This window comes from Acidisoma sp. L85, from assembly GCF_009765865.1.
Taxonomy (GTDB): Bacteria; Pseudomonadota; Alphaproteobacteria; order Acetobacterales; family Acetobacteraceae; genus Acidisoma.
Genome location: NZ_LMUQ01000037.1, coordinates 74,723 through 132,393 on the forward strand (window position 1 = coordinate 74,723; position 57,671 = coordinate 132,393).

48 protein-coding genes and 1 tRNA gene (1 of these 49 cut by a window edge) are annotated in these 57,671 nt (G+C 66.0%); 22 read left to right on the forward strand and 27 right to left on the reverse strand.

Going from position 1 to position 57,671, the window contains the following annotated elements; translation table 11 throughout:
- The 3 genes from folP to thiD all read left to right on the forward strand — a co-directional run.
- The coding region (gene folP, locus GSQ83_RS09550; RefSeq protein ID WP_158802648.1) for a dihydropteroate synthase at positions 1–639 on the forward strand (639 nt) is incomplete at its 5' end.
- Between the two features lie 89 nt (positions 640–728).
- Positions 729–2,111 carry a phosphoglucosamine mutase gene (glmM, locus tag GSQ83_RS09555; RefSeq protein WP_158802649.1) on the forward strand — a complete coding sequence of 461 codons (1,383 nt, stop codon included), beginning with the start codon at positions 729–731 and terminating at the stop codon, positions 2,109–2,111.
- Positions 2,108–2,941, forward strand: coding sequence for a bifunctional hydroxymethylpyrimidine kinase/phosphomethylpyrimidine kinase (gene thiD / locus GSQ83_RS09560; protein WP_158802774.1), 834 nt, complete (start codon positions 2,108–2,110; stop codon positions 2,939–2,941). Before glmM ends, thiD begins: the two co-directional genes overlap by 4 nt.
- Here thiD and GSQ83_RS09565 read toward each other — a convergent pair.
- The 4 genes from GSQ83_RS09565 to GSQ83_RS09580 form a co-directional block, all read right to left on the reverse strand.
- Positions 2,916–3,638 carry an LrgB family protein gene (locus GSQ83_RS09565; RefSeq protein ID WP_158802650.1) on the reverse strand — a complete coding sequence of 241 codons (723 nt, stop codon included), beginning with the start codon at positions 3,636–3,638 and terminating at the stop codon, positions 2,916–2,918. The two genes, thiD and GSQ83_RS09565, sit on opposite strands and share 26 nt — an antisense overlap.
- Positions 3,635–4,030, reverse strand: a complete 396-nt coding sequence (locus tag GSQ83_RS09570; RefSeq protein ID WP_158802651.1) for a CidA/LrgA family protein — start codon at positions 4,028–4,030, stop codon at positions 3,635–3,637. Before GSQ83_RS09570 ends, GSQ83_RS09565 begins: the two co-directional genes overlap by 4 nt.
- Positions 4,031–4,679: 649 nt before the next feature.
- Positions 4,680–5,276 carry a hypothetical protein gene (locus GSQ83_RS09575; RefSeq protein WP_158802652.1) on the reverse strand — a complete coding sequence of 199 codons (597 nt, stop codon included), beginning with the start codon at positions 5,274–5,276 and terminating at the stop codon, positions 4,680–4,682.
- A gap of 118 nt (positions 5,277–5,394) precedes the next feature.
- Positions 5,395–5,952, reverse strand: coding sequence for a hypothetical protein (locus GSQ83_RS09580; RefSeq protein WP_158802653.1), 558 nt, complete (start codon positions 5,950–5,952; stop codon positions 5,395–5,397).
- 216 nt (positions 5,953–6,168) lie between these two features.
- Here GSQ83_RS09580 and GSQ83_RS09585 point away from each other — a divergent pair, with 216 nt between their 5' ends.
- From GSQ83_RS09585 to bcsD, 10 genes are all read left to right on the forward strand, one after another.
- Entirely contained in the window at positions 6,169–7,362 is a 1,194-nt protein-coding gene (locus tag GSQ83_RS09585) for a phosphoserine transaminase (protein ID WP_158802654.1), read from the forward strand.
- Between the two features lie 5 nt (positions 7,363–7,367).
- Positions 7,368–8,954, forward strand: coding sequence for a phosphoglycerate dehydrogenase (serA, locus tag GSQ83_RS09590; protein ID WP_158802655.1), 1,587 nt, complete (start codon positions 7,368–7,370; stop codon positions 8,952–8,954).
- A 13-nt stretch (positions 8,955–8,967) separates the two neighbouring features.
- Positions 8,968–9,108, forward strand: coding sequence for a hypothetical protein (locus GSQ83_RS09595; RefSeq protein ID WP_158802656.1), 141 nt, complete (start codon positions 8,968–8,970; stop codon positions 9,106–9,108).
- 599 nt (positions 9,109–9,707) lie between these two features.
- Positions 9,708–10,763: an NAD(P)-dependent alcohol dehydrogenase gene (locus tag GSQ83_RS09600; protein ID WP_158802657.1), complete on the forward strand. Its 1,056-nt coding sequence runs from the start codon at positions 9,708–9,710 to the stop codon at positions 10,761–10,763.
- 348 nt (positions 10,764–11,111) lie between these two features.
- Positions 11,112–12,110 carry a glycosyl hydrolase family 8 gene (locus GSQ83_RS09605; protein WP_158802658.1) on the forward strand — a complete coding sequence of 333 codons (999 nt, stop codon included), beginning with the start codon at positions 11,112–11,114 and terminating at the stop codon, positions 12,108–12,110.
- On the forward strand, positions 12,107–12,985 hold the full coding sequence (locus GSQ83_RS09610; RefSeq protein ID WP_158802659.1) for a hypothetical protein: 879 nt from the start codon (positions 12,107–12,109) through the stop codon (positions 12,983–12,985). The genes GSQ83_RS09605 and GSQ83_RS09610 overlap by 4 nt, the downstream gene beginning before the upstream one ends.
- The gene (gene bcsQ / locus GSQ83_RS09615) at positions 12,924–13,808 is read left to right on the forward strand and encodes a cellulose biosynthesis protein BcsQ (RefSeq protein ID WP_158802660.1); all 885 of its coding nucleotides are present in this window, start codon (positions 12,924–12,926) and stop codon (positions 13,806–13,808) included. Before GSQ83_RS09610 ends, bcsQ begins: the two co-directional genes overlap by 62 nt.
- A gap of 25 nt (positions 13,809–13,833) precedes the next feature.
- Entirely contained in the window at positions 13,834–18,435 is a 4,602-nt protein-coding gene (bcsA, locus tag GSQ83_RS09620) for a UDP-forming cellulose synthase catalytic subunit (protein WP_158802661.1), read from the forward strand.
- A gap of 1 nt (position 18,436) precedes the next feature.
- A complete protein-coding gene (locus GSQ83_RS09625) occupies positions 18,437–22,201 on the forward strand; it encodes a cellulose biosynthesis protein BcsC (RefSeq protein ID WP_158802662.1) in 3,765 nt (1,254 codons plus the stop codon).
- 15 nt (positions 22,202–22,216) lie between these two features.
- Complete coding sequence (gene bcsD, locus GSQ83_RS09630) at positions 22,217–22,651, forward strand: cellulose biosynthesis protein BcsD (RefSeq protein ID WP_158802663.1); 435 nt, start codon at positions 22,217–22,219, stop codon at positions 22,649–22,651.
- A 126-nt stretch (positions 22,652–22,777) separates the two neighbouring features.
- Here the strand turns inward: bcsD and GSQ83_RS09635 are convergent, their stop codons facing one another.
- The 4 genes from GSQ83_RS09635 to GSQ83_RS09650 form a co-directional block, all read right to left on the reverse strand.
- Positions 22,778–23,734 (reverse strand): acetyl-CoA carboxylase carboxyltransferase subunit alpha, encoded by a 957-nt coding sequence (locus GSQ83_RS09635; RefSeq protein WP_158802664.1) that lies wholly within the window; start codon positions 23,732–23,734, stop codon positions 22,778–22,780.
- A gap of 50 nt (positions 23,735–23,784) precedes the next feature.
- On the reverse strand, positions 23,785–24,576 hold the full coding sequence (locus GSQ83_RS09640; RefSeq protein WP_158802665.1) for an ABC transporter ATP-binding protein: 792 nt from the start codon (positions 24,574–24,576) through the stop codon (positions 23,785–23,787).
- 5 nt (positions 24,577–24,581) lie between these two features.
- A complete protein-coding gene (locus tag GSQ83_RS09645) occupies positions 24,582–25,457 on the reverse strand; it encodes an ABC transporter permease (protein ID WP_158802666.1) in 876 nt (291 codons plus the stop codon).
- 84 nt (positions 25,458–25,541) lie between these two features.
- Positions 25,542–25,832, reverse strand: a complete 291-nt coding sequence (locus GSQ83_RS09650) for a hypothetical protein (protein ID WP_158802667.1) — start codon at positions 25,830–25,832, stop codon at positions 25,542–25,544.
- 344 nt (positions 25,833–26,176) lie between these two features.
- Between GSQ83_RS09650 and GSQ83_RS31175 the strand changes: the two genes are divergently transcribed.
- Complete coding sequence (locus tag GSQ83_RS31175) at positions 26,177–27,880, forward strand: lytic transglycosylase domain-containing protein (RefSeq protein WP_158802668.1); 1,704 nt, start codon at positions 26,177–26,179, stop codon at positions 27,878–27,880.
- Between the two features lie 124 nt (positions 27,881–28,004).
- Positions 28,005–29,048: a sensor domain-containing diguanylate cyclase gene (locus GSQ83_RS09660; RefSeq protein WP_158802669.1), complete on the forward strand. Its 1,044-nt coding sequence runs from the start codon at positions 28,005–28,007 to the stop codon at positions 29,046–29,048.
- Here the strand turns inward: GSQ83_RS09660 and serS are convergent.
- The 10 genes from serS to GSQ83_RS09710 form a co-directional block, all read right to left on the reverse strand.
- On the reverse strand, positions 29,003–30,286 hold the full coding sequence (serS, locus tag GSQ83_RS09665) for a serine--tRNA ligase (RefSeq protein ID WP_158802670.1): 1,284 nt from the start codon (positions 30,284–30,286) through the stop codon (positions 29,003–29,005). The two genes, GSQ83_RS09660 and serS, sit on opposite strands and share 46 nt — an antisense overlap.
- Positions 30,287–30,442: 156 nt before the next feature.
- Positions 30,443–31,195, reverse strand: coding sequence for a twin-arginine translocase subunit TatC (gene tatC, locus GSQ83_RS09670; RefSeq protein WP_158802775.1), 753 nt, complete (start codon positions 31,193–31,195; stop codon positions 30,443–30,445).
- A 72-nt stretch (positions 31,196–31,267) separates the two neighbouring features.
- Positions 31,268–31,786, reverse strand: coding sequence for a Sec-independent protein translocase protein TatB (tatB, locus tag GSQ83_RS09675; protein WP_158802671.1), 519 nt, complete (start codon positions 31,784–31,786; stop codon positions 31,268–31,270).
- A gap of 39 nt (positions 31,787–31,825) precedes the next feature.
- On the reverse strand, positions 31,826–32,404 hold the full coding sequence (scpB, locus tag GSQ83_RS09680; RefSeq protein WP_158802672.1) for an SMC-Scp complex subunit ScpB: 579 nt from the start codon (positions 32,402–32,404) through the stop codon (positions 31,826–31,828).
- A gap of 63 nt (positions 32,405–32,467) precedes the next feature.
- Entirely contained in the window at positions 32,468–33,232 is a 765-nt protein-coding gene (locus GSQ83_RS09685; RefSeq protein ID WP_158802673.1) for a ScpA family protein, read from the reverse strand.
- Positions 33,225–33,926, reverse strand: coding sequence for a site-2 protease family protein (locus GSQ83_RS09690; RefSeq protein ID WP_158802674.1), 702 nt, complete (start codon positions 33,924–33,926; stop codon positions 33,225–33,227). The genes GSQ83_RS09685 and GSQ83_RS09690 overlap by 8 nt, the downstream gene beginning before the upstream one ends.
- Before the next feature lie 33 nt (positions 33,927–33,959).
- Positions 33,960–35,006 (reverse strand): beta-N-acetylhexosaminidase, encoded by a 1,047-nt coding sequence (nagZ, locus tag GSQ83_RS09695; protein WP_371417990.1) that lies wholly within the window; start codon positions 35,004–35,006, stop codon positions 33,960–33,962.
- Entirely contained in the window at positions 34,955–35,848 is an 894-nt protein-coding gene (locus GSQ83_RS09700; protein ID WP_158802675.1) for an SPOR domain-containing protein, read from the reverse strand. The genes nagZ and GSQ83_RS09700 overlap by 52 nt, the downstream gene beginning before the upstream one ends.
- The gene (argS, locus tag GSQ83_RS09705; protein ID WP_158802676.1) at positions 35,849–37,648 is read right to left on the reverse strand and encodes an arginine--tRNA ligase; all 1,800 of its coding nucleotides are present in this window, start codon (positions 37,646–37,648) and stop codon (positions 35,849–35,851) included.
- 8 nt (positions 37,649–37,656) lie between these two features.
- Complete coding sequence (locus tag GSQ83_RS09710) at positions 37,657–38,805, reverse strand: deoxyguanosinetriphosphate triphosphohydrolase (RefSeq protein WP_158802677.1); 1,149 nt, start codon at positions 38,803–38,805, stop codon at positions 37,657–37,659.
- 52 nt (positions 38,806–38,857) lie between these two features.
- Here GSQ83_RS09710 and GSQ83_RS09715 point away from each other — a divergent pair, with 52 nt between their 5' ends.
- Together GSQ83_RS09715 and xth are read left to right on the forward strand one after the other, a co-directional pair.
- Positions 38,858–39,217: an iron-sulfur cluster assembly accessory protein gene (locus tag GSQ83_RS09715; RefSeq protein WP_158802678.1), complete on the forward strand. Its 360-nt coding sequence runs from the start codon at positions 38,858–38,860 to the stop codon at positions 39,215–39,217.
- Positions 39,218–39,240: 23 nt separating this feature from the next.
- Positions 39,241–40,038, forward strand: a complete 798-nt coding sequence (gene xth, locus GSQ83_RS09720) for an exodeoxyribonuclease III (RefSeq protein ID WP_158802679.1) — start codon at positions 39,241–39,243, stop codon at positions 40,036–40,038.
- Positions 40,039–40,041: 3 nt separating this feature from the next.
- On the opposite strand, the gene GSQ83_RS09725 is transcribed toward xth, so the two are convergent.
- From GSQ83_RS09725 to GSQ83_RS09765, 9 genes are all read right to left on the reverse strand, one after another.
- Entirely contained in the window at positions 40,042–40,446 is a 405-nt protein-coding gene (locus GSQ83_RS09725) for an OmpA family protein (RefSeq protein WP_158802680.1), read from the reverse strand.
- Positions 40,447–40,542: 96 nt separating this feature from the next.
- Complete coding sequence (locus tag GSQ83_RS09730; protein WP_158802681.1) at positions 40,543–41,301, reverse strand: trans-aconitate 2-methyltransferase; 759 nt, start codon at positions 41,299–41,301, stop codon at positions 40,543–40,545.
- A gap of 138 nt (positions 41,302–41,439) precedes the next feature.
- Positions 41,440–41,760, reverse strand: coding sequence for a YXWGXW repeat-containing protein (locus GSQ83_RS09735; protein ID WP_158802682.1), 321 nt, complete (start codon positions 41,758–41,760; stop codon positions 41,440–41,442).
- Between the two features lie 92 nt (positions 41,761–41,852).
- Positions 41,853–42,974 (reverse strand): LLM class flavin-dependent oxidoreductase, encoded by a 1,122-nt coding sequence (locus GSQ83_RS09740; protein WP_158802683.1) that lies wholly within the window; start codon positions 42,972–42,974, stop codon positions 41,853–41,855.
- 658 nt (positions 42,975–43,632) lie between these two features.
- Complete coding sequence (locus GSQ83_RS09745) at positions 43,633–43,953, reverse strand: hypothetical protein (RefSeq protein ID WP_158802684.1); 321 nt, start codon at positions 43,951–43,953, stop codon at positions 43,633–43,635.
- Between the two features lie 1,747 nt (positions 43,954–45,700).
- Entirely contained in the window at positions 45,701–48,394 is a 2,694-nt protein-coding gene (locus GSQ83_RS09750) for a valine--tRNA ligase (protein WP_158802685.1), read from the reverse strand.
- 96 nt (positions 48,395–48,490) lie between these two features.
- Positions 48,491–49,183 carry a DUF2497 domain-containing protein gene (locus GSQ83_RS09755; RefSeq protein ID WP_158802686.1) on the reverse strand — a complete coding sequence of 231 codons (693 nt, stop codon included), beginning with the start codon at positions 49,181–49,183 and terminating at the stop codon, positions 48,491–48,493.
- A gap of 87 nt (positions 49,184–49,270) precedes the next feature.
- Positions 49,271–50,713: a TolC family outer membrane protein gene (locus tag GSQ83_RS09760; RefSeq protein WP_158802687.1), complete on the reverse strand. Its 1,443-nt coding sequence runs from the start codon at positions 50,711–50,713 to the stop codon at positions 49,271–49,273.
- Positions 50,714–50,964: 251 nt separating this feature from the next.
- Positions 50,965–51,678 (reverse strand): protein-L-isoaspartate O-methyltransferase, encoded by a 714-nt coding sequence (locus GSQ83_RS09765; protein WP_254065587.1) that lies wholly within the window; start codon positions 51,676–51,678, stop codon positions 50,965–50,967.
- A 130-nt stretch (positions 51,679–51,808) separates the two neighbouring features.
- Between GSQ83_RS09765 and GSQ83_RS09770 the strand changes: the two genes are divergently transcribed.
- From GSQ83_RS09770 to GSQ83_RS09790, 5 genes are all read left to right on the forward strand, one after another.
- Positions 51,809–51,882, forward strand: a tRNA-Cys gene (locus GSQ83_RS09770).
- Positions 51,883–52,083: 201 nt separating this feature from the next.
- Positions 52,084–53,925, forward strand: a complete 1,842-nt coding sequence (locus GSQ83_RS30445) for a DEAD/DEAH box helicase (protein WP_158802688.1) — start codon at positions 52,084–52,086, stop codon at positions 53,923–53,925.
- A gap of 27 nt (positions 53,926–53,952) precedes the next feature.
- Positions 53,953–55,338: a class I SAM-dependent RNA methyltransferase gene (locus GSQ83_RS09780; protein ID WP_254065589.1), complete on the forward strand. Its 1,386-nt coding sequence runs from the start codon at positions 53,953–53,955 to the stop codon at positions 55,336–55,338.
- A 66-nt stretch (positions 55,339–55,404) separates the two neighbouring features.
- Positions 55,405–56,760 (forward strand): paraquat-inducible protein A, encoded by a 1,356-nt coding sequence (locus tag GSQ83_RS09785; protein ID WP_158802689.1) that lies wholly within the window; start codon positions 55,405–55,407, stop codon positions 56,758–56,760.
- Positions 56,757–57,671, forward strand: partial view of an intermembrane transport protein PqiB gene (locus GSQ83_RS09790; RefSeq protein WP_158802690.1) — the 5' portion only. The gene runs 816 nt beyond the window's last position; only the first 915 of its 1,731 coding nucleotides appear in the window; the start codon lies at positions 56,757–56,759; its stop codon lies off the right edge, out of view. The genes GSQ83_RS09785 and GSQ83_RS09790 overlap by 4 nt, the downstream gene beginning before the upstream one ends.

The window sequence follows — 57,671 nt, forward strand, 5'->3', positions numbered from 1 at the left end:
CGGCCGGGTGCGGAGCCTGTGGCGCCCGATGCAGAACGGGCCCGCATCCTGCCAGTGATCCAAGCGCTGGCCGAGGTGGGTGCCGTCATCTCCGTCGATACGCGAAACGCCACCACCATGGCGGCGGCGCTCGCGACGGGGGCGCGGATCGTCAATGATGTCTCGGCGCTTGCTCATGACGGTGACGCGGCGCGGGTCGTCGCCGAGCATGGCGCACCGGTCGTGCTCATGCATATGCGCGGCACGCCCGCGACCATGCAGTACCTCGCGGATTATGAGGATGTCGGTGCCGAGGTCGCGGCGGAGATTTCCCACCGTATCGTCGCGGCCGAGATTGCCGGAATCTCGCGTGCTGCGATCGCGCTGGATCCCGGCATTGGCTTCGCTAAGACGGGACCACAGAATATTGCCTTGCTGCGCAGTCTTAGCCCGCTGGCGGATCTCGGATTTCCCCTCGTCGTCGGTGTCTCGCGCAAAGGCTTTATCGGCACCCTATCTAACGAGCCAGTCGCCGCCCGTCGCCTCGGAGGGTCCATCGCCGGCGCGCTTTTCGCTCTTACGCAAGGTGCTCGCGTTCTTCGGGTGCATGACGTGGCGGAGACGGTGCAGGCGGTGCGGGTCTGGCAAGCGCTAGCCTAAGGGGAGACGGCACCCCGCCCGCTCCCGGGTTTGCCACAGACGACGGGAGCCAGCTAAACCGGCGCAGGACTCCAGAGGTTCATGCACCCATGAGCGATACTTCCTCCCCAATCCGGAAACTCTTCGGCACGGACGGGATTCGTGGCCAGGCCAATAGCTATCCGATGACCGCGGAAACCGCGCTCTGCCTCGGCCAGGCAGCCGGGCTCATGTTCACCCGCGGCGCGCATCGCCATCAGGTTCTGATCGGCAAGGATACGCGGCTGTCCGGCTATATGATCGAGCAGGCGTTGACCGCCGGCTTCCTCGCCGCCGGGATGGATGTGATCCTCGCCGGGCCGCTGCCGACGCCGGCAATCGCGATGCTCACCCGCAGCCTGCGCGCCGATCTCGGCGTGATGATCTCCGCCTCGCACAACCCGTTCGAGGACAACGGCATCAAGCTGTTTGGCCCGGACGGGGTGAAGCTCTCCGATGCGCGGGAAGCCGAGATCGAGGCCATGATGGAGAGCGACCTGCGCTCCCGACTGGCCTCTCCAGATGCCCTCGGCCGCGCTCGGCGGCTGAACGATGCGGGCGGGCGGTACATCGAAGGCGTCAAGGCGACCTTTCCGCGCGGCCTGAGGCTCGACGGGCTCAAGATCGTGGTCGATTGCGCCCACGGCGCCGCCTACCGCGTGGCGCCGACCGCGCTGTGGGAACTCGGCGCGCATGTCATCCCGATGGGCGTCGCGCCGGACGGCTTCAACATCAACAAGGGCTGCGGTTCCACGGTGCCCGACCAGCTTTGCGCCGCGGTGGTGGAGCATGGCGCCGATCTCGGCATCGCGCTGGATGGCGATGCGGACCGGCTGATCCTCGCCGACGAACACGGCGAGATCATCGACGGCGACCAGATCCTCGCCCTGATCGCGCGCTCCTGGTTCAAGGATGACCGCCTTGCCGGCAATGGCATCGTGGCGACCGTGATGTCCAACCTTGGGCTGCAGCATTTCCTGCGCGACCTCGGGCTGGATCTGCATCGCACCAAAGTCGGCGATCGCTATGTGGCCGAGCGCATGCGCGCTCTGGGCATCAACCTGGGCGGCGAACAGTCTGGCCATGTGATCCTGTCGGATTTCTCAACGACCGGGGACGGGCTGGTGGCGGCGCTGCAGGTGCTGGCTGTGCTGGTGCGGCAGGGGCGGCCGGCCTCGGAAGTGTGCCGGGTGTTCACGCCCTCGCCGCAGCTGCTCCGCAATGTGCGCTTCGGCGGCGCCACGCCGCTGGACGATCCGCGCGTGAAGGCGGCTATCCTGGAGGCGGAAGCGGAGTTGGAACCGGCGGGCCGCCTGCTCATCCGCCCCAGCGGGACGGAGCCGCTGATCCGCGTCATGGCGGAAAGCCACGACCAGGCGCTGATCACCCGCATCGTCGGCGAACTCTGCGAACTCATCGCGACGGTCGCCCGCACGCCGGAGACGGCGGCCTGATCCCGCGCGTTCTCGTCATCGCCGGATCCGATAGCGGCGGCGGGGCGGGGATACAGGCGGACCTCAAGACCGTCATGGCGCTGGGCGGCTACGCCATGACGGCGATCACAGCGCTCACGGCGCAAAATACGCGCGGCGTCTCGGGCGTATTGGGCGTGCCGCCGGATTTTTTGCGCGCGCAGCTCGACAGCGTGATGGGCGATATCGGCGCCGATGCCATCAAGACCGGGATGCTGCCGGATGCGGCGGCGATCTCAGTCGTCGTCGACTTCCTGGCGGCGTGGGGGGCCGGCCTGCCGGTCGTGGTCGATCCTGTCATGGTCGCGACCAGCGGCGACCGGCTGCAGGCGAGCGAGGCCGTGGCCGCGTTGCGCGACAGCCTGATCCCCCACGCCACGCTCATCACTCCCAATATCCCGGAAGCAGCGCTGCTGTTGGGCTCGCCCATCACCGATACGGCGGGACAGCGCGCGGCGGCCGTGGCCTTGCTGGCGCTCGGCTGCGAGGCTGTGCTGGTGAAGGGTGGCCATCTCGAAGGCGCAGTGCTGACGGATGTGCTGGCGACCCCCGGCGGCGTGACCCTTTATGAGGGCCCGCGCATCGACACCACCAGCACTCATGGCACCGGCTGCACGCTCGCTAGCGCCATCGCCACCGGCCTAGCCGCAGGACTCAGGCTGGACGCGGCGATCCGGCAGGCGCGCGCCTATGTGGCGGCGGCTTTGCACGCGGCTCCCGGCCTGGGCGGTGGGCATGGGCCGCTCGGCCATGAGGTGACCGTGGATCCCGCGCGCATCGCGGCGCTCACAGACCCAGCGCTCGGAGAATGATCGGCGCCAGGATCGCGGTCAGCAGCGCATTCAGCCCCATGGCGATGCCGGCGAAGGTGCCCGCGATCGGGTGAACCTGGAAGGCTCGCGCAGTGCCGATGCCGTGGGAGGCGACACCCACCGCGAAGCCCCGCGCTCTCCAATCCTTGATACCGAGCGCGTTCATCAGCGGCGTCACGATGATGGCGCCCAGGATTCCGGTGATGATCACCATCACCGCCGTCAGCACCGCGTCTCCGCCGAGCGAATTGGAGACGCCCATAGCCACCGCCGCTGTCACCGATTTCGGTGCGATGGAGACCAGCACCAGCTTCGGTAGCCCGAAGGCGCGGGCGATCAGCACCGCCGACAGGATGGCTGTGACGCTCCCGGCGAACAGCGCCAGACCCATCGGCAACAGCGAGCCGCGCACGATGGCGCGGTTCTCGTAAAGCGGAAAGGCCAGCGCCACCGTCGCGGGCCCGAGCAGGAAATGCACGAACTGGGCGCCCGCGAAATAGGTCGGATATGGCGTGTGGGTCAGCAGCAGGATCACCGCGATGACGGCTATCGCGATCAGCACCGGATTGGCGAGCGGATTGCGCCGCATCGCAGCGGAAAGCCGGTCGGCGCCGGCATAGGCGAGCAAGGTCAGGGTCAGCCACAGGAGCGGTGTGCGCGAGAGATAGACCCAGAGGCCGAGATCGACCGCGCTCACTGCATGATCTCCGCCGTATCGTCGTCTCGCGTCAGCAACCGCGAGGCGAGGCGGAAGGCGGCGAGGCTCACCAGCATGGTGATGACGGTGGAGGCGATCACCGCCACCGCCAACGCCAATCCGTAGCGCTCAAACAACCCCAGCCGTTCCACCACCCCGACGCCGGCCGGCACAAAGAGCAGCGACAGGTTCTGCAGCAGCCCGCGGCAGACGGCGGCCAGCGAGCCGTTCCGCATCTCACGTGGCAGGAAAACCAGCCGCTCCCGCAGGAGCAAGAGCCCGAAGAGCAGCATCATGCCGATGACAGGCCCCGGCACCGGCAACCTAGCGGCACGCGCCATCGCCTCCCCAGCGAGCTGACACAGCAGGAGGAGGCAGAGGCTGACGATCATGGTCGGAATCCCCTGGACCGCGGCTGAGGAGCCGGAAGGGTGCGCTTCTCTCTGGCCGCAGGCTACTGGGATGTGTTCCAGGTCCGGCAGGATCGCTGCTGGATGCTGATTTTAGTTCCCGGGAAGGCGCTGTGTTCTCAGCCATCGGCTGGGAAGAGGCCCCGGCAGCAACGAACCCCCTCGGATATCGCCGTGATAGATGAGACGAGGTTCGCCTGAGTGCCTGTATTAAGCGCGGTTCATGAGACTCCTCAGGATGTTACCGTCTTTGGGGGGGGCGACGCGCGCCCAGCGCTAGCAGCCTCGGACGCCGATTTAGATTTGCCTCGCGCCGTGAACGATTCTGCCGGGACTGTTGAGTGGCTTTCTCGAGACCTACCGAGATTGACTTTCATGGTTTTCGACCGATCGGTTTAACGCCCGGCTGCGGACCATCCGCGCCAGTGACGTACCGATGTCGTATCGTTTAATTTCTCAAATAGACCTAAGAGCGCAGCTCCGCCGCTACTTCGAAACCAAATTCAGAAGTCTGTGGCTATATCGGACCGAACCATCGGGCCTTCCGCGTAAGTCGCGAGCGAGCGCGCACGGGAGCACTGCGGCCTTATTCGATCACAGCCACAAACCGCGAAGGTAGCGTCCGTATTCCTCAAACCTCACGCAATAGCACTGCTTCCGCGATGTCGGTTGCGCTCGATTGACTGGCGGCAGTGGGCTGGCCTGAGAGGCAATAGCAGCCCAGGCGGTAGACCCCGTAAGCGGAGGCGGAGGCGGAGGCGACAACGGCGGCCGATAATACCATCGGGGTCAGGAAGGCTGCGCTCGGGTCCGTCCCGGACGGCACCGCGGCTGTGACGTTATATGGACCAGGTGTGGTTGAGGCTGAAAGTCCCAGCGTCCCATTTGTCCCGGCGAGATAACCGGCCGTCACCATTGGGAGGAAGTTGCTTCCGATCCAGGCGGCGACGTCGACCGTCGATTTGGGCAGAACTTGAGGCCAACTGCAGACTTTCCACCGGCAATATTTGCCGGGCCCCCTGGCCGTCGTCGATGCCGTCACCGGCAGGCGCGTCGTCGTTGCTGGTCGCCAGGCCTCCGGGGGCCAGCGCCCGCCGAGCATTTCCGCCGGGAGGTGCGTGTCGTAATCGAAGGGACCGGGTGGCCCACCTCTCACCACCCAATGGTCGTTCCTGCCGTCCTCTCCCCTCGGAGAGGAGTGAGCGGGCCAAGGGCGTCCAACTGGCATGATGCAACTCCTGAGACACCACCTCTTTTGCTGATCAGCTACCGAAATTTTGGTTAAGACTCACGTCGCGCGACGCCTTTCTTCTGAGCTTGTGAACCGCGAGAGAAGGTTCGGTTCGTCAGACGGTGGGCAGTTGAAGCGGCACGGCTTCCGCGGCGACTTGAGGTCGGGCGCCGGGATTGCCTGCCGTGGTGGAAGAGCCATATGCATAACTCCAGGCACAGTGTGCGGCGTAGGCTCCGAGTACGAGGGGCGGCAAAATAAGCAGCGGCAGGAAGGCGGGATTCACGCCCGCGGCGGGCGCCGCTGGGGCCGTGCCGTTATTCGGACTGGGACCCAGAAGACCCTGCGTGCCGCTCAGGTAGCCGGCCGGATCCGTCAGAGCCGAGGTGAGACCGCCTGCCGCCCAACCAGCGACGTCGGCGGCCGATTTGGGAAGCAGCGGATAATTGCAAATCTTCTGCAGACAGGGTCTCCGCCAGGCCCGGAGCCACGTAGCCCGCGGAGGCGTAGTCACCCGCCGAGTGGTGGTCGGCGGCCTTTGAAACCCCACCCCGATATACGAGGCGGTATCGTCGAGATCGGGGGGGCCGACTTCAATTCTCGATTGGCTGCCACCGGAGTTGCTGCCTCCTGTCTGAGAGCCCGAACCGGGCCAGGGCGATCCTAAGGGCATGATTCAATTCCTGAGACTTGATCCGTTGTGACGATCCATTGGGTAAATTTTGGTTAACATCTTGACATAACGAATGGTTCGTTAAGGGCGTCGCAAGCCAAATCACATGGGTGATCTCTACAACCGGTGCTTGCTGCCTCGCGTCGCTTTGGCTACATCCGGTGGCGGGTCACGCCCCCCCACCGGGGCGCTTCTCTTCTGAAAGGGAGAGCTTCTATGGCATCCGCCCACGGCATTCCGCGTCCTGCAACGCGCCCCAATAATCCCGATTTTTCGTCCGGTCCCTGCGCCAAGCGGCCCGGCTTCTCGCTCGACGCATTGTCTGGCGCCATGCTCGGCCGCAGCCACCGGGCCGCCGAGCCCAAGGCGCGCATCGTCGAGGTCATCAGCCGCTCCCGCGCCCTGCTCGGCATGCCGGCGGAGTGGAAGCTCGGGGTGGTGCCGGCCTCCGACACCGGCGCGGTCGAGATGGCGATGTGGTCGATGCTCGGCGAGCGGCCGGTCGATGTGCTGGCGCATGAGAGTTTTTCCGAGGGCTGGGCGACCGACATCGTCAAGCAGCTCAAGCTCGCCGATGCGCGCATCATCACCGCCCCCTATGGCGCGCTGCCGGAGTTGAGCGTGGTCAACCCGACGCATGATGTCGTGCTCGCCTGGAACGGCACTACCTCGGGCGTGAAATTCCCCGACGGCGACTGGATCGCGGCCGATCGCGCGGGCTTGGTGATCTGCGACGCGACCTCGGCCGCCTTCGCCATGGACCTGCCCTGGAACAAGCTCGATGTCGTGACCTGGTCGTGGCAGAAGGTGCTGGGTGGCGAGGCGGCGCATGGCATGCTGGCGCTGTCGCCGCGTGCCGTAGCCCGGCTCGAAAACTACAAGCCGCCGCGGCCTCTGCCGAAGATCTTTCGCCTCACCAGTGGCGGCAAGCTGATCGAGGGGATCTTCAAGGGCGAGACGATCAACACGCCCTCTATGCTCTGCGTCGAGGATGCGCTGGACGGGTTGCGCTGGGCGGAAAGCATTGGCGGACTCCCTGCGCTGATCGCCCGCAGCGCGTCCAATCTCGAAGCCGTCGCCGAATGGGTGGCGCGGAGCGACTGGGCGGCTTTCCTGGCGGGGGATCCCTCCATCCGATCCTCCACCGCGATCTGCCTCACGATCAAAGCGCCCTGGTCCACGGCGCTCTCGCCCGAGGCGCAGGCCAAGGCCGCGAAGCGGCTGGCGGCACTGCTCGATACCGAGGGAGTCGCCTACGACATCGCCTCCTATCGCGACGCTCCGCCGGGGCTGCGTATCTGGGGCGGCGCCACCGTCGAGCGCGGCGATATCGTCGCGTTGCTGCCATGGCTCGACTGGGCCGCGTCTCAGCTCGCCGCCGAACACGTCCCCCATACGGCCGCGGAGTAAGCGCTATGCCCAAGGTTCTCATCGCCGATAAGCTTTCGCCTGCCGCCATCGAGATCTTTCGCGTCCGGGGCATCGAGGCCGATGTGAAGGTCGGTCTCGCGCCCGCCGAGCTGCGCGAGATCATCGGCGGCTATGACGGCCTCGCCATCCGCTCCGCGACGAAAGTGACCAAGGAGCTGCTGGAAGCGGCGCCCGACCTCAAAGTGGTGGGCCGCGCCGGGATCGGGGTTGATAATGTCGATGTGAAGGCCGCGACCGCGAATGGCGTCGTGGTCATGAACACGCCCTTCGGCAATGCGATCACCACGGCCGAACATGCCATCGCCATGATGTTCGCCCTCGCCCGCCAATTGCCGGAGGCGAGCGCCTCCACCAAGGCCGGCAAGTGGGAGAAGAACCGCTTCCTCGGCGTCGAGCTGACGGCCAAAACGCTGGGGCTGATCGGCTGCGGCAATATCGGCTCGATCGTCGCCGATCGCGCGCTGGGGCTAAAGATGAAGGTGCTCGCTTACGATCCGTTCCTCACGGATAAGCGCGCGCTGGAGCTTGGCATCGAGAAGGCGGATCTGCCGACGCTTTTTGCCCGCGCCGATTTCATCACGCTGCATACGCCGCTGGTTGAGGGCACGCGCAATATTGTAGACGCAGCCGCCATCTCCGCGATGAAACCCGGCGTGCGCATCGTCAATTGCGCGCGCGGCGGGCTAGTCGATGAAGCGGCTTTGGTCGAGGGGCTAAGGTCGGGCCATGTCGCCGGCGCCGCGCTGGATGTTTTCGAAATCGAGCCGGCGACGGAAAACCCGCTTTTCGCTTTCGACAATGTTGTCTGCACGCCGCATCTGGGCGCCGCCACCACCGAGGCGCAGGAGAATGTGGCGCTTCAGGTCGCCGAGCAGATGAGCGATTACCTGCTGACGGGCGCTGTGACCAATGCGATCAACCTGCCCGCCATCTCGGCCGAGGACGCGCCGCGGGTGCGGCCCTACATGGATCTGTGCCGTCTGCTCGGGGCTTTCGCGGGTCAGCTCACGCGGGCGCAGGATGGCGTCATCAACCGCGTGTCGGTGGAATATGAGGGCGCGGTCGCCGGGCTGAACCATCGTCCGCTGACGGCGGCGGCCCTTGCCGGGCTGATGGCGCCGATGATCACCGGCGCCAATATGGTCAATGCGCCGGTGCTGGCGCGGGAGCGCGGCATCGAGGTGGCGGAGACGGTGAACGACCGCCAGAGCGAATATCAGACGCTGGTGCGCATCACGGTGAGCACCGGCACTCAGGAGCGGTCGGTTGCCGGCACATTGTTTGCCGGTTCGCGCCCCCGCCTCGTCGATATCAAGGGCATTCCGGTGGAGGCGAATTTCAGCCGCCACATGCTGTATGTCACGAACCAGGACAAGCCGGGCTTCATCGGCCGCTTCGGTGCGACTTTGGCAGGGGCCGGGATCAATATCGCGACCTTCCATCTTGGCCGGTCGGAGGCTGGGGGCGACGCGATCTGTCTGGTTTCGGTGGATGAGCCGGTGCCGGAGGATGTTCTGGCGATGGTCCGCACCTTGCCGCTTGTGGTGCAGGCGACGTCTCTCTCCTTCTGACGGGGCGCGGGTGATGGATAACGGCAACAAGGCGGCGCTGGCGGTATTGGTGGGGATCATGCTCGTGATCCTCGGCATCTGGCTCGCCTTCCCCGCCCTCACCCGCTACACGCAGCGCCAGGATTGCATCGCGGTCGGGCGCACGAATTGTTGAGTCTTGCCTAGGCGTCACATCCTGAACGCCACTTTTGTAGGAAGGCACCTTCGGCAGACGCCATTGAGGTCCTCTAAAACTCTCGTTCCTGCTCAGCTTTGCACGTTTCCGTTCGGCAATTCTGGCAAGAACTGATGGGGAAGCACCCCATTTTCTGATGCCTGCGCTGAGACGGCCAGTTTTTGCAGATTTGTGAACCACCGCGCCGCAGCGCCAATGTTCTGGTGGATGATCTGGCCGGGAGGAGGAACCGCATGGATGGTCCCGGGTGGCGGGTTGCTTAGGTTGTAGATGTAGACGGGCGTCTGCCCGAACCACGACGGCCCGGCTGGGTCGTGTGGGTCGTCGCCTCGGATCCAGATTTCGAATCTCCTAGGGTCTCCATTGACCGGACTCATCGCCACCGACTCATTGGATTTTCCATACGATACGATACCGCAACTTAATTAGCGATTAAGCGAGTCCCTTTTCAGCCGCGCCGATGCGGTCCACACTGCACCCAGCGAAGCCCATGCGCGGACGGCGGCCTTCGGTAACGCCTCACCAGGTCTTTCCCCTCCAACGTCTTCGCCCGCATTTCTTCTAATGAGGATATCACCATGCTTGAATGCATCGGCTACGGCACCTCGGCCGCGACGAACCCCGTCGCGCCCATCAACTTCAACCGCCGCGACGTCGGGCCAAAGGATGTCCAGGTCAAGATCGACTATTGCGGCGTCTGCCACTCGGACCTGCATCAGGTCCGCAACGAGTGGAAGAACACCACCTACCCCTGCATCCCCGGTCATGAAATCGTCGGCCATGTCACCAAGGTCGGCGCCGAGGTCACCAAGTTCAGCGTCGGCGATCATGTCGGCATCGGCTGTCTGGTCGGCTCCTGCGGCGACTGCGCGTCGTGCAACGACGGGCTCGAGAATTACTGCGACAAGGGCCTGCTGAACCCCACCTATAACGGCCAGGACCCGGTCATCGGCGGCCCGACCTTCGGCGGATACTCGAACCAGATCGTGGCGCCCGAGCATTTCATCCTGCGCATCCCCGCGGGCATGGATGCCGCCGGCGCCGCGCCTTTGCTCTGTGCCGGCATCACCACCTACTCGCCGCTGCGCCACTGGAAGGTGGGTCCGGGCATGAAGGTCGGCATCGTCGGCCTCGGCGGTCTCGGCCATATGGGCGTCAAGCTCGCCCATGCGATGGGCGCCCATGTGGTGCTGTTCACCACCAGCCCCGGCAAGACCGAGGACGCCAAGCGGCTCGGCGCGGATGAGGTCGTGGTCTCGAAGAACGAGGCGGAGATGGCGGCGCATAGCACCAGCTTCGACTTTATCCTGGACTGCGTGGCCGCCGATCACTCGATCGACACCTATCTGGGCCTCCTCAAGCGGGACGGCACCCTGACCCAGGTCGGCGCGCCCGAAAACCCGCTGCAGGTCGCGGCCTTCAGCCTGATCTTCAAGCGCCGCAATTTCGCGGGCTCGCTGATCGGTGGCCTGCCCGAGACCCAGGAGATGCTCGATTTCTGCGCCGAGAAGGGCATCACCGCCGATATCGAGATGATCCGCATGGACCAGATCGAGCAGGCCTATGCCCGGATGCTCAAGAGCGATGTGAAATATCGCTTCGTGATCGACATGGCCTCCCTCAAAGCCGCCTGACGGTCCGGCCGGGCGACACGGTCGCCCGGCCGCTCTAACTAACAATTCGGATACGCAATGTGCACGCCTTGGTTGAGCAAGTCTCCCAAGGCATTGATGCGGAACCTGTTGCGTAGAGGTTAACCTTCCGCCATAACTCATCTCATCGAATGATACGGTTAGTGAGTTCGTAGTAGTTCCTGTTCCTAATGGATTATATTTTGGACCGGCTCCGGCCGAATCGTGAAGAGGTTTATGCATTCGGTCCAGTTTGGTCGAGTTCAACCACCCGTTGAAGCTCCTTTTATACTTCGCCTGGTGAAGCGCCGGTCGCTAACCAACGCAGTATTATCGGCAGGCCTCTTGGGGATGCTCGACGGGCGATCCGCGGAGGCGCAGAGCTCCGCCGACTGGGCGGTTTTCAAGCAGCGCTTCGTCACATCCGATGGCCGGGTCGTCGATACCGGGAATAACGGGGTCTCCCATTCCGAGGGCCAATCCTACGGCATGCTCTTCGCCGTTTTTAACGACGACCAGGCGACCTTCGACTCCCTGAAGAACTGGACCAGCCGCGTCCTGCAGCACCGCGCGGATGCACTGCATTCCTGGCGCTACGTGCCGAATGCCGCCAACCATGTGCCCGACACCAATAACGCGACGGATGGCGATCTCGGCATCGCCTTGGCGCTTTCCCGTGCGGCAACGCGCTGGGGCCGGCCGGAGGACACCACGGCCGCCGTGGCGATCGCGCAGGATATCCGGCGCTACCTGATCGTGAATGCCGCCCGGCGGCTGGTGCTTTTGCCCGCACGGCTGGGCTTCGCCAGCAGGGCGGCCGTTACGGTCAACCTCTCCTATTACAATTTCGTGGCCTTCACCGAGATGGCGCGGATCGATCCGTCGCCGCTTTGGATGCTGCTCGGCGCCGACGGGCTGTCCCTGATCGCCGAGGCCCGCTTCGGACGCTGGCAGCTGCCGCCTGACTGGTTGACGATCAGCAGCACCGGCGTGGTTGGGATTTCCCCCCGCTGGGCGCCCCTCAGTTCCTTCGATGCGATCCGTGTGCCGCTGAACCTGGTGTGGAATCGCAGCCTATCCGCCGCGGTCTCGGGTGGTTTCGGCGCTTTCTGGACCACGGCCGCGGCCTATCAACCAGCCTGGGCGAATCTGGTGACGGATCAGGTGTCGCCCTATCCGGCGCCGAGCGGGCTGGTCGCGGTGCGGGACATCACGCTGCTATCCCCCGGCTACGCACCGAACCTGCCGAGCGTCGCCGACGCACCCGACTACTACTCGGCCTCGCTGATCCTTCTTTCACAGCTGGCATGGCGGGAAAGCCAGTCGGCCGGAACGGAGACCTCGCAATGACGGGCTCGCAAACCGACGTCGATCGCGTCATGGCCGCCTTCGGCACCACGCCGATCCCCTACCGGCCGAGCGCCCCCAAGAGCTTCAAGAGAGCCGCCGCCGAGAGCCGAAGTGCCGCACCCGCCGAGGGATCCCGCGCGGCGAGGGACATCGCGGCGTTGCTAGCCCCGGCGCCCGCTTCGACCGCGCCTCAGGGTGGCGAGCCAGGCGCGGGCGGCGCGATGTCGGAGGTTTTCCCGCTCATCGCTTTCGCGCTCCCCGAAGCGGGAGATCTCTACGTCGCGCCCGCCAATGGCCCGAAGCCACAAGCGCCGGCCCCCGTCGCGCCAAAAAAACTCGTCGCCGAGCCCAAGGCGGCGCCAAGCATCGCCGCCCCCCCTGTGGCGGAGCCTGTTGTCGCACAGCCGCCGGCACCAGCAGAGATCTTGGCCGCTTTGCCGGCGCGTCAAAGCTTCGCCTGGCCGCCGGCACCTGAGCCTCCGGCGCCCGAACCCCCGGCACCGATCGTCGCGGCGCCCGCGCCGATGCCTGTGGCCGCGCCAGTCGCAGCACCCCCGCAGCCTCCGCAACCGGCACAGCCCGCGTGGCCAAATTATCCGCAAGCAGCGCCCGCCATGACGCCCTACGGCATGCCGCCCCCGGGCTTCGTCTATCCGCCGAGCCACTACCCGCCACCCGGCCCCGGCGGCTGGCCGCAAGCGGTGGCGCCTTATCCCTATCCTCAGCCACCGGCCTATGGCGGCTGTTTTCCGCCGCCGCCGGCGCCTCCTCCGGTCGCGGAGCAGCCGCGCGCCGCGTCGCCCAGCCTCTCGGATGTCTTCGCGGCCTTGCAGCGCGTGCCCGGCCCTCGCCGGCCCGACGAGCCACGGCGATGACGGCACGCCCACGCCGGATGAGACCCGCGTTTTGCCGCTGATCGTATTCGCCTCGCCGAAGGGCGGCGTTGGCAAAACCACCCTCGCGGCCAATACGGCGCATGAATTGGCCCGCCGCGGCCATCGCGTGATCGTGGCCGATGTCGATCCGCAGAACGCCCTTGGCATGCATTTCGGCGCCGATCCCTATGAGCGCGCCGGCTTCATCACCACGCTGACGGAGAGCAACGACGCTCGCCGGGTCTGGCAGGGCGCATTGCAAACGACCGCTTCGGGCGTGGGGTTGCTGCCGCATGGCCATGCGAGCTTTGCGCAAGCCATCGAGATCGGCGGCGCCTTGTCGCAAAAGCCGGAGCTGCTCGCGGCACCTTTCCGCGACATCCTCCAGGATCCCGAGACGATCGTGATCGTCGATACGCCGCCCGGTCCCGGCCCGGCGCTGACGGCGATCACCAGCCTTGCCGATATGATCGTCGTGGTGCTGCTCGCGGACGCGGCCTCGATCGTCCAAATTCCGAAGATCGAGGGTGACGGGATGTATGCCGATGCCGAGGGCGTCCGGCTGTCGCCTGAACGGTTCGGATTCGTAATAAATCAGATCGACATGCGAAGCCGCCTTTCCCGCGCCGCGGCCGAGGCGGCCAGCCGCCATCTCGGCGACCGCCTGCTCGGCAGCGTCTATCGCGATGAGCATGTGCCGGAAGCACTGGCGCGCCAGTCGGGCGTCAACGGCTACGCCCCAGCCAGCAAGGCGGCGCAAGACATCGCGGCGATTACCACTCGCATCGAGGCTGCAGCGACCAGTTCAGCGGATACAACATGATGACGCTCTTCGGATCGGATTGCCCATGCCGAGCGACCTGACAGGCAAGGTCGGGGGCTATGCCGCGCTCTTTGTCGGCGTGGTCTTGTTGTTCGCGATGGCGACGGTGCCGCTCAGCATCGGCCAGCAGGCGACGGTGGGTGTATCGACGGCGATCATCTTCCTGATCGCCAATCGCTTCACCGACAAGCGGGTGACGCTGTTCCTGTCGATCCTCTCGCTCGCCATGTCGCTGCGCTACATCTATTGGCGCGCCACCGAGACGCTGACCTTCCAGACCATTCCGCAAATGCTGCTCGGCTCGCTGCTGGTCATCGCCGAGTTCTATGCTGTCGTCGTGCTGGTGATCGGCTATTTCCAGACCGCGATGCCGCTGAACCGCAAGCCGGTCCCGCTGCCGGCTGATCAAGCGGAATGGCCGACCATCGACGTCTATATCCCGACCTACAATGAATCGATGGCGGTGGTGCGCGCCACCATCCTGGGCTGCCGCATGCTGGATTGGCCGGCGGATAAGCTGCGGGTTTATTTGCTCGATGACGGCAAGCGTGCGGAGTTCAAGAAGTTCGCGGCCGAATGCGGCATTGGCTACATCACGCGCACCAACAACTTCCACGCCAAGGCCGGCAATCTCAACCATGCGATGTCGGTGACCAAAGGCGAGTTCATCGCGATCTTCGATTGCGACCATATTCCTGTGCGCGCCTTCCTGCAGCTCACCGTCGGCTGGCTGGTGCGCGAGAAGAAGCTCGCGATGGTGCAGACGCCGCATCACTTCTATTCGCCCGACCCGTTCCAGCGGAATCTCGCGGCCGGCACCCGCGTGCCGCCGGAAGGCAATATGTTCTACGGCCTGCTGCAGGACGGCAACGACTACTGGGACGCGACCTTCTTCTGCGGCTCCTGCGCGGTAATCCGGCGCGAGGCGCTCAACAGCATCGGCGGCTTCGCGACCGAGACGGTGACCGAAGATGCCCATACGATGCTCAAGCTGCATCGCCGTGGCTGGAGCTCGGCTTTCCTCGCGCTGCCTCTCGCGGCCGGGCTGGCGACCGAGCGCCTGATCCTGCATCTCGGCCAGCGTATTCGCTGGGCGCGCGGAATGCTGCAGATCTTTCGGCTGGACAATCCGCTGCTTGGGCCGGGCCTGAATATCGGCCAGCGGCTCTGCTACCTCAACGCGATGGTGCATTTCTTCTTCGGCATCCCGCGCGTCGTGTTCCTGCTGTCGCCGCTGGCCTATCTGCTGCTGTTCCAGAACATGATCGCCGCCTCGCCCTTCGCCATCGTTGCTTATGCCCTGCCGCATATCTTCCACTCGGTCGCCACCAGTTCGCGCATTCAGCGCAACTGGCGCCACTCCTTCTGGAGCGAGATTTACGAGACCGTGCTGGCGATGTTCCTGGTGCGTGTGACGCTGGTCACGCTGATCAGCCCGCGGCGCGGCAAGTTCAACGTGACGGAAAAGGGCGGCGTGCTGGCGCGCGGCTATTTCGACCTGCGCGCGGTCTATCCGAACATCATCCTCGGACTGTTCCTGATCCTCGGCATGGCGCGTGGCGTTTACAGCATGTCGTTCCAGACCACGACGACGCTGGTTTTCCAGGCGCTGCTGCTCAACACGATCTGGGCGGGGATCAGCCTGCTCATCATCCTCGCGGCGCTCGCGGTCGGGCGCGAGAAGCAGCAGCTTCGCGCCCATGCCCGCGTGCGCGTGAAACTTCCGATCATCGTCCATCTCGCGGATGGCCGTGTGCTGACCGGCGAGATGCAGAACATTTCGCAGAGCGGCGCGCGCGCCGTGATCGAACGGCCCGAGGATGTTCCCGAAGGCTCGGACATGCTTATCGAAGTGCCGCTGCCCAGCGGTGCCGCCCTCATCCCATCGCGCATCCTGCGCTGGCAGGCCCGCGACATGCTGATGAATTTCGAGCCCAAAACTCTCGCCGACGAATCCGCCATCATCCAATGCGTCTTCGGCCGCGCGGACGCCTGGCTCGACTGGTCCGATTATCCGAAGGATCAGCCCCTGGTCAGCCTGTGGCGCGTGCTTGTAAGCATCGGTGGACTGTTCCGGCCGCCCGATGTCCAGATGGCGACCCCGGCGGAGCGCGAGGCGGCGGCGGAGGCGGTGCGCGCGGCATTGGCGCGCAAGAACGTCGGCCTTTCCGCCAACCAGCCGCCGCCCGAGGAGGGAGAATTCGTCGAGACCGAGGACGATTTGCCATTGCGGCAGATCGCCACCGCCGCCGTGGTGGCGATGCTGCTGGTGCTGCTGCCGATCGCCGCGAAGGCGCAGAGCGCGTCCGGGCAGACCACAATCGTCCGGCCGATGCCGCAGTCCCTGGCCCCCACCGACCAGAGCGGCCCTGGCAGCGTGCCATTACCGACGATCGGCATTCCTTCGGAGCCGCCCGGCACGGGAACCCCTCCTGGCGTGGCGCCTAACCAGGCGGCGGCGGCCGGAGCGGGCAGCACCGATGCCTCGGGATCGGTTGCGTCGGGCGTCGTGGAGCAGGATGCCTTCACCCTCAAGCAACTCGGCGCCACCAGCCAGATCGCGCTGCGCGGCACGAGCCCGCTACAGGGCGTGGAATTCGGCATTCGCGGCGACGAGGTGGTGACGAACGCGACGCTCACCCTGTCGGGCGCGATGTCGCCGTCACTACTGCCGGATCTCAGCAACATCACCGTGACGCTGAACGACCAATATGTCGGCACGATCCCGGTCAATCCGTCGCAGCCGAATTTCTCGGTAACGCTGCCGGTCAATCCGGTGTTTTTCCAATCCGCGAACCACATAAATTTCCGTCTTACCGGCGCCTATACGCGTAACTGCAACGACATGCTGAGCGGCCTCATCTGGGGCACCGTCTATAACAGCTCGAGCCTGTCGATGACCCTGCAGCATTTGCCACCGCAGCGCGACCTCAGCCAATTGCCCTTGCCCTTCTTCGACAAGCACGACAATCGCGCGCTGCTGCTGCCCTTCGTGCTGCCGGCGAATGCCGATGACGACACGCTGAGGGCCGCCGCCATTACCGCCTCCTGGTTTGGCGAACTCGCCGATTTCCGTGGCGCGAGCTTCCCGGTTTCGACCACTCCGCCGCATGGCGATGCCGTGATGATCGTGAGCAATGGCAATGGCGGGGCGATCCCCGGTCTGCCGCCGATCCAGGGACCCGGCATCGCTGTGGTGCCGAATCCCTCGGATCCGGATGGCTCGATCCTGGTGATCTCGGGACGCAGCGGCGCCGAAGCGGCGCAGGCGGCGACGGTACTCTCGCTCGGCCATCGCACGCTCGGCGGCACCGCGGCGACCGTCGATCCGCCGGTGGTGCCGGCGCGCGTGGCCTATGACGCGCCAGCCTGGATTCCGCAGGACCGCGCGGTGCGGCTCGGCGAACTAACCGACGCGCGCAACCTCAACGGCGTCGGCTACGACAATATGATCTCGGTGGCTTTCCGCACCTCGCCGGATTTGTACACGTGGCGCCAGCGCGGCTTCCCGCTCAATGTCGCGTTCCGCGCGCCGCCCGGCCCGATCGAGAATTTGCAAGTCTCGCGCTTGGATATCGGCATCAACGGTATCTACCTCAACACCACGCCGCTGGCGGGCGCCGTCTCCTATGCCTGGTGGCGCGATTGGATTCCGGTGTTCGGCGCGGTCGGTCCATATCACAGGGCCTATATCCCGCCCTACGATGTGTTCGGCGACAATGCGCTGCAGTTCTTCTTCGACACGCGGCCGCTGGATCGCGGGGCTTGCGGCGCGACGCCGCAGGATCCGCAGATGGGGATCGATCCCAATTCCACGATCAGCCTCGCGCGCGGCTATCATTTCGCCGAGATGCCGAACCTCGCTTATTTCGTGAGCGCGGGCTTCCCGTTCTCCCGCATGGCGGATCTTTCGCAGACGAGTGTGGTGCTGCCGGATTCGCCCGACAGCGGCGAGACCAGTGCTTTCCTGCGCCTGATGGGGCGGTTCGGATACCTCACGGGATATCCGGTGCTACAAGTCGCGGTCGCGCGTCCCGAGGAGGAAGCGTCGCTGCAAACCCGCGATGTTCTGGTGATCGGCACGGTCGCGCATCTCGGCAGCCTGACCGATATCCTGCGTAATGTTCCTGTGACGATCGATAACGGGCAACTCGGCGTGAAGATCGGCCAGGATCTCGGCACGATCTTCCGCGTGTTCAGCAGCCGCCAGGCAACCGACCGGCGCAAGGCGGCGGCGGCACTGACCGCCGGCACAACGCAGGACACCGCCTTCCTCACCGGCGGCGAATCACCCTGGACACACGGCAAGTCGGTCGTCGCTTTGCTCGCCGGTACGCCGCAGGGGCTGGACAACGTCATTTCGTCTTTCCGTGACCCCACCTTGAACCCTCTCATTCAAGGCGATTTCAGCATCGTCTCGGCGAAGCAAATCTCGTCCTATCGGATCGCGCATACCTACACGGTCGGCTGGCTGCCATTCTGGCTATTGCCGAGCTGGTGGCTGCGCGGTTCGCCCGGCACCATCGTGGTGGTGATGATCATCGGCTGCGTCATCCTGACGATCGCGCTTCACTCCGCGCTCAGCAGCCGGGCCCGTGGACGGCTCGGCTCCAAAGGGGACCACTGAGATGGGCAAAAGGTCGCGCACCGCCTGCCTCGCCGCGCTTTCGGCCTTCGCGCCGGGCGCGGCCATCGCGCAGCAGCAACCCCAGCCGGCCGCGACCACCGCGCCACCAACCACGGCGCCCGCGACGGCGCCCGGCAATACGGCGCTGAGCATACTGCTGCGTCAGGCCTCGTATTGGCGCGACCAGAACAATCCGCCGCGGGCCGAGGAAGCGGCACGGCGCGCGCTGCTGCTGTCACCGAACAATGTTCAAGCGCTGGGCATTCTCGTGCAGGTGCAGGCCAATGCGGGCGACGAGGCCGCCGCGCAGCAGACCTTGAACACGCTGCGACAAGCTCACCCGAACGATCCCTCGATCTATGCCGCCGAACAGGCGGTGAAGGTCGGCGCCATCAATCCGCAAGCCCTGGCCGCCGCGCGAAGCCTGGCGAAAGAGGGCCAGACCAGCCAGGCGGTCAGCGCCTATCATCAGATCTTCAATGGCGCGTCACCGCCGGACTCGCTGTCGGTCGAATATTACCAGACCCTCGCGGGCGCGCAGAACGGCTACAACCCAGCGCTCTCGGGCCTCGCCGCCGCCGCGACGCGCGATCCGAACAACCTGCGCGCCCAGCTCGCCTATGCGCAGACGCTGACCTACCGGGAGGATACCCGCATGCAGGGCATCTCCCGCCTGTCGATCCTCGCGCGCGATCCGCAGATTGGCGTGCAGGCGCAGACGAGCTGGCGGCAGGCGGTGGCCTGGCTGCCGGCGGATAAAAACTCCATTCCGGCGATCCAAGCCTATCAGACGCGCTATCCCAATGACCCCGGCATCGCCACCTTGCTCGCCGCCGCCGAGGCACCGCCGAAGCTGACGCCGGGCGCCCAGGCTGAGGCGGATGGCTTCACCGCGCTGCGTGCAAATCAGCTCGATGACGCCGAGCAGTATTTCCAGAAGGCGCTGGCCGCCAATCCGCAGGATGCCTCTGCCACCGGCGGCATCGGTCTCGTCATGCTGCGGCGCGGGCGCTCGGCGGAGGCGGCGACGCTGTTCAACCGAGCGATTGCCATGGACCCCGCCCAGGCGCCGCAGTGGCAACAGGCGCTGGAGGGTGCCAAACAGGCCCAAGCCGGTGCCGCGCTGGGCGGCCAATACGCCGCCGCAGCCAATGCCAATGCGCGCGGCGATCTGCCGGCGGCGGAACGCGCCTATCGCGCGCTCCTCGCCCGCCAGCCCGGCAATTCCGGGATCAAGATGGCGCTCGCCGGCGTCCTGGCGCGAGAAGGCAACCAGTCCGAGGCCCAGCAACTGCTGACCGAGGTCGAGCAGTCGGGCAATGGGCGGCTCTCGGACCAGGCGCGCGCCCAGCTCCTCAGCCAGCAGGCCGCGACGATGACCGATACCGCTGGCCAGATCGCGCTCTACCGTTCGGCCGTCGCCTCCGACCCGTCGAGCCCCTGGCTGCGGCTCGACCTCGCGCGGGCTCTGGTCAAGAACGGCCAGCCCACCGAGGCGCAACAGACGATGGCGACGGTGACGGACGTGCCGCGTCCGGGCAACGAGGCGTTGCAGGCGGGCATCATCTTCGCGAGCGAGACAAACAACAGCGCCGAGGCCACGTCGCTCATCAGCCAGTTGCCGGTCCGGCGGCGGACGCCGCAGATGCAGGCGATAGTTGCCCAGGCGCAGGTGCAGGGACAGATCGCGACAGCGCTTTCCATCGCCTCGACCGATCCAGGCGCCGCGCGGCAGCAGCTCTTCTCCCTTGCCGCCCAGCGCGACCCGACAGGCGGCCGGGGCCTCGCGGTGGCGCAGGCTTTCATCAAACTGTCCGATCCCGCCGATGCGCGGGCCGCCATTCAGACAGCGGCGGCTGCCAATCCGACGGCATCGAACGAGGCGCGGCTGTCCTGGGCGCAGGGCCTGCTCGCCGCGGGGGATACGGCTGGCGCGAGCCTCATGGTGTCGCCGTTGCAAACGGCTTCGCTCACACCGCAGCAAAGCGAAAGCCTGACAGGCTTGCAGCGCGGCATCGCGATCCGCAGCTCGGACGCGCTCAACAATGCCGGCCGCACCGCCGACGCCTACGACCAGCTTTCCCCCGCGCTGATGAACAGCCCCGACGACCCGGCGCTGAACGCGGCACTGGCGCGGCTGTATCAGACCTCCGACGATCCCAAGAAGGCGCTGGCGATCAACGAGCAGATCCTGGCACGCGATCCGACCAATGTCGATGCGCGGCGCGGCGCGGTCGCCGCCGCGATCCAGGCGCAGGACTATGTCCGCGCCTCTCGCCTGGTCGAGGACAGCATTACCGCCTCGCCCAATGATCCGCAGAACTGGATCCTGGCGGCCGATATCGCCCAGGCGCGCGGGCTCAACCAGGATGCGCTGCACGACCTTCGGCAGGCACGGGCATTGCGGCAGCAGCAGCTTGGCTTCAGCCAGAGCGCGATGGCGTCACCCTTCCTCGTCGCATCGAACGGCCCGGTTTCGGCGCCGCTCGGCGCGGTCTCCAACAACCCGTTTCGCAATTCCCCGGATAGCGGCTCGATCGGCGGCGGCGGTGGCAATATGCTTTCGGGCACCGGACTGGTGTCCAGCGGCACGACGACAAGTTTCGCGACCGCGGCGCCGAGTTCCACCGACCCGATGCTCGCCAGCATCGACACCCGCATCACCGCGATCAAGATGGATGTCGCGCCGCAGATCGCCGCCTCGCCGGAATATCAGCAGCGCTCGGGCAGTGAGGGTCTCGATCAGTTGGAGACCTTCTCGGTGCCGCTGGAGGCGAGCTTCTCACCTGGCGGCGTCGGGCGGCTCACGCTGACCGCGACGCCGACCTATCTGAGCGCCGGCTCGGTCGGCACCAATCTGGCGGCAAGCCAGCAATTCGGCAGCTCAGTGCTCGGCGGTCCCGCACCGGGAACACAGACGGCGACGGGCGTCGGCTTCGGCGTGGCCTATAAGGCCGACTGGCTGGCGGCCGATGTCGGCACCACGCCGCTTGGTTTTCGGGTGACAAACGTGATCGGCGGCATCGAGGTGGCGCCGCAGCTTTCGAGCCAGGTCATCCTGCGCCTGACCGCCGAACGGCGCGCGGTAACGGACAGCCTGCTCTCCTACGGCGGCACCGAGGACCCGGGGACCGGCGATACCTGGGGCGGCGTGACCCGCACGCGGGTTCACGGCCAGCTCGAATTTAACCCTGGCGTTGCGAATTTCTATGCCGGCGGCGGTTACAACTGGCTGAACGGCGACAATGTGCTGAGCAATACTGAGACCGAACTCGGCGCTGGCGGCAGCTACCCAGTCTACAAGGTTCCGGGGGATGAGGTACGCGTTGGCCTCAACCTGGTCTATTTCGGATACCAGAAGAATCAGGACCACTTCACGCTCGGCTATGGCGGCTATTTCAGCCCGCAGACCTATGTCGCCGCCCTCATCCCGGTGACCTGGACGGCGACGCGCGGCAATCTCGACTATTCGCTCGGCGGTTCGGTCGGCGTGCAGAACTTCAACGCCGATGCCGAGAATGTCTTTCCGAACAATCCGAATCTGCAGTCTCAGGTCGTGACCCTCGCCGCCTCGAATCCGGATATTCAGAGCGTCTATCCGAGCCAGAGCAAATCGGGGGTGATCGGCGGCCTCAACGGTACTTTCGAGTATCATTTGTCGCCGGAACTGGTGGTGGGTGGCACTGCCGGCTACCAGAAATCCGCCGATTGGAACGAGACGACGGCGCTGGGTTTCGCACGTTACACCTTCGCATCGGCGGATTGAGATGGAGTCTTCGCGATGAGTGTCGGGTTGCGGGATTGGCGGCCATTCCTCCGCGCCCTGGCGGAGGAGATCGACGCCGTCGCGGGCCCCACCGGCCGCGACGCGCTTCTGCGCCGTACGGGTCTGCGGATGGCGGCGCTGTGTCCGCTACCCGCAAGCACCTCCACCGAGGCGCTGGCGATCGAGATGAACGAGGTGCTGACCGGCGCGGGCTGGGGCAGCGTCGCGATCGAGTTTTCCGAGGCGGAGCGCTGTCTCTACCTCACCCATCGCGGGATGCCCCGCATTGGCGGCGGTGGGACACCGCCGGGCACCTGGCTCGGCAGTGTGCTGGAGGGACTGTACGAGGGCTGGCTCGGTCAGCAGCCGGGCGCCGACACAACACTCAACACGCAGCGGGCGAGTTCCGATTCGAAGGAGACGGTGGTGTTGCGGTACGGGCGGAGCTGAGGCGGGGCTCGCCTAGCAGATGAGGTCAAGGCCCGTTCCCTCGTCATGGCATGCCTTCGCATGCCATGACGGATGATACCTACGATGCCGTGGCAATTGCCCGTCATGCGAATGGTGACGCCTCACCTAACCGACGACGTCTCGCCCCATCGCCAGGAACTTCTCCCGCCGCCGCGCACGCAGCGTCGCCGGGTCGAGTTCGAGGAGCGGACGCAGCGCCTGCTCGATGGCAACACCAACACTCGCGATCATCGTCTCAGGCGCGCGATGCGCGCCGCCCAGCGGCTCCGGAATAACCGCGTCCACCAGATCGAAGCGGCGCAGGTCATCGGCGGTGAGGCGCAGCGCCTCGGCGGCCAAAGGCGCGGAGGCGGCGTCGCGCCATAGGATCGAAGCGCAGCCCTCCGGCGAGATCACCGAATAGATCGCGTGGTCCAGCATCAGCACCCGGTCGGCGCTGGCCAGCGCGATGGCGCCGCCCGAGCCGCCCTCGCCGATCACCGTCGCGACGAAGGGCACCGGCGCATCGAGCCCGGCTTCGATTGCGCGGGCGATGGCCTCGGCCTGGCCGCGCGCCTCGGCATCGATGCCCGGATAGGCGCCGGAAGTATCGACAAAGCTCAGAATGGGCAGGCGAAAACGGCCGGCCAGTTCGATGAGGCGGCGGACCTTGCGGTAGCCCTCGGGCCGCGCGCTGCCGAAATTGTGCTTGATGCGGCTCTCGGTATCCGTGCCCTTTTCGGTCCCGAGCACCATCACCGGGATCTCGCCGAAACGCCCCAGCCCGCCGACGATCGCGGCATCCTCGGCGAAGGCGCGGTCGCCGCCGAGCGGCGTGTAGTCGGTGATCAGAGTACGGATATAGGCGAGCGCGCGCGGCCGGTCGGGATGGCGGGCGACCTGCGTCTTCTGCCATGGCGTGAGCTTGGCATAGAGCGTGCGGAGCTGGCGGTCCGCTTTCTCGGAAAGACGGCCGACTTCATCGGCGATGCTGAGACCCTCGGGCCCGGGCAGACGCCGCAGCTCCTCGATCTTTTCCTCTAGCTCCGCGAGGGGCTTCTCGAAATCTAGGAAGTGACGCATGCGCTGGTGCTTAACTTAAAACGTCACAGGGGCAAATGCCGGCTGACGGGTCAGCTGAGGGCCGTCTCGGGAAAGAGCGCGGGCACTCCCTCACCGATCCCGGAGAAGGCGTCCATCACCTGGTCGACCGGACCGTCTGCCTTCACACGGCCATCCTCTAGCCAGATCACGCGGGAACACCAGGAGCGCACGACGTCGTTGAGATGGGTCGACAGCACAAGAATGTCGGCGCCCCGCACCATGCTTTCCAGCCGCTCGCGCGCCTTGTTGCGGAACGAGGCGTCACCCGCCAGGAACCATTCATCCATCAGCAGCACCTGTGGGCGAATCGCGGTCGCCATTGCAAAGGCCAGGCGCACGATCATGCCGGAGCTGTAAATGCGGACCGGAAGATCGAAGAAATCGCCGAGTTCGGCGAAGACCCGCACGTCTTCCGCGAGTGCCTCGATGCCCGGCCCGTTCATGCGATGATAGCGGCCGCGCAGCGTGACATTTTCGCGGCCGGTGAGCTCCATGTTCATCCCCTGATTGGGGTCGAGCAGGGCGTTCAGCGTGCCTTCGATTCGCACCCTGCCCGCGACAGGCTCGTAGACGCCGGCAAGCGCGCGCAGAAGGGTCGTCTTGCCCGCGCCGTTATGGCCGACCAGGCCAAGCCGTTCCCCGGCGCCGAGGGTGAAGGTGACGTTGCGCAGCGCCTCCACCACCAGCCGGTGCTGGCTGTTCTCCTGCAGCCGGCGGAGGCCCTTGGCGCGTGCCAGCATCGTGCGCTTCAGGCTGCGCGACTGCCCATGATAGAGCGGAAACTGGATGCTGAGATCCTGGACTTCGATGCGGGCGGCCATACCGGTCAGATCCAGAAGGCGATGCGGTGTCGCACGCGCAGGAAGGTCAGCCAGGCGAAAATACAAAGCACCGCGGAGAAGCCGAGCGCGCTGATATAGGCGTGCATGGTCGGGATCTGACCCAGCAGCGGGCCACGGACGATCTGCAGGATCGTATAGAACGGGTCATAGACCAGGAAGCTCTGGTGGCCGTGAAGGAAGTCAGGCTTCCACATCACGGCGCTGACATAGAAGGCGATCTGCATGACGCTGCCGACGATCGGCGGAATATCGCGGAACCGCGCGCAGAGGGCACCGAACAGTAGGCTCGCCGCCGCGCCGTCGACCAACCACAGCAGGAAGGCCGGGATCGCCGCGAGGGCATTCAGATTGACTGGCACCTGGAAGGCTACAAAGACCACCACGATGACGATGACGTTGTGGCCGAGGATGAGGACGTTCCGCGCGACGATCTGGCCGATATAGAGCGAGAAGGGAATCCGCATCGAGCGGATCATGTTCTCGGCCTGGGTGAAGGAGGTGCAGGCATCGCTCACCATGGCGGCGATGAAGCTCCACAACACCAGGGACAGCGCGAGAAAGGGCAGATAGTCGCGGATCGTCGTGTGGAACAGCACCGCATAGAGAAAGCCGAGGGCCGCGACCATGACCGCCGTCGAAAGGGTCAGCCAGAGCGGGCCGAGGACCGAGCCGCGATAGCGCAGCCGGATATCGAGCCAGCTCAGCGTTAGCGCCAGCCGCCATAGGGAAAGGCCGCGCGCGATATCGCTGATCGCCATGCGGTTGCGGGCGACGAAGCCGAGGCCGTGCCGAAGGTCTATCGTGAAGCCGCGCTCGGCCTCCGGCAGGGGTGCCGCCTGTGGATCAGAGATCACGTTCATGGGCGGCTGCCGATAGCGTATCCACCGAGGCGCCGCAATATAGATGGGCAACGCGGCAGGTCACCCCTACGGCCGAGCCGCTCTTTAAGAGCCGGCCGATGCGCCAGCGGGAGCGAGGCGAACCGGGCGGCCGGGCAGGATCACGACTCGCTCGCCGAGCCGCAGCCCCTCGGAACTGCGCTGGACCACGGAGATGGTCCGTCCATCCTCGGTAGTAACAATACATTCGATGCGGCGATTGGCGCCCGGATCGACGCCGCCGAGCAGAGCATTGCCGATCACGCCGAGAATGTCCTTGTCAGGATTGCCTGTCTTGGCGTCGATGACCCGAATCGCCTTGATCGTGCCATAGGTAACCGCGGAAGTGGGCGCCACTGTCCGTGGCGTGGCTGCCGGGCCGGAAGCAACGGTGCAGCCGGCCAGCATTAACGATGCCGCAAGCATTCTCAGGCAATGTCGAGGCTGACGGTCACGGCGATTACAACCGATTGTGATCATCGCCCAAATCCTTCCGCAGCCTCCTCTGCTTAGCGTGATTTCTGGACAAAACCTATCCGCAACGACAGATTTCGGTTTGTTCATGTTGCACAGAACTTCGGGTTCCTCTAGGACTTAGCTCGCTTTCCTCAGAGGAAGGCGTCAGAACGACCCCGGAGCGGCGACGTCTGTCGTCGTGACTCACCGGCCTATTCGGCCGCGCCACGACGGAGGCAGTATCGATGCCGCAGCCCGCTCAAGCAGAGTTGACTCTCGCTCAGGTTGCAGAACCTGGCCGCAAGGCTCGCGCGGTGCGTCATCTGCCTCGGTTCGCGGGGCTCGCTCTCCTTGGGCTTCTCGCTGCTTGCGCCAGCCATAATCCGCGCCTCTCGGCGACCCAGCAAGCCGCCCAATATAAGTACAATGCTAGCGGTGATTACGCGCCGCCCGGCCCGGCTTCGGATCCCTGGGGTCCCTATATCAACGAAGCGGCACAGCGCTTCGACGTGCCGCCAAGCTGGATCCGCAACGTGATGCACACGGAGTCCGGCGGACATCTGTACGTCAACGGGCAACTTGTTACCTCAGGCGTCGGCGCGATGGGCCTGATGCAGGTGATGCCGGAGACCTACCAGGAGCTTTCGGCCCAGTACAACCTCGGCGACGATCCCTATGCGCCGCATGACAACATCATGGCGGGCACGGCCTATCTCCGCGAGATGTACGACCTGTTCGGGTCACCCGGCTTCCTCGCGGCCTATAATGCCGGACCGCAACGGCTGAACCAATATCTCACCGACGGACGCCCGCTACCGGCGGAGACCACGCATTACGTCGCGATGATCGCGCCTTATATCCATGGCGACATGCCGTCTGGCCACTCACCGGCCGACCGCTTCGCGATGAACAGCATGAACGCGCCGAGCGGCCGCGCCTACAATGCCGGTGGCTATGCGCCGCCGAGCCTCGCGAATACCGGCGGCGGCGCGGTCTCCGGCAATATGATGGCGATGAACCAGGCGCCTCCGCCGCCAGTAGCCAGCGTCGTCACGGAAACCAGCGCGGATGATCTTAACCAGCAGCAGGTCGCCAAGCATGGCGCGGCCCTGGTCGCCGCAGGCGGCGGAGCAGTGCCGGCTGACCTCATGGTCGCGATGAACGATCCCCGTCCGTCGGCGGCCCAGGTCGCCCAACAGGAAATCGCCGCGGATAACGACGGAGCCACAGCCCCCGGAGACGACCAGGCTGCGGTGGTCGAACAGGCCCCGCTCCAGACGCCGGCTACCCGCGTCGTGCCGATGCCCGAGGTGGTGCAGCCGCGTGTCGCTCAGGCGCCGATGCGGATGGCCGTCAACCTGCCGCCGCCTGCCGCGGCACCCGTCTATATCGCGGCGCCAAGCTATCGCCCGGCTGTCGTCCAGCCGCAGGTCGCGGCCTATCAGGCGCCGCCACCCGTTCGCCTGCCACCTCCGCCCGCACCGGCGCCGGTGCGGGCGGTACAACTCGCGGCCTATACGCCGCCGCTGCGCCGGACCGTGCCGAACCGCGTGGTTGGGTCGCGCGGCGAGCATAATCTGGCGATGGAAATGAATGAACCGGCCGCTGTGCCGACCCATCGCACCAGCGGCTTTCGCCTGATCTCCCCGGCGATGGCCGACACCATGCCGATGTCTTCGAGCAGCCATGGCGGCGGCTGGGCGATCCAGGTTGGCGCCTACCGCACCGCCGGCGACGCCCGTGAGGCCGTCGGCACCGCCCGCCAGCACAGCCGTTACCAGCTCGCCTCCGCCAGCAGCGTCGTCATGCCGGTGCATGTCTCGCAGAAAACACTTTTCCGGGCGCGGCTCAGCGGCCTATCGCAAAGCGCGGCCGTAAATGCCTGCAGCACGCTCAGCCATGGGCGCACTCCCTGCATGGTGCTGTCTCCGGATGCTCAAAATGATTGATCGCGGGTCCCGACCGAACGAATGATTGGGTAACCGACGACTGCCGGCAGCCGAGATCGCCTCGGCCATGACCTGCCCGCGACCTTGAAGGAGGTTCGGCCTATTGGCGGCGACCGAGACCCAGATGAGAGCTAACGAAACCCAGAGGTTGCGGACCTTGCGCAGCTACGATGCGTCGGGACTCGACCATGGGCTCGATGCGCTCTGCGGCCAGCTTCGTCGCAGTCTCGACGTGCCTTTTGCGGCGGTCACCCTCGTGGACGAAACCCATACCCGCGTCATCGGCCGCGACGGCGTCGATACCGAGTCGGTGCCGAATGACCAAAGCTTCTGCGCCCTGGCGATCCGCGAAATGGGTCCGGCGCCCTTCACCGTTGTGGATGCCCTCAGCGACCCACGGTTCCGCTCAAATCCCTTTGTGACCGACGGCTGCGGCATCCGTTTTTACGCCGCCGCCCCGCTCATTGCCGGAGACGGCTCGGCACTCGGCTGCCTCTGCGCCCTCGATACGCGCGCCCGCGAAGTGACGGCGACGGAACGCCAGACCCTCGTCGACCTGTCCAGAACCGCGATGCAAATCCTGGAGATGCGACGGCATATGCAAGAGGCGCGTCAGCTTGCCCTTACGGATGCCCTGACGAAACTGCCCAATCGCACCGCGATCGAGAGCGAGATCGGCAAGGCGATCGCGGCTCTTGATCAGCGCCACTGTCCCTTTTCTCTTCTTCGCCTCGATGTCGATGGCCTGGCGCGGATCAACGAGACCAAGGGCCAGCCAGCGGGGGACAGGCTTCTTCAGCTGATCGGCGAGGCGCTCAGGCAAAAGACGCGACGGAGCGAGACCGCCGGGCGGCTGGATGGTGACGACTTCGCGCTTATCATCCTGGGCGCTGATCCAGCCATGGCGCTAGCCGCCGGGTGTCGCATCAAGCAGCTGCTCGACAAGGCAGTGGCGGGGGCGGGTTATGATGTGACCTTCTCGATCGGGCTCGTGACCTTCCTCAGCGCCCCAGCCGACGTTGCCACCGCCATGCGCGAGACTGACGCCCGGCTCCTCGAGGCCAAGCGCGGTGGCAGGAACCAGATCGTCGAAGCGGTGGTAGGTCAGAGCGACGGGCGCGATCAGCTCGCGGCTACCGCACCGATCGCGCGGTTGCCGCCCATATAGGGGCGCAGCACCTCCGGCACGCGGATGGTGCCATCCGGTTGCTGGTGGTTCTCCATGACCGCAATCAGCGCGCGGCCAACAGCTACACCGGAACCATTGAGCGTATGGACGAAGCCGAGCGTCTTGCCGTCCGTCGCACGGGAGCGGGCGTTCATGCGGCGGGCCTGAAAGTCCCGCATGTTCGAGCATGAGCTGATCTCCCGCCACGCCGCCTGACCCGGCAGCCAGACCTCAAGGTCGTAGGTCTTGGCGGCGCCGAAGCCGGTATCGCCCGCGCAAAGCACGACGCGGCGATAGGGTAGCTCCAGCCGTTCCAGCACCGTCTCGGCGCAGCGGGTCATGCGCTCGTGCTCCGCATCGCTCTGGTCGGGATGGGCGATGACCACCATCTCTACCTTGCGGAACTGGTGCTGGCGCAGCATGCCGCGCGTGTCCCGGCCGGCGGAACCCGCCTCGCTGCGAAAGCAATCGGTGAGGGCGCCGAGGCGGACGGGAAGCCGCCACTCCGGAGTGATTTCGCCCGCGGCGAGGTTGGTCAGCGGCACCTCGGCGGTGGGGATGAGCCAGCGGCCATCGGTGGTGCGGAACAGATCCTCGGCGAATTTCGGGAGCTGACCGGTGCCATAGACGGCGGCATCATTGACCAGCGACGGCACGGCCATCTCCTCGAAGCCGTGTTCCGTCGTGTGCAGGTCGATCATGAACTGGCCGAGTGCGCGCTCCATCCGGGCAAGTGCGCCGCGCAGGACCGTGAAACGGGCACCGGCAAGCTTGGCGGCGGCGGCGAAATCCATGAGCCCGAGCGCTTCGCCGAGCTCGAAATGCTGGCGGGCGGGGAAGTTCTGGCGCGGCGGCTCGCCCCAGGTTTTCAGCACGACATTGGCGCTTTCATCGGCGCCGTCGGGCACGTCGGGGTCGAGGATATTGGGCAGGCTTTCGAGGCGGGCGCGGCTATCGGCCTCGGCACGCGCGGCGATGCCTTCGAGGGCCTCCATCTCCTGTCGCAGCGCGGTGCCTTCGGCTTCCAGGGCAGCGGTGTCGGCACCTTGCTTCCTGCCCTGGCCGATCTCCCGCGCCAGGGCGTTGCGCCGTGCCTGCATCTCCTGGAGCGCCCCGAGTGCCTGGCGCCGCTCGGCGTCGAAGGCGACGATCGCTTCGGCCATTGGCGGCACGTTGCGGCGAGCGAGTGCCGCGTCGAAGGCGGCGGGGTCGGCGCGGATCGCGCGAATATCGTGCATGGGGTGGCCTCAACTCAGAGTCTTGGTGGCGTCAGGAGCCCGTCATGCTCGGCGAAGGCCGAGCATCCACGCCTTTGCTTGGTCGACGAAGGTAGGCGTGGATGCTCGGCCTTCGCGTGCCACGACGATGTTTACGGCGCGAACATTGTCGAGCGCTCAATCATCCTCAAGCGGCTTCGGCTCGACCAGCCGCACCGCGATGATGGAAATCTCGTACAGCAGGATCAGCGGCACGGCGAGGCTGGTCTGGGTCAGCACGTCGGGCGGGGTCAGCACGGCGGCGACCACGAAGCAGCCGACATAGGCGTAGCGGCGGAACTTCTTCAGCGTCTTCGAGCTGATGATGCCGACCTTGCCCATCAGCGTCAGCGCCACCGGCAGCTCGAAGGCCACACCGAAGGCGAAGACCAGCTTCATCACCAGGCCGAGATAATCCGAAACACGGGCCATCAGCTCGATCTTCATGCCATCGGCGGCGGCGTGATGGGCCGGCGTCTGGAAGCTCAGGAAGAAGCGGAAGGCCATCGGGAAGATGAAGTAGTAGGCGAGCGCCGCGCCCCCCAGGAACAGGATCGGCGTGGCGGCGATGAAGGGCAGCAGCGCCCGCTTCTCGCTGCGATAGAGGCCGGGCGCGATGAACAGCCAGACCTGCGTCGAGATGATCGGGAAGGATATAAAGGCGGCTGCATATACAGATACCTTTATGTAGGTGAAGAAGGCCTCGTAGAGCGCCGTATAGATCAGGCGCGGCTCCTCGCCCCGGCTTTTCAGCACCTGGACCAGGGGATGGGCGATGAACTCGTAGATCTGAAACGAGAAGTGGTAGCAGACGAAAAAGGCGATCAGGAAGCCGCCGGCCGACCACAATAGCCGCGTGCGAAGCTCCGCCAGATGCTCGAGCAGCGGCATCGGCTTGTCGTTGATGGTGTCATTCTCATGCGTCGCCACGGCCTTGCGCCTCGATCTCGGGGGTTTGGGCCGTTACCGGCGGATGCCGGGCGGGATGAAGGCAGGGCGCCGGTCGGCGATGCGAAGACCCGGCGGGATGAAGGCGGGCGGGTGAGGACCCGCAGCCTCGTCGGGTAGCATGATCGGCGTGCCAGTTTCGTCGGATCGCGGCGCGTCGGCGGAATATTCCGGAAATTCCCCTACCGCGACGGTTTCCACCGCTCCATTGCCGGCAGTGGTCGCGGCTGTCGCGCCGGCCGCCATGGGATCGGAGAAGGCGGAGCGGATCGAGCGGTCGGGATCGATCATGCGGCCGATCTGTTGCCGCACATTCAGGCCGCCGCGAATCTCCTGGATCTGGTCGCGCACCTCGGTGAGGTTAGCCTCGCGGACAAGCTCGTCCATCTGGCCCTGGAACTCGCCCGCCATGCGCCGCATCTTCTTGATGGCGGTGGTCATGGTGCGAATCGCCACCGGCATGTCCTTGGGACCGATGGCAATGAGGGCCACCACGCCGACTAGAGCGATTTCCGACCAGGCGAAGTCGAACATTTACGGCTGATACTCCCGACGCTTCTGCTAGCAGGAAGTTCAGTCGTGGGAAACCACCGTCTCGGCGGCGGCCTGCTCGTTCAGGTCAGCGCTTTGGAGGAGCTGCGCCTCGTTGACGAGATCGTCGCGGCGCGGCAGGTCACCCAGCGCCTTCAGGCCGAAGCGGGACAGGAAGGTCGTGGTCGTGACCCAGAGGGTCGGGCGGCCGGGGCTGTCCCGCCGTCCGGCCGGGGCGATGAGCTCCGCTTCGAGCAGCGTTTCCAGCGTGGTCTGAGCCAGGGCCGTGCCGCGCACCTCCTCGATCTCGCCGCGCGTGACCGGCTGGCGATAGGCGATGATGGCGAGCGTCTCCATGGCGACGCGCGGCAGGCGGCGCGGGATTTCGATGACGCGAGTGAGGCGCGGCGCGAGATCGAGCGCGGTGCGGAACTGCAGGCCGCCGGCGACCTCCACAAGTTCGACGCCGCGCCCGGCGTAGCGCGCCTGAAGTGCTGCGACGACAGCCTCGGGCTCCTCGCCTTCGGGCAGCATGGTGGCGAGGGTGCGGAGCGGCACCGGGGCGGCGGCGGCGAAGACCAGAGCCTCGGCGAGACGGAGAGAGTCGTCGGAGGGTTCCATCACTATCCGTCCGTGGAGAGGGAGAACGGCGGGTTGCGCCAGCTTACCCGGAATGCCCGGGGTTTAATGGGACTCGCTCCGGCGAATGGCGATCGGTCCGAAAGCCTGTTCCTGGCGCAGGTCGATATCGCCACTGCGGCCCATCTCGAGGCTGGCGAGAAGGGTGCTGGCCATGGCGGCGCGCAAGGCGGCGGCATCCGGCAGCGATTCGGGGAGAAAACGGGCGAGTTCGGTCCAGTCGGGCATCTGGCCGAGCATCAGACCCAGACGGCGCAGCGCATCCTGCACACTCCACCATGGCGTCATCCGAGGCGCGTAGCGGCGTCGGCCGAGCTGGCGGCGCAGCGCACCGATATGGCCGCGCATCAGGCTCGGCAGGTCGAGCAGAAGCCCGGAACGGTCCGTCTCGGTCAGATCTTCCGGTGCGCCACGCGCGAAGACATCCAGGCCCAGTTGCGGCCGGGCGCCAAGCCACAGTGCCGCCATCCGCATCCGTTGCAGGTCTGCGAGGCGGGAGGCGAGGCCCTCGGCGGCGATCTCGGCATCCTCCGCCTCCTCGACACCTGCGGGCACCAGCAGGCGCGACTTCAGCCAGGCGAGCCAGGCGGCCATCACCAGCCAGTCCGCGGCGAGCTCCAGGCGCACCCGCCGCGCGCCCTCGATGATGGCGAGATACTGATCGACGAGGGCTAGGATGGAGATCTGCGCGAGGTCGACCTTCTGGCTCCGCGCGAGATCGAGCAGGAGATCGAGCGGCCCCTCGAAGCCCTCCAGCCGCAGCACGAAGCTGGGGCTGGCCCCGGCCTCGGCCACGGCGGTCTCAGACATGCTGGCCGGCGAGGTTGAAGACCAGGCGCATGGTCCAGGGCACCACGCGGTCCAGCAGCGTGTGGACCGGGTCGAAGTTCCAGCCGAATTCGCGCGAGGCGGCGGGGACGACGAAGATCAGCAGCATGACAATGGCTATGCCGGCGCGCTCCAGCCTCGCCCAGCGCTCGGCGAGCGCGAGAGGCAGGAGACCGACGACGATCCGGCCGCCATCGAGCGGCGGAATGGGCAGCAGGTTGAAGAGGCCGAGCACGATATTCGCGAGGATGAAGTCCTGGATGAAGGTCGCGAAGGGGACCATCGAACTGGCCGGGAGATGCGGGAGCAGGAAACCGCCAAGGGCGCCGATCCAGGCGAGGAAGAAATTCATCGCCGGGCCAGCCGCGGCCACCACCATCATGCCGCGCCGCGGGTCGCGGAAACGCCAGGCCGAGACGGGCACCGGCTTCGCCCAGCCGAACATGAAGGCGACGCGGCCGATGGTGAGGAGCTGACCGACCAGCAGGATGCCGGGCAGGATGATGGTGCCGACCCGATCGACATGCCGCAGCGGGTTGAGCGAAAGACGGCCCATCTTCTTCGCCGTATCGTCGCCGAGCGCCCAGGCGGCATAGCCGTGCGCCGCCTCATGCAGGGTGATGGCGAGAACCGTCGCCACCACGCCGATGGCGATCGAGACGATGAAGTCGCTCATCCGACAACCAGCCGTTCGGGGATCCGCATGGCGCTAGCCTATCCCCAGCAGCAGGTCGCGCTCGGCGCCCCAATCCTTGGCCGGCTGAGCGCCGGACGCGGCCAGGGTTCGCGCGGCGGCAAGGATCGACGGCAGGCCGGGTGCGGACGGTACCGCCTCCAGGATCGCCGTATTCGCGGCGAGATCGCCGGGACAATAGACGGCGACGTCGCAGCCAGCGGCGAGCGATGCCTGAACCCGCGTCAGGGGCGTTCCCTCCAGCGCGTTCATCGCGAGGTCGTCCGACAGCAGCAGGCCGTCGAAGCCGATTTCGCCTCGTATGGCATCGCCGATGATGGTGGGAGAGAGGGTGCCGGGCCGGTCGTCATCGACGCCCTCGTACAGGATATGCGCCGTCATCATCCAGGGAATCAGCGTCGCCGTCTCGCGGAAGGGGGCGAGGTCGGCGCCCCATGCCTCGGCATCGAAGGGCACGCGCGGCAGAACAAGGTGGCTGTCGACGCGCGCCCTGCCGTGGCCGGGGGCATGTTTGGACACGGCAATGACTCCGGCGGCGCGCAGCCCCTCTGCCATGGCGAGGCCCAGCTCCGCCACGCGTTCCGGATCGCCGCCGAAGCTGCGGTCGCCCACGACATCGCTTTGGCCGGGTATCGCGCGATCCAGCACGGGCGCGGCCACGACATCGAAACCGGCCGCGCGGCACTCCGCGCCGATGGCGGCGCCATGCGCCCAGGCGGCGCGCAAGGCGGCAGCGGGATCGCGTGTATCGAGGCGGGCAATCGCACCGGCCGAGGGGTGGGCGCGCCAATGCGGGGGCCGCAGCCGGGCGACGCGGCCGCCCTCCTGGTCGACCATCATGACCGCTTCGGGCGCAAGCACGGCGCGGAGGTCATGCATCAGAGACGCAAGCTGCGCCGGATCCACCACGTTGCGGCCGAACAGGATGACGCCAGCGGGCGGCAGGCGGCGGAAGAGCGCCGCTTCCTCCGAGGTGAGATTGGGCCCCGAGACACCGAGGATAACGGGTTTCAGAATGAGGCCACCGTGCAGTTGCCGCCCTTCGCGCGAACATCGGCGCAGAAGCGCGTGGCGTCGGCGACGGAGGCGAAGCCTGCGGTGCGGAGACGCCAGAAGCTGCGGCTACCAACCTCGGCATGCATCACGACCGGATCGCGGTCGCCGAGCAGTTCCGGCATGCGATGGGTGAGCCGGGCCCATTCCATATGCGCCCCCATCTCGCTGTCGAGCGCCGCGAGCTGCACCTGGACGTGGCTGGGCTTGCCACCATGCGCGGGCGGTGGGGTTTTGGCTGGAGCGGGTTTGGATGGGGTCGCGGCGGTTTGCGGCATCTCCATCGCCAGATTGCCGACACCGGCGGCGTTGCGCTTCATCGGAACCTCGGCGGCGAGGTTGCGGCTCGACGTCATCGGCGTCTCGGGCACCGACTGCACACTGGTCGCCGAGCCGGGCGGCAGAGGAAGCGTCGCATCGGGCTTTGCCGCGGCACTCACCTGCGGCGGTGGGGGCGCGATGACCCGTGGCGCGGCGGGGGGCGGAGGTGGCGCCGGTGGCGGCTGGTCCTGCGCGGCCGCCGCGGCGGCAAGGCCATTCGGGTCAGGCGCTTCGGGAGCCGGCGCGAGGCTGGTTCCGGCGCCGCCGCCCTGAGCGCCGAGTAGCTGATTGTTCATCGCATTGATCTGCAGACCGCCGGGATCCAGGGGCTTAACCTTCACCGCCCCCGGCTCAGGCTCGATCAGCGGCACCGAACCGCCGCCGCCGCTGAAGACGCCCCACATGACGACGACCAGGAGCATGACCGCCCCGATGCCGCCCGCCATGACGAAGAGGCGCCGTGTCTCGCGATCCCGCTGATAGCCGGAGCGCGGTGCGCCTGGCGTAGGGATTCGCAAGTCATCCGACATCTATCGCATCTCCTCGACCGGCGTGACGCCGAGCACCGCAAGTCCGGACCGCAGAACCGTCGCCGTCGCCGCGACCAGAGCCAAACGGGCGCGGGTGCCCTCCCCGTCCTCGGCCTGAAGGAATCGGAGCGTCGTGTCCTCGCGCCCCTTGTTCCATAGCATGTGGAACTCTCCTGCAAGCTCATAGAGATAAAAGGCGACACGATGCGGTTCGCGGGCCAGCGCGGCACCCTCAATCAGACGCGGCCAGGCGATCAAGCGGCGGATCAGCGCGAGTTCCTGTGCGTCGTCGAGCGGTGCGAGATCGGCGGTGGCGAGGGCGGCCGGTTCTGCGGCTTCGGCGCCCAGCATCTCGGCGGCGGCGCGCAGCACGCTGCGGCAGCGGGCATGGGCATATTGCACGTAGAAGACCGGGTTCTCGCGCGTCTGGGCCATCGCCTGGTCGAGGTCGAATTCCATCTGCGCATCGGATTTGCGCATCAGCATGGTGAAGCGAACGGCATCCGCGCTGACTTCCTCGAGCAGGTCGCGCAACGTGACGAAGGTGCCGGCGCGCTTGCTCATGCGCAGCGGCTGGCCGTTCCGCATCACATGCACGATCTGGCAAAGCACGACTTCCAGCGGCACGCGTCCGCCCGAGGCCGCCTTCACCGCCGCCTTCATGCGCGAAACGTAGCCGCCATGATCCGCGCCGAGCACGTCGATCAGGATATCGGCGCCGCGCGCGATCTTGTCGGTGTGATAGGCGATGTCATTGGCGAAATACGTGTTGGAGCCATCGGATTTCCGCAGCGGACGGTCCACGTCATCACCGAAATCGGTGGCGCGGAACAGGGTTTGCGGACGCGGTTCCCAGTCGTCGGGCGTCTTGCCGCGCGGCGGTTCCAGCACGCCTTCATACAGCAGGCCGCCAGCCTGGAGCTTGGCAATGGCGGTGTCCGTGGCGCCGCTTTCCAGCAGCGCTTGCTCCGAGGAAAACACGTCGAAGGTGACGCCGAGGCGGCCGAGGTCTTCGCGGATCTCCGCGATCATCATCTCCAGGGCGAGTTCACGCACGTGTGCCAGCCAAAGCGCGGGATCGGCGATGCCGAGTTCCGGGGTCGCGAGGCTCGCACCGTATCGCTCGTAGAGTGCCTGGCCCACGGGGATGAGGTATTCGCCGCGATACTGCAGGCCGCTGGGGGCGGCGGCATCCAGTTCCTCGGGCGTCACCGGGCTGCCGATTGCTTCGAGGTAGCGCCAGTAGGAAGCCCAGGCGAGAGCCTGCACCTGACCGCCGGCATCGTTGATGTAGTATTCCCGCGTCACCGCGAAGCCGGCCTTGACGAGAACCGAGGACAGCGCGTCGCCCACCACCGCGCCACGGCAGTGGCCGATATGCATGGGGCCGGTCGGATTGGCTGAAACGTATTCGACATTCACCGCGATGCCGTCGCCGATATGGCCGTCGCCGTAGCTTTCGCCGGCGCGCAGGATCACCGGGATCTGCGCCAGCAGCGCGCCGGGGCTCAGCCGCAGATTGACGAAGCCGGGGCCAGCGGGTTCGGCGGAAGCGACATCCGGCAGCAGCGCCAGACGCGCGGCGATGGCCTCGGCCAGAACGCGAGGCGGCTTGCCGGCAGGTTTGGCCGCCACCATCGCGGCGTTGGTCGCCATGTCGCCATGGGCGGGGTCACGCGTCGGCGTCACCTCCACGCGCGCGGTGACTTGCGCGAGGATGGCGGGGTCGAGGTCCGGCAGCAGGTCGGCAAGCGCCTGCACGGCATGGTCGCGCATGCCGGCGAAAAGGTTCTCGGTCATGGGCGGTATCAGCCCGGAACGCTGGGATCGGTCAACCGGCGATATTCGTCATGAGCGTAGCGATCCGTCATGCCCGCGATATAGTCCCGCACGGTTTCCGCCGCGCGGCGGGTGCGGCCCTGCCCGGCCCGCTCGCCCCATTCATCCGGCAGCAGGCTCGGATCATCGAGCAGGAGTGTCGCGAGCTCAGCGGTGAGGCGGCTCGACTTCGCGGACATGCGGTTGACGCGCCAATGGCGATACATGCGGGCGAAGAGGAAGTCCTTGATCTCACGGTTGGCCTCCGCCATCGCCGGGCTGAAGCCGACCACCGGGGATCGCGCGTGGCGGATAGCCTCCACACTCTCGGGATCGAGCCGCGCGATTCGCAGGCGCGTGACGCCCACCACATCGCGGATCATCCGGTCCAGCACGCGCCGGATGGTCTCGTGCCGCAGACGGGGCGCGGCCAGGTCGGGGGCCAGAGCCCGCGCCTCGGCCAGGGATTCCGCCACCACCGGCAGGCGGCCGATCTCCTCCATGGTGAAGAGCTTGGCGCGCAGCCCATCGTCGAGGTCATGGCTGTGATAAGCGATATCGTCCGCCAGCGCCGCGACCTGAGCCTCGGCCGAGGCCTGGGTCGTAAGGTCGAGCGAATGCCGCTCGTCATAGGCGGCGACATAGCCGCTGGGCGAGGCGATGGGGCCGTTATGCTTGACCAGCCCTTCCAGCGTCTCCCAGGTCAGGTTTAACCCGTCGAAGCCCGCGTAGCGCGCTTCGAGTAAGGTCACGACGCGCAGGCTTTGGGCGTTGTGGTTGAAGCCGCCGAACTCGGCCATCGCCTGGTCGAGGCCGGTCTCGCCCGCATGGCCGAAGGGCGGGTGGCCGAGGTCATGCGCCAGCGCGAGCGCCTCGGTCAGGTCCTCGTCCAACCGCAGGGCGCGGGCGATGGAGCGGCCGATCTGCGCCACCTCGATGCTGTGGGTCAGCCGGGTGCGGTAGAAGTGGCCCTCGTGATCGACGAAAACCTGTGTCTTATACTGCAGCTTGCGGAAGGCGGTGGCGTGGATGATGCGGTCGCGGTCGCGCTGGAAGGGACCGCGCATGCCGGCGTCCGGCTCGGGATGCAGACGCCCGCGCGACGTCTCCGCGCGCACGGCATAGGGGGCGAGATCCATGGACGAGGGCTAATCCCTTCAATTACGCGCATCAAGCGGCTATGTTGTGGGCATGACCGAGCAAAATGCGAGCTTAGGCGTGCCTGGCAGTTTCGGTGTGACCGATCGGGCGGCCGCGCAGATCGCCCAGATCCTCAGCGCCCAATCCTCGGCGGCGCTCCGCGTGGCCGTGCTGGCGGGCGGTTGCAGCGGATTCCAATACAGCTTCGATCTGGATGAGGCACCGCCCACCGATGAGGATATGGTCATCGAGCGCGACGGCGCCCGGGTTCTGGTCGATCAGAGCAGCCTGACGCTGCTGGGCGGCGCGCAGCTCGATTACACCGACGCGCTGATGGGCGCGCATTTCGCGATCAAGAACCCGAACGCGACCTCCGCCTGCGGCTGCGGCAGCAGCTTCTCGATCGACTGAGGCGGCCGGCTTAGTTTTCCCGCATGCGCATCGCCACTTGGAACGTCAATTCGATCCGCGTCCGCCAGACCCATGTCCGACGCTGGCTGGAGCGGGTGCGGCCGGATGTTCTGGTTCTGCAGGAGATCAAGTGCGAGTCGGCGGGGTTTCCCGGCGCGGTCTTCGAGGATCTCGGCTACCAGTCGGAGGCGATCGGGCAGAAGGCCTATAACGGCGTCGCGGTCGTGGCGCGCCAGCCTTTCACGGTGACGCATCGCGCTTTACCGGGCCTGTCCGGTGAGGACACCCAGGCGCGCTACATCGAGCTGGAAAGCGGCGGCATCACCGTCATCGGAATCTACCTGCCCAACGGCAATTCCGGCGGCGAGGCTGGCTATGCCTACAAGCTCGCCTGGATGGACCTGCTGGCGGAGCGGGCTGAAGCGCTGCTGGACGAGGATCGCGATCTTCTCATCGCCGGAGACTTCAACGTCTGTCCGACGCCGCTCGACTTCGCACCCGGTACCTTGCCGCCGACCGATGCGCTGCTACGGCTGGAAACGCGGATGCGCTATCGCCGCCTGATCCATGCCGGTCTGACCGACGCGGTGCGGACTCTGCATCCGCATGCGCCGGCCTATAGTTTCTGGGATTACCAGGCCGGCGCCTGGGAGCGCGACCGCGGCTTGCGGATCGACTTCGCGCTGCTGTCCCCGCGCCTCGCGGAGCGGCTCATCGCCGCCGCACCGGACCGAGACGAGCGCGGGGCGGAGCAGCCATCCGACCATGTCCCCGTGGTGGTCGACCTCGCCGACGCTACCGCCGAGGTGCTGGCGGCCTGAGGCTTACGGCGCGGTCGGCGAGCCGACGATGATGTCGACGCGGCGAACCTCGATCTTGGACATCGGCACGGCGGGTTGAACGGCGCCCATCGGACGAGTCGTTATCCGCGACGGATTGACGCCATCGGCCACCAGTTCTGCCTCCACGGCCTTGGCGCGGAGGTTGTCCATATCCGCCGGCTCGACATAGTGATGGCCCGGCGGCGCGGAGTAGCCCGCGACCACAACCGACTTATCGCTATAGCGATTGGCGAAGTTCGCTCCGGCGGTCACGGCGCTGTCCGCGCCATTGTCGAGCGCTGCGGAGTTCGGCGTGAAGAAGACCGGGAAGCTTTGGCCGGCGGGCTCCAACGGAGGGGTGCAGGCGCCGAGTGCGAGCAGTGCGGTAAGAGCGACAAGCCGGCGCATCTTCAATACCTTACAAAAACTTTATAATCTTCCTCGGCATTAGATCACGCCCTCCCCGGCGTCAATCGCAGTGCAGCAACGGCAGCGCTCCCCGGGTCAGAACTTCTCCATGCGGTCGCGGTTCTCGATCATGAGCACGTCATGATTGCCAGCCCAGCCGCGCTCGTTATAGCTGAGGATCCGGGTCGCCTGCGCGCGGCTTGCCATCTCGATCACGGTTGATGCGCGGCATAGCGACACACCGTAATCGTCCGGGCCAGGGTAACGCGCATAGCCCCAGCCGGTGGCTTCGTAGCCTGCCAGGATCTCGGCCCATTCCACCTCGCCGATCATCGCGCCGTGGCTGCGCTGGACCTCCTTGCTCCAATTGCCGTGGATCGTCGCGATCAGGATGCCGCGCGGGCTGAGCAGGCGGCTTAGATGGCACAACCAGGCCTCAGCGCGGGAGCGATCCACATGCGTGAAGAGCGACCCGATCCAGATCAGGTCGAAGCCTGTACCGAGTTCGACCGTCGCCAGATCGGGCCGAGAATAAATGCCGGTGCCGCCGAATTGTTGGGTGCAGAAGTCGACGCCATCCGTCTCGATATCGGCGAAGGTGATCGCGGCGCGGGGAAAGGCGGCGCGCAGATGACGGGCGACACGGCCATGGCCGCAGGGAAGGTCGAGGATGCGCCTGACATCGCCGAGGCTCGACATGGCAAGCGCGCGAAAAATGACGCGGATCGCATCGACCCCGACCGAGAAATACCAGTCGGGGCCGGTGTTGAACATGTGGTCCTGCGGAGAGACCGTCTTGTCGATCTCGCGCTTCAGAAAGGCCTCCTCGAGCGCCGCCACCTTCGCGAACTGCATATAGCTCCCCACCGTCCCGTCATCAGGTCAGTTTGAAGCCGAAATGAACCGGATGCGCCAGTCATTGTTTGCGCATCCGGTAAATGCAAGCGATGCGGAGGGCTGGTGTCTTAGTCCCGCCGCCTCAATGACGACTGTTCATTGCCAGTGGCCCGGCACCCAGACCCAGCGACCATAGGAATTGGCCCAATGGCCATGGATGAAGTGGGCGTAGCGCGGGCCGGCTGGGATGTAGTGGCCGCCGATCCAGGCGTAACGGTAGCCGTCCCATTGCCAATGGCCGGGCTCCCAAACGAAGCGCGGACCAGGTGGCGGAGGCGGCGGTCCCTCGAAGCGCAGCCCCGGCACAGGCGGGTAGGGATAGCCCTGCGCCTGGGCCGGCGAGGCGCCGGAGATAGTCGCGGCGCCCAGCAGCGCGCCCAATGCCAAGCTGGCGGCAAGGGCTCGAAAACGGATCATCCAGGTCTCCTCATATCTCAGCCGAAGGAGACGGACCGAACGCCCGCAGCAAGGCAAAAGCGCGGCGCCGACTGTGACAGAGGGTGAGCCGGCTATTCCGCCGCCTTGCGCGACGCCGCGCTGGCGATTTCCCGCCGCATCGCCGGCAGCACGTCCTGCGCCAGGCGCTCCATCGTGCCCCATTCGCGCGCGCGGTTCTGGTTGCTGCCGTCCATCGAGGCCATGAGCAGCGTCGAGAAAGGGCCGACCCGCTCCCGGAAGCCGAGGAGCTTTTCGGTGACGGTCTTGGCGGAGCCATAGATGACCATGCTTTCGATCATCCCCTCCACCGTGACATCGGCGTCGGCCATCTTGGGGTCGCTCTTCATCACCGCCGTGTAGTCGGCGCGCTTCAGAACCTCCCAGAGGTAGTGGAAGTAGTAGTAGTTGCTGCCTTTGGGATCCATGACCCAGTCCAGCGCCTCCTGGTCGCTCTCGGCCACAAGCAGGTTGCGGGCAACGCGCCAATCATGGCCGTCAGGTTCGCGGCCAGCCGCACGGCAGCCCTCGGCGTATTTCTTGAAGTGGCTGCCGACGATCCATTCGGGACAGAAATTGGCGCTGATCGGACTCCAGCCGCGCTCGGCCGCCACCTTCACGCTGCCGGAATAGGGCGACATGGCGGACATCGCGATGGGCGGATGGGGTTTCTGGAACGGCTTGCCCATGTAGCCGACACCAAGCTCCGGCACGATCGAGTCGGTGATCTTGATATGCCAATGCTTGCCCTTGAGGTCGTAGGGCGGGTCCTGGCCCCAGATCGCCAGGATATGGTCGATGCTCTCCATCATCCGTTCGTTGCGGATCGTGGGATCGGTATTGCCGAACAGCTCGTGATCGCTGGAAAGACCCGCCGGCCCGATGCCGAAGACGAAGCGGCCTCCGCTGAGATGATCGAACATCGCGGCCTCGGCGGCAACGATGGCCGGGTGGTGGTTCGGCAGACCCACAACGCCAGTTCCGAAGACGATCGACTTGGTGCGATGGATCAGCGAGGCCATCAGCATCATCGGCGCGCAGAACGGCTCGGTGGCGGCGGAGAAATGCTCCCCCACCCAGGCCTCGTCGAAGCCCAGGCGGTCGGCATGGATGATCTTCTCGGAATTCTCCGAGATGGTGTCGCGCATCGAGCGATCGGCCGGGTGCAGCGGCATCTGGAACAGGCCAAGCTTCATCGAATGTCCTCCCGCCCCGCGTCTCGCGCGCGGATTGTCAACAATCCACGCAGAGTGCGGCCATGGCCGAGGGAGTGTCAACGACCGCCGCGGCGGCGCGTGTGGGTTTGGTCATGCGCGGGGTTTATAATGGAACTGCCAATAGCATTTGCCCCTCTTCGCTATGAACTGCTCGGGATATTTCTGCGCCAGGTTCAGCATGCCTGGCCCCAGCGCTCTGGAATTCGCGTAGGCATTTCCCACGCCCGGGAATTCTGGGCGGTATGTGTTGAGCCAGTGAACCAACAAGTCGGTTGTCAGAGGGTATTCCTCGCTCGATTTCGCCATAAGGACTTTCGCTAAAAATTCCTGCGGCCCCGTAAGGTTAAATAGGCAGGTTGGGTATTGATCCCATCGAGGCGACGGCGATGCGACGTTAGGCTGCTCAACCGCCGGCACTTGACCAGACGGCTGTATGGATTCCGGAACGATGGTTGCAACACAGCGCAAGCCTGGTTGTGGCAGATAGCTCCTGAACGGAAAACCCGTGCCACGAATGGAGGCGGCACTTGATGGTGCGATGACCGGTTCTGAATTGGCGAGAACTGGTCTTGTTGCGTCTGTGTCTGGCCCTCCGGCGTCGGTGACCTGGAAACAACAGGCGTCGAACTTCCCGGCATCACATTCTTCCTCGTGACAGAAGATGCGTATCGCAGGAATGTCTTAATGGTTGATATCGCTGCGACATGGAAACGCAGCGAGATTCCGTCACCGAAATCAAACTGAATTCGCCGTCGAGCGGCAGCCGGCTCTTTGGCGCACCGCCTTCAAATGCCGCATCGCCGTGCGGATACGGCCGGGCTGATGGGGCATCAACGACCAGGGCGGCGCGCGCCTGGTAACCTTGGTCAGTCGCTATTTTCCGTAGGTAGCCGACAACCACAGCGAAGCCCGCAAGACTTAAGTCGGTGCGCCTGGGATGGCCCAGAAAAACCAGCAACCTTCGCCCGGTGGGACCCGCTGCCCCGCACAATGTTCAGGATGACTTCTGATCAGCCTGATCATGGCTGACCGTATGTAATCCTCGCGCCGATAGGCGTCTCCAGCTTCAGGAAATTGACGACGATGTGTGCCAGCTAAATTGTGAAGTTGAACGGACGAAAGTTGGTGCGTCGGATTCGAGTGAGCGGAGAGAACGCTGGCCAGAAAGTGTTGCGTGACGTTTAGACCCGGAATCCAGTCCGCGCGCCGAATATCCGCGGGTATTGCTGGCGGTGGCGGCCGTAGGACGCGAAGTCTCGTTCCGAACAACGGAACTTGACCGATGGCCCCCGGAAGTTGCGGGTCGGTGGGCTGTTGGATTAAGGCGAGTGTGCCTGTGCGCTCTTGGTTACTCGTCGGAAGGTAACTTGTGTTTGCCGGCGGAGCCACGACTGTGCCGCCCAGCTGATGTGGACAGTCGTTTGGGACGAACGGTGGGCTCGGCGCGAGCAGCTCAAACGAAGATTGATTGCCGGGCTGGTCATCCGAAACGGACTGACCCATGGGCGTCGGCGGTCCGAACCTGAATACGTCTGCTCCCGACATGGCGCTCTCCTCGTGAGAAGAGACGCGTATCGCCAAACACGTTAACGCGTTGATACTCTCGCCGGTTGTCTGGTCTCTGCCCAAGCGGCCGAGCGGCGCGTCGAGGCGCGCGCCGTTTTAGCGGTGAAACCGGCAAGGCGCTCGCGGCACCACCTCCGGCTTGGCGCGAGAGACGAAGCTCTCGGTGGCAAACTTTCGCTTGCACCTTGCGCGCCAGCCCGGGGGACGGCCGGGGTCTTAGGTCGGAGGCCGGCCTACTCCGTAAATGTGATCAGGACCCGCTACGACGTAGAAGTAATCGGGATACCGCGCCACAAGCAGTTCGAAGGCCCTTCGCATGTTCTGCGGTCTTGTATAGGTGTTTGGATAGAGCTCCGGCGGTCGCGCGAGCCATGCTGCGTAGAGTTGGTGCGCTGCAACAGGTTGCGGCAGTTGACGGAGGATTCCTGCCAATGCGAACGGTCGACCATGGAGGCCAGGCGGCAGCACGGGTGCAGCGGCGACAGGTTGCACCTGCTGTGGCTGTGGCTGTGGCTGTGGCTGTGGCTGTGGCAATACCCGTGCCGGTGCCTGGGGCAGAGGCTGCGACAGTTGCGGGATCGGCGGCTGGGCCTCAGTCACCTGGGGTCGGGGGGCAAGCTGGCGGCGGGCCACCAGGATCCGACGGGGCTCGTCCACCGGAAGGTCCTGAGGCAGTGGACCGAGCGGAAGGCGCCGGTAGGTCGGCGAACGAGGAACGACCGTTCGCCTCGTCAGGGGCATCACGGTCTGAGCCGGATTCTGGAGCTGCTGCCAGAGCTGAAACGGAATCTCTCCGACCTCCAGCTCACCAGGCGGCGTAATTGGGCCAGTATTAATAATAGGCCCGATCGATTGCGACATGGCAACCTCCTTTGAGAAGAGGCGCGTATCGCAGGAAGGTCTTAACTCGTTTGCACCTTTGCATTCCAGAAACGTCGTGCTGCTCAACTTTTATCAAAGCGGCATCTGGATATTCGCGGATCACAAGATTTTTGCTTTGCGATTTATAAACGTTCACGCACCCGAGTGTTCGTCCCGATATCGAAACTCCACAGGCCGCATGGCCGAGACCGGAACGCCTCCGGATTACAAATCCTGCAGTGCCCGCCCGGCAAACGCGATCCAGCTCTACCTCAGCCTCAGCCCAAGCGGCCGAGTGCCGCTTCGAGACGTGCTGCTTCAGCCGTGAAACCGGCAAGGCGTTCGCGGTTTTCCTCCACCACCTCCGGCTTGGCGCGCGAGACGAAGCTTTCGTTGGAGAGCTTGGCTTGCACCTTGCGCGCCTCCTCCAAGGCCTTCGCGCGCTCCTTCTCCAGCCGCACGCGCTCGGCGCCGAGGTCGATCAGACCGGCTAGAGGCAGCACGATGGTGATCGGCCCCAGCACGGCTTGCGCCGAACCCGCTGGCGCCTCGCCTTCGAGCGGCCGCACCTCGGAAGCGCGGGCCATGCGGCGGATGGTGTCCTCCCAGCGCGCCGCGCGCGCCAAGGCTTCGGCATCGGCATCGCGCAGCAGGATCGGTGCCAGGATCGAGGGCGGCACGCGCATCTCGGACCGCACGCCGCGAACCTCGGTGATGAGACCGACAATCCAGTCGAGCTCGGCCCGCGCTGCCTCGGCCTCGGCCGCCGCGGCCGGCTTGGGCCAGGGTGCCCGGATGAGCGTGCCCTCGGCGCCGAAGCCGAAGGCGCCCCACAGCTCCTCGGTCACGAAGGGCATCGCGGGATGCAGCAAGCGCAGGATGGTGCCGAGGACATGCGCCGCGACCGCGCGGATCTCACTCGCTTCCGGGGACTCGCCCTGGGCGAAGACGGGTTTTGCGAATTCCAGGAACCAGTCGCAGTACGTGTTCCATGTGAAACGATAGCAGGCGGCGGCGTAGTCGTTGAGGCGGTAGGCGTCCAAGGCCGCCGTCGCCTCGGCCACCGCTACATTGGCGGAATCGAGCAGCCAGCGGCTGAGCGGCAATTTCACCTGCGCCGGATCGAAGCCTGGCACCGGGGCCACGCCGTTCATCTCGCAGAAGCGCGCGGCGTTCCACAGCTTGGTGACGAAGCTGCGATAGCTCTCGACGATGGCGGGGCTGAGCTTGACGTCCCGGCCCGGCCCGGTCAGCGCGCAGATGGTGAAGCGCAGGGCATCCGTGCCGAATTGGTCGATGAGCGCCAGCGGGTCGATGACATTGCCCTTGGACTTGGACATCTTCTGGCCGCGCTCGTCCCGCACCAGGCCATGGATATAGACCGTGCGGAACGGCACATCGCCCATCACATGCAGCCCCATCATCATCATCCGGGCGACCCAGAAGAAGATGATGTCGAAGGCGGTGACGAGTACGTCGGTCGGATAGTACCGGGCAAGCTCCGGAGTCTGGTCGGGCCAGCCGAGGGTCGAGAAGGGCCACAGGCCGGAGCTGAACCAGGTGTCCAGCACGTCCTCGTCCTGGGTCAGCACTTCGTCGGTCCCGTAGGCAGTGCGGGCGAGGGCCGCGGCACCTGCCGCGTCCTCGGCGACGAAGACCTGGCCGTCCGGACCGTACCAGGCCGGGATGCGATGGCCCCACCAGAGCTGGCGGCTGATGCACCAGGGCTCGATCTCGCGCAGCCAGGCGAAGAAGGTGTTTTCCCATTGGCGCGGCACGAAGACGGTGCGCCCCTCCTCCACCGCGCGGATCGCCGGCTTGGCGAGTTCGGCGGCGTTGCAGAACCATTGCGTGGTCAACAGGGGCTCGATCGGCACGCCGGAACGGTCGCCATGCGGCACCTGATTGCGGTGACGCTCGACCTGGACCAGCAGATCCAGCCGCTCAAGCTCGGCGACAATCGCGGCGCGGACGGCGAAACGGTCCTGGCCGGCGAGGCGCGTGAGGTAGGCGGGATCGGCGATGCCTTCGACCGCCCGCATCTCGCCGGCGATCTCGTCGATGACGAACCCCGCCTGGCGATCGAGGATCGAGGGCATGGGCAAGGCGTGGCGCTGGCCCACCGCGAAATCGTTGAAGTCATGCGCGGGGGTGATCTTGACCGCGCCGGTGCCCTTTTCGGGGTCGGAGTAGCCGTCGGCGATGATCGGAATGCGGCGACCGACCAGCGGCAGAATGGCGTGGCGGCCGATCAGGTCCCGATACCGCTCATCCTCGGGGTTCACCGCCACCGCGACATCGCCCGGCAGGGTCTCGGGCCGCGTGGTGGCGACGGTGATGAAGCGATCCGGCACCCCCTCGATGGGGTAGCGGATGTACCAAAGGGAGCCGTCCATCTCCCGGCTTTCCACTTCGAGGTCGGAGATCGCCGATTGGAAGGCGGGGTCCCAGTTCACCAGGCGGCGGTCGCGGTAGATAAGACCCTGGCCATGCATCTCGACGAAGACGCGGCGGACGGCGCGGGACAGACCCTCGTCCATGGTGAAACGCTCGCGCGGCCAGTCCAGCGACGCGCCAAGGCGGCGGAGCTGCCGGGTGATGGTGCCGCCGGATTCGGCCTTCCATTGCCAGACGCGGTCGAGAAAAGCCTCGCGACCCTGTTGCTTGCGGCTAGTGCCTTCGGCGGCGAGGAGACGCTCGACCACCATCTGGGTCGCGATACCGGCATGGTCGGAACCGGGCTGCCACAAAGTGTCTCGCCGTTGCATGCGGCGAAAACGGACGAGCGCGTCCTGGACGGTGAAGGTTAGCGCATGACCGATATGCAGGCTGCCCGTGACATTGGGCGGCGGGATCATGATGGTGAAGGGATCGGCGTCCGAGGTGGGGTCGGCCGCGAAGGCGCCGCTGCTTTCCCAGATAGCGTAGAGGCGCGCCTCGGCTTCCGCCGGCGAGAAGGACTTTTCGAGCATCAGGCTGACCTAGCGGAGAGCGGGCGGCGCCGGAAGAGGCCGTCGCACGCGGCAGCCCGACGGTCCCTCGTCGGATTCCCTGCCCGCGCCGCGGCGTCAGCGCAAGCTGCGGCTGACCAGCTTCTCGATCTCGGCGCGCACGAGCCGTTCCACCAGCCCCGGAAGATTCTCATCGAGCCATGACTTCAGCAGCGGACGCAGCTCGCTTCTGACGACGTCCTCGATTGTCGGCGCACTGCGCGGGTTGAGCGGACCGCCTTCCTGGTCGAGCCGGCGCAAAAGGGCTTCGACGGAGGCGGCTGCCGCTGCGGCAGCCGCCGGCGCCACGAGGGCTTCGATCGCGAGGGCCGACATTGGGGGAGCCGCATCGGCCTCGCCACTGCGCGACGGTGTGCCCAAGAGCGGCGCTTCCGACGGTCCGCGGGCGGCTTCGACTTCCGGCGCGGCCGATGGCTCTTCGGCGCGGGGAATGTGGCCGGCGGAGGACAAAGCGGCCCATCCGGGCGCGGCATGTGGCGGCGTTACGTGCGCTTCGCTTGGGGGCGGAACCGGATCATCTGCCGGATGCGGCGGCTGGTCCGCGACGACCATGGAATCGTCGAGGGTCAGCACGGGCGGCACAATCTCAGGCGGCCCCTCGATCTCAAGACGGGGAGGTTCGGGCTCAGCGCTTGGCTGGTCCGCCTTGGAGCGCGGAACGTTCAGCCAATTGCTCGATGGCGAGTTGCTTTTAAGACGCGTCTCTTCATCGACCATGATCCGGCGGATCGAGGCCAAGATGTCCTCCATCGACTCGTCCTTGGGAGAAGTCTCAGGATCGTCGCCACTCATCAGGTCTTTGCCCCCGCTCTGTCAGGGGCAGCATTGGCCCAAAGATCAGTGGTTGTCATTCCCCAGGTTGTCGGACGGGCTACCATTGGTGTTGCCGACCGTGTTAGCCGAGGGGTCGCCGGTGCCGATCCAGGCATCCTTGACCGATCTGAAGTAGGCGTTGTCGTCATACAGCGGCACATGCAGGTTGATGTCCCGTGCGGTGAAGCGGCCGATCGCCGCCGCGAGGTTGTAGGACGCGGTAACCAGCCCGGCGAGGTTCTGCACCAGCGTCACCTCCGATTGCAGTAGGAGCTGCTGCGCGTTCAACACATCGAGCGTGGTGCGGCTGCCGACGATCGCCTCGCGCTCGGTGCCGTCGAGGGCGATCTGGTTGGCGGCGATTTCCGCCCTGGTGCTGGAAATCGTGGCGCGGGTGGCGACCAGCGTTTCCCAGTTTTGGGTCGCGGTTTGCACCGCGGTGCGGCGCTGCACGTCAACCTGTTGCCGGGCGTTCTCGCGATTCTGCACCGCCTGCCGGATCGCGGCATATTCGGCGCCGCCCTGATAGATCGGGATCGAGATCGTCGCCAGAACCTCGGCCCCGGTCGATTGGAAATTGCGTTCCTGCTGGTTGTCCTGCTGAAACGCCTCGCCCTGAACCTGCAGGGTGGGCAGCAACGCGCTCCAGGCGATATCAACGGCGTCGGATTCCGCTGCCTGGGTGAACTGCGCCTGGACCACGGCGGGATTGTCCCGCTGTGCCGCCGCGGCGGCCTCGTTCCGATTGCCAACCGGCACCGCAAGCGGTTGCGGCGGCACCAGCTTGCCGGGCATGAAGCCGACCACGCTCTGGAAGGTCGCGCGGGCAGTCTGCAGGTTGCCCTGGGCGGTCTGCACCTCGGCCTCGGCCTGTGCCAGTGCGGATTCGCTCTGTGCGACGTCGGTGCGGGTGATTTCGCCGACGCTGAAGCGGTCCTCGGTCGCCTTGAGCTGCTCCTTGAGCACCTGGGCGTTGTTCACCGCCAAGGCGAGGAGCTGCTGATTCTCGATAACCGTGACATAGGCCGAAACGGCGCTGGTGAAGACCTGCTGCTCGATGTTGATGAGGTTGGCGCGCTCGGCCCGCACCCGGTCCTTGGCCTGGGCGGTCTGCGCGCGGGTCTTCCCGCCGTTGTAGACGTTTTCGGTGATCTGCGCCTGAACACTGGCGAGCGCGCGGTTCTGGCCCGAGGTCTGGTTGCTGCTCTGGCCGAACTGGTCCGTGAGCCCTACCGTCTGATTGCCCTGGGTGTAACCCGCGGAAGCGCCGACGGTGACGGTCGGGCGCCAGCCGGCGAGCGCCTGTGGCACATTCTCGTCGACCGACCGCAGATTGGCGCGCTCGGCCTGCAGGGTCGGGTTGTTGGCATAGGCCGCAGCCAAAGATTCATTCAATGTCTGCGCCATCGCGGGCGAGGCCATCGCAACCAGGCCGAGGCCAATCAGGAAGGCAGTACGCGAGATCATGTATCCATCCCAAATCTTTCGCCACCGAAACCTTTGTCGACGCTGATCGCTCACGCGGAGACGCTCAGGTCGCTTTCAGACCTCGGCAGGCCGAAAAAAGGACCCTCATCCGACAGGAGACGGTCCCAGCTTACGCACACGCGATCTCGGCTAAGCATCTGCCACAAGAACAGTTCTGAAGGCCAATGCTTTAACGCATTGACCCGCCGCCGTGGCTATCGCGCCACATCCCATACCTGAGGAAAAGCGAATCAAAGCTCAAAATGCGGCGTGAAATCGAAGGCCGATAAGACAGCGGTCGCACAATCGAAGGCCGGAACGATCGCGAGGCCCGCCAGCAAGGCATCGCCTGCCTGACCGCGAGGCCGTTCCGCCCGCACCGCCACGCCATTGCCCCCGCGCGACAACACGGTCACCAGCCTGCCACCAGGCTTGAGCTGCCGCGCGATCGCATCGGGTATCTCGGCGACCTGACCTTCGATGAAGATCGCATCCCACAGGTCGAGACCAGGCGCCCCTTCGCGCAATGGCCCGTGCCGCAGGGTGACCGGAAAACCCAGCGCCGTTAGGGCACTGCGCGCTTCCGCGATGAGCGCCTCGTCGTCATCGACCGCGACAACCCGTGCATCGCAGGCGGCGAGTACCGCGGCACCATAGCCGGCGCCTCCAGCGACGACGAGCAGACGCTCCCCGGCGACCGGCAGCAGCAGTTGCGCCAGCCGTGCGAAGGCCAGCGGCGCCATGAGCACGCGGCCGTCGCCGAGCGGCACATCCTGATCAGCGTAAGCGAGTGGCAATAGATGCGGCGGTAGAAAGCGTTCCCGGGGGATGGTCCGCATTGCATCGAGCAGGCGCGGGTCCGAAACCTTGTTGGGGCGAAGCTGGCTATCCACCATGAACTGGCGCGCCGCGGCGAAGGACGCGGGTAGGTTGGTGCTGGCCATCATCTCTACCGGGTGCTGCATCGCGGCGGACCATACAAGCGGCTTTCGCGCGCGCCAAGTTATCGCCGGCGCGCTGGCGGTAGACGCGATTGACCGGCCGCTCGCTCTCGGACTATGCATCGCGCCCGGCCGCGCAGGCCGACCACCATCCGGTCCGGTGGCAGAGTGGTGATGCAGCGGACTGCAAATCCGCGAATGTGGGTTCGATTCCCGCCCGGACCTCCAGCCGACGTCTCTACCGCCGCGTGCAGGGTGGCGGCCATAGTCATGGCTGAGCGGCTATGCCCTGAAAAACGTTGACTTACCGGGCCTATAGCGCCGATATCCCGCCTGCGGGCCAGCGCAAGGGCGGAGCTTGTTCGCCGCGGGACCTCCTACCTGCTGTTTCAGTGCAGACGCGCCGGCCGCGCTCTGGCATCCGCACCTATGTCAACTGCCGCCAACCAAGGAATATCTTTGTCTCTTCACGCAGCGTCTGTCACGGACGCGGCTATCACCGCGGACAACCCCCCCGAATCCGCACCCGTGACACGTACTACCTTCCACGACCTCGGCCTGTCGGACCTTCTCCTCCGCGCGATCGAGGAGAAGGGCTATCTCCATCCGACCCCGATTCAGGAGCAGGCGATTCCCATCGTCCTCCAAGGTCGCGATGTGCTGGGCTGCGCTCAAACCGGCACCGGCAAGACCGCAAGCTTCACACTGCCGATGATGGAAATCCTCAGCGGCAGCCGCGCCCGCGCACGCATGCCGCGCAGCCTCATCCTAGAGCCGACGCGCGAACTCGCGCTGCAGGTCGCCGAGAACTTCGTGCTGTACGGCAAGCACCTCAAGCTCAACCACGCGCTGCTCATCGGCGGCGAGAGCCTGTCCGATCAGAAGGACGCGCTGATGCGCGGCGTCGATGTTCTTATCGCGACGCCCGGCCGCCTGATCGACCTTTTCGAGCGCGGCGGGCTGTTGCTCAGCGACGTCCGGATCCTGGTGATCGACGAGGCCGACCGCATGCTCGACATGGGGTTCATCCCGGATGTCGAGCGCATCGTGTCGATGCTGCCGCAGAACCGGCAGACGCTGTTCTTCAGCGCTACCATCGCGCCGCCGATCCGCCGGCTGGCCGATGCCTTCCTGCAGAACCCGAAGGAAATCACCACCTCGGCCTCGGCCTCGGTTGCGCCGACCATCGTCGCGGGTCTCGCCGTTGTCGCGGAAGAGGATAAGCGGCGCACGCTGCGCAAGCTGATTGAGACGCAGGACGTGCAGAACGCACTGATCTTCAGCAACCGCAAACGCGACGTCGATATTCTCTACAAGTCACTGCAACGGCACGGTTTCAGCGTCGGCTCGCTGCATGGCGACATGGTGCAATCGGCCCGTTTCACGACGCTTGAGAAGTTCCGCGCCAACGAGATCCGCTTGCTGGTTTGCAGCGATGTCGCGGCGCGCGGCATCGATATCGGTGGCCTGTCGCATGTCTTCAACTTCGACGTGCCGCATCATGCCGAGGACTACGTCCACCGCATCGGGCGCACAGGGCGCGCGGGCCTGACCGGCCACGCCTTCACCCTGGCGACGCCCGACGAGCGCGAAATGGTGGAGGCGATCGAGAAGCTGACCGGTGCGCCGATCCCGCGTATCGACATCGAAGGCGTCGCACCGCTCGAATGGTCCGAAGGCAGCGGCGACCGCCGGCGTGGCCGGGGCCGTGGCGGCGATAAGGGCAAGTCGGCCGAAAAGGGTCGCGGCGAGCGTGGCCGTGGTCGCGGCGGCGCCAAGCCAGCCGCGCCTCAGCCGGAGCCGCTGGCGGCGATCGAGGCCAATGCACCGATTCTGTTGCCCGAAGAGGTCGTGGCGGTCGAGGAGACTGGTCGCGGTGGCGGCCGGCGTCGTGGCGGACAGGGCCGCGACGGGCATCCGCCGCGCGAACGCCTAGCGCGTGAGGTTCAGGCGCTCGAGGAGAGTGCTCAGGCAGCGCCGGAAGCTCAGCCTCGCCAGCGCAACGAGCGCAAACGCGGCCAGGGCCAGGTGCCGGCCGAAGTAGTTCGCGCCAAGCCGGAGGAGACCCAGCGCGAGCCGCAGGGTCGCCGCGACAACAATCGCCGCCCCGCTCCGGTCGCCGCAGATCGCGAGGCCGGACCGGTTTTGGGCTTCGGCGCCGAGATCCCGGCATTCATGCTGATCCGTCCCCGTCGCCGGGCGCCGGAGCCTGCCCAGATCGCCGCCGCCGGAACCAGCGACCACGCGAACGCCGCGCCCGAGGCCTCGTGAGGACGGCTGCTGCGAGCCGTTGACAGGGTGGCACATCGGAAATCGGCGCAGCGCGCCCCGGCGGAACGTCGCGGCATAGCGTCCGCGCGGCCCGAGGCGCTGCCGGAGGTCATTGCGGCGCGGATCCAGGCGATTGGCGCTGATGGCGATGGCATAGCGCGCCTGCCCGATGGACGGCCGCTCTATCTCCCTTTCACCCTGCCCGGCGAAAACGTCGAGGCGCGGAAGCTTTATGCGCGCGGCGGCGGCCTAGGCGGTGAGGCGATCGTTCTCGATCCGAGCGCCGAGCGTGTCACACCGCCTTGCCCGCATTTTGGCACCTGCGGCGGCTGCACGCTGCAGCATTGGCAGATCGACGCCATCCGGCGCTGGAAGGCCGGCGAGCTCGTTCAGGCCCTGACGCGCGCGGGTTTCCCGAATGCCACGGTCGAGGCAACGCTTGCCAGCGCGCCCGGCACGCGGCGGCGTGTGGATCTTGCCTTCCGTCGCGGACCGGCCGGCGAACAGCTCGGCTTCCATGCCCACCGCTCGCGCGACATCGTGCCGATCGCGGTCTGCCCCGTCACCGAACCGGCGATCGTGGCGCTGCTGGCGCCCCTCGGCGACCTGCTGCCACGCCTCGCCGCGATCCATCGCGAAGCCGCCTGCATCATCAACCTGCTCGACAGCGGCCCCGACCTTCTGCTGCGCACCGACGCTGATCTCAATCCCGCGGACCGCCGTCTGCTCGCGGCTTTTGGCGCGGCGCAGGGCATACCCCGCATCGCCTGGGCGCGCGGCACCGGCGAAACCGAAATGGCGGCGCAGCTCGGGCCGGTCCGGATTATCCTCGGCGGGGTCGAGGTGGCGCCGCCGCCTGGCGCCTTCCTGCAAGCGACGGCGACCGGGGCGAGCGATATCGCGGCGGCGGTGGTGGCGGGCTTGCCTGAGGACATCCGCGCCCGGGACCGGGTGGTCGAGTTGCACGCGGGCTCCGGCACGCTGACCTTCGCCCTCGCCCGCAAGTCTCGCGTGCATGCCTATGAGGGCGATGCGGCGGCGGCACTGGCGCTGGAACAGGCTGCCGGGCACGCGGGGCTGCACGGCAATATCCTGGTCCACCGGCGCGATCTTGCGCGTCAGCCGCTTGGCTTGGCGGATTTCGCCGGCGCCCGGGCCATCGTGCTCGACCCGCCCTTTGCCGGTGCGCCCGATCAAATCGAGGCGGTCGCCCGCTCTTCCGTCGGGCGAGTGATTTACGTGAGTTGCAACCCCGCAGCACTTTCGCGGGAGGTGGGGTTGCTAAGAGCCGCGGGATTCAATCTCTTGCAGGCGACACCGATTGATCAATTCGTCTGGTCAAGCCGGTTAGAGAGCGTGGTCGTGCTAGACCGAAAGGTATCGACCGACCGGCGGTTTCGTCCGCCGCGTTGACCTTCCGGTCATTGACGCATTGGCCATGCAGTCTCAAGAATTGGCCGCTTGCCCTGGATGTTCCCTATGTCTGACGACGCCCTGAAACTGCAGCCCGGTGGGGGCGTGCCGGATGTCTGGCGCGAATGCCCGGATTGCGGCCTGCTGACCACCCTCCCCCGGATGCGGCCCGGCTTCGTGGCGGAGTGCCCACGCTGCAGCAAAACACTGTGGCGGATGCGGCGAACGCCCTTCCCTTTCCCCATTACCTGCGGCATCGCGGCGGTGATGTTCTACGCCTATACGATCGTCGCACCCTTCCTCGAAATCTCCGCCTACGGCCGCTTCCAGCTGGCGCGGATCGAAACCGGGCCGGACCAGCTGCGGCTGCAGGGCTTCGCGCTGCTCGGCCTGCTCGTGCTCGGCGTCACGGTGATCATGCCGGGCATCAAGCTTGGCCTCATGCTCTTCACGCTGCTTGGCCTCGAAAGCCGTTTCGTATCGGCGCGTCTACTCAAACTGGCCTTCCGCTGGCATGAGCGGGTCGGGCCCTGGGCCATGGTCGATGTCTATCTGCTCGGCTTCCTGGTCGCCTATACGCGCCTCACCGCCATCGCCAGCGTCGACCTGGACACCGCGCTCTATTCCCTCATCGGCCTCATGGTAATGATGGCGGCGGCGGAAGCAGCACTCGATTCGGAAGCGGTGTGGCGCGCGCTGGATGTGGCGGAACAGCATTCGGACGAGCGGCATCATCGCCCGCCGGCGGAGTCCGACTACGCCTTCGAGGGACCGACCACCCCGGGCGATCTCGTCGGCTGTCACACCTGCCATCTGGTGAACCGCGCCGATCACGGCGACCGCTGCCGGCGCTGCCATGGCGTTCTGCATACGCGCAAGCCGAATAGCGTGGTGCGGAGCTGGGCTTACCTCGTGGCGGCGGTCGCGCTCTATGTCCCCGCCAATATGTATCCGGTGCTGCATGTCACCCAGCTCGCCAAGACGCAGAACTTCACGATCATGGGCGGCATCGTCGAATTGGTGGATTACGGCCTTTGGCCGCTCGCGATCCTGGTCTTCGTCGCCAGTATCACCATCCCGCTGCTCAAGTTGCTGACGCTTGGCTACATGCTGGTCCAGATACAACTGCGCAACGGCGACCATCTTCTCGGGCGCACCCGGGCCTTCCGAGTGATCGACTTCATAGGCCGCTGGTCGATGATCGATGTGTTCATGATCTCGATCCTGGTGGCGCTCGTCCGCTTCGGGCAATTCGCCAATATCCGTACCGATATCGGTGCCCCGGCCTTCGCCTCCGTCGTGGTTCTCACGATGTTCGCGGTGATCGCCTTCGATCCCCGCCTGATGTGGGACGCGCCGCGGGTCGAATACCTGCAGACGGGAACCGAGGCGGATGACGCGGCTGCGGGAGTGCCGGCATGAGTGACCAACCGCCCCGCGCCGAACGCGTCGATGGCAATCCGCCGCAGCGCGAAAAGCCGCCGCCGACCGCGCATCTCCGCCGCCGCCGCTTTTCCTTCGTCTGGCTGATTCCGATCGTGGCCGCCGGCATCGCGCTCTATCTCGGCTATCGCACGCTGGTGCAGCAGGGGCCGCTGATCACCATCACCTTCAACAACGCCTTCGGCCTGTCCGAGGGCCAGACACAGGTGAAATACAAGGCGGTGGCTTTGGGCACCGTTGAGACTATCGATCTCAGCCCGGACAACAGTCATGTCGTGGTCCGGGTGCGGATGAATGGCGTGGGTACGCGCTTCCTGACTGACCACGCGCGCTTCTGGGTGGTGAGGCCGCACTTCTCGCCGAGCAATTTCTCGGGCCTCGATACCCTCGTATCCGGCGCCTACATCGAGGTCGATCCGGGAGCGCCCGGAGGACGTTACCGCGCCCATTTCACCGGCTTGCAGGACCCGCCTGGCGTGCGGTCCGATCAGCCAGGCCATACTTACGTCCTGAAGGCGGAGAGCATCGGTTCGCTCAGTTCGGGCTCGCCCGTGTTCTATCGGGATGTCCAGGTGGGCGAGGTCCTGGCCTATGACCTCGGCGACGGGCTGGGGCCGGTGACCATCAACGTCTTCGTGCGCGCGCCTTATGACCGACTGGTGCGGCCCGAGAGCCATTTCTACAACTCATCCGGGGTCTCGGCGGGCTTCCAGGGGGGCGGATTCCACATCGAATTCCAGTCGCTCCAGGCGATCATCGCCGGTGGCGTGACCTTCGATCTGCCAAAAGAAGCGGCGGATAGCGCACCAAGCCCCAATAGCGCGGTCTTCCCGCTCTTCGCTTCGAAAGAAGAGGCCGAAGCCGCCGGATACCAGAACCAGATACCGATC

Coding starts and splice junctions, on each gene's coding strand:
- glmM (WP_158802649.1), top strand. CDS start 729: ATGAGCGATACTTCCTCCCCAATCCGGAAACTCTTCGGCACGGACGGG.
- GSQ83_RS09570 (WP_158802651.1), bottom strand. CDS start 4,030: ATGATCGTCAGCCTCTGCCTCCTCCTGCTGTGTCAGCTCGCTGGGGAG.
- GSQ83_RS09575 (WP_158802652.1), bottom strand. CDS start 5,276: ATGCCAGTTGGACGCCCTTGGCCCGCTCACTCCTCTCCGAGGGGAGAG.
- GSQ83_RS09580 (WP_158802653.1), bottom strand. CDS start 5,952: ATGCCCTTAGGATCGCCCTGGCCCGGTTCGGGCTCTCAGACAGGAGGC.
- GSQ83_RS09585 (WP_158802654.1), top strand. CDS start 6,169: ATGGCATCCGCCCACGGCATTCCGCGTCCTGCAACGCGCCCCAATAAT.
- serA (WP_158802655.1), top strand. CDS start 7,368: ATGCCCAAGGTTCTCATCGCCGATAAGCTTTCGCCTGCCGCCATCGAG.
- GSQ83_RS09595 (WP_158802656.1), top strand. CDS start 8,968: ATGGATAACGGCAACAAGGCGGCGCTGGCGGTATTGGTGGGGATCATG.
- GSQ83_RS09600 (WP_158802657.1), top strand. CDS start 9,708: ATGCTTGAATGCATCGGCTACGGCACCTCGGCCGCGACGAACCCCGTC.
- GSQ83_RS09605 (WP_158802658.1), top strand. CDS start 11,112: ATGCTCGACGGGCGATCCGCGGAGGCGCAGAGCTCCGCCGACTGGGCG.
- GSQ83_RS09610 (WP_158802659.1), top strand. CDS start 12,107: ATGACGGGCTCGCAAACCGACGTCGATCGCGTCATGGCCGCCTTCGGC.
- bcsQ (WP_158802660.1), top strand. CDS start 12,924: ATGTCTTCGCGGCCTTGCAGCGCGTGCCCGGCCCTCGCCGGCCCGACG.
- bcsA (WP_158802661.1), top strand. CDS start 13,834: ATGCCGAGCGACCTGACAGGCAAGGTCGGGGGCTATGCCGCGCTCTTT.
- GSQ83_RS09625 (WP_158802662.1), top strand. CDS start 18,437: ATGGGCAAAAGGTCGCGCACCGCCTGCCTCGCCGCGCTTTCGGCCTTC.
- bcsD (WP_158802663.1), top strand. CDS start 22,217: ATGAGTGTCGGGTTGCGGGATTGGCGGCCATTCCTCCGCGCCCTGGCG.
- GSQ83_RS09635 (WP_158802664.1), bottom strand. CDS start 23,734: ATGCGTCACTTCCTAGATTTCGAGAAGCCCCTCGCGGAGCTAGAGGAA.
- GSQ83_RS09640 (WP_158802665.1), bottom strand. CDS start 24,576: ATGGCCGCCCGCATCGAAGTCCAGGATCTCAGCATCCAGTTTCCGCTC.
- GSQ83_RS09645 (WP_158802666.1), bottom strand. CDS start 25,457: ATGAACGTGATCTCTGATCCACAGGCGGCACCCCTGCCGGAGGCCGAG.
- GSQ83_RS31175 (WP_158802668.1), top strand. CDS start 26,177: ATGCCGCAGCCCGCTCAAGCAGAGTTGACTCTCGCTCAGGTTGCAGAA.
- GSQ83_RS09660 (WP_158802669.1), top strand. CDS start 28,005: ATGAGAGCTAACGAAACCCAGAGGTTGCGGACCTTGCGCAGCTACGAT.
- serS (WP_158802670.1), bottom strand. CDS start 30,286: ATGCACGATATTCGCGCGATCCGCGCCGACCCCGCCGCCTTCGACGCG.
- tatC (WP_158802775.1), bottom strand. CDS start 31,195: ATGCCGCTGCTCGAGCATCTGGCGGAGCTTCGCACGCGGCTATTGTGG.
- tatB (WP_158802671.1), bottom strand. CDS start 31,786: ATGTTCGACTTCGCCTGGTCGGAAATCGCTCTAGTCGGCGTGGTGGCC.
- scpB (WP_158802672.1), bottom strand. CDS start 32,404: ATGGAACCCTCCGACGACTCTCTCCGTCTCGCCGAGGCTCTGGTCTTC.
- GSQ83_RS09685 (WP_158802673.1), bottom strand. CDS start 33,232: ATGTCTGAGACCGCCGTGGCCGAGGCCGGGGCCAGCCCCAGCTTCGTG.
- GSQ83_RS09690 (WP_158802674.1), bottom strand. CDS start 33,926: ATGAGCGACTTCATCGTCTCGATCGCCATCGGCGTGGTGGCGACGGTT.
- GSQ83_RS09700 (WP_158802675.1), bottom strand. CDS start 35,848: ATGTCGGATGACTTGCGAATCCCTACGCCAGGCGCACCGCGCTCCGGC.
- argS (WP_158802676.1), bottom strand. CDS start 37,648: ATGACCGAGAACCTTTTCGCCGGCATGCGCGACCATGCCGTGCAGGCG.
- GSQ83_RS09710 (WP_158802677.1), bottom strand. CDS start 38,805: ATGGATCTCGCCCCCTATGCCGTGCGCGCGGAGACGTCGCGCGGGCGT.
- GSQ83_RS09715 (WP_158802678.1), top strand. CDS start 38,858: ATGACCGAGCAAAATGCGAGCTTAGGCGTGCCTGGCAGTTTCGGTGTG.
- xth (WP_158802679.1), top strand. CDS start 39,241: ATGCGCATCGCCACTTGGAACGTCAATTCGATCCGCGTCCGCCAGACC.
- GSQ83_RS09725 (WP_158802680.1), bottom strand. CDS start 40,446: ATGCGCCGGCTTGTCGCTCTTACCGCACTGCTCGCACTCGGCGCCTGC.
- GSQ83_RS09730 (WP_158802681.1), bottom strand. CDS start 41,301: ATGCAGTTCGCGAAGGTGGCGGCGCTCGAGGAGGCCTTTCTGAAGCGC.
- GSQ83_RS09735 (WP_158802682.1), bottom strand. CDS start 41,760: ATGATCCGTTTTCGAGCCCTTGCCGCCAGCTTGGCATTGGGCGCGCTG.
- GSQ83_RS09740 (WP_158802683.1), bottom strand. CDS start 42,974: ATGAAGCTTGGCCTGTTCCAGATGCCGCTGCACCCGGCCGATCGCTCG.
- GSQ83_RS09750 (WP_158802685.1), bottom strand. CDS start 48,394: ATGCTCGAAAAGTCCTTCTCGCCGGCGGAAGCCGAGGCGCGCCTCTAC.
- GSQ83_RS09755 (WP_158802686.1), bottom strand. CDS start 49,183: ATGGAGGACATCTTGGCCTCGATCCGCCGGATCATGGTCGATGAAGAG.
- GSQ83_RS09760 (WP_158802687.1), bottom strand. CDS start 50,713: ATGATCTCGCGTACTGCCTTCCTGATTGGCCTCGGCCTGGTTGCGATG.
- GSQ83_RS09765 (WP_254065587.1), bottom strand. CDS start 51,678: ATGCAGCACCCGGTAGAGATGATGGCCAGCACCAACCTACCCGCGTCC.
- GSQ83_RS30445 (WP_158802688.1), top strand. CDS start 52,084: ATGTCAACTGCCGCCAACCAAGGAATATCTTTGTCTCTTCACGCAGCG.
- GSQ83_RS09785 (WP_158802689.1), top strand. CDS start 55,405: ATGTCTGACGACGCCCTGAAACTGCAGCCCGGTGGGGGCGTGCCGGAT.